This window comes from Novosphingobium sp. (assembly GCF_041915465.1).
Lineage (GTDB): Bacteria > Pseudomonadota > Alphaproteobacteria > Sphingomonadales > Sphingomonadaceae > Novosphingobium.
The window spans coordinates 1-54,023 of sequence record NZ_JAYSBK010000002.1 but is presented as its reverse complement, the minus strand read 5'-3'; the positions used below and the strand labels follow the sequence as shown (position 1 = coordinate 54,023).

59 protein-coding genes (1 of these 59 running past the window's edge) are annotated in these 54,023 nt (G+C 66.0%); 38 read left to right on the top strand and 21 right to left on the bottom strand.

Annotated elements, in window-relative coordinates:
* The 10 genes in view from flgK to flgB are tightly spaced (at most 33 nt apart) and all read right to left on the bottom strand, a layout consistent with a single transcriptional unit that may run on beyond the window.
* Positions 1-771, bottom strand: the 5' portion of a protein-coding gene (gene flgK, locus ACE3SN_RS00895) for a flagellar hook-associated protein FlgK (protein WP_374526851.1). Its footprint begins 567 nt before the window's first position; only the first 771 of its 1,338 coding nucleotides appear in the window; the start codon lies at positions 769-771; the stop codon falls past the left edge of the window.
* 3 nt (positions 772-774) lie between these two features.
* Positions 775-1,071, bottom strand: a complete 297-nt coding sequence (locus tag ACE3SN_RS00890) for a rod-binding protein (RefSeq protein ID WP_374526850.1) — start codon at positions 1,069-1,071, stop codon at positions 775-777.
* The gene (locus tag ACE3SN_RS00885; RefSeq protein ID WP_374526849.1) at positions 1,068-2,165 is read right to left on the bottom strand and encodes a flagellar basal body P-ring protein FlgI; all 1,098 of its coding nucleotides are present in this window, start codon (positions 2,163-2,165) and stop codon (positions 1,068-1,070) included. The genes ACE3SN_RS00890 and ACE3SN_RS00885 overlap by 4 nt, the downstream gene beginning before the upstream one ends.
* 10 nt (positions 2,166-2,175) lie before the next feature.
* Positions 2,176-2,844, bottom strand: coding sequence for a flagellar basal body L-ring protein FlgH (locus ACE3SN_RS00880; protein WP_374526848.1), 669 nt, complete (start codon positions 2,842-2,844; stop codon positions 2,176-2,178).
* A 3-nt stretch (positions 2,845-2,847) separates the two neighbouring features.
* The gene (flgG, locus tag ACE3SN_RS00875) at positions 2,848-3,636 is read right to left on the bottom strand and encodes a flagellar basal-body rod protein FlgG (protein ID WP_374526847.1); all 789 of its coding nucleotides are present in this window, start codon (positions 3,634-3,636) and stop codon (positions 2,848-2,850) included.
* 33 nt (positions 3,637-3,669) lie between these two features.
* The gene (locus ACE3SN_RS00870; protein WP_374526846.1) at positions 3,670-4,410 is read right to left on the bottom strand and encodes a flagellar basal body rod protein FlgF; all 741 of its coding nucleotides are present in this window, start codon (positions 4,408-4,410) and stop codon (positions 3,670-3,672) included.
* Positions 4,411-4,435: 25 nt separating this feature from the next.
* The gene (locus ACE3SN_RS00865; protein ID WP_374526845.1) at positions 4,436-5,248 is read right to left on the bottom strand and encodes a flagellar hook-basal body protein; all 813 of its coding nucleotides are present in this window, start codon (positions 5,246-5,248) and stop codon (positions 4,436-4,438) included.
* Positions 5,249-5,270: 22 nt separating this feature from the next.
* Positions 5,271-5,588, bottom strand: coding sequence for a flagellar hook assembly protein FlgD (locus tag ACE3SN_RS00860; protein WP_374526844.1), 318 nt, complete (start codon positions 5,586-5,588; stop codon positions 5,271-5,273).
* Positions 5,585-5,983: a flagellar basal body rod protein FlgC gene (flgC, locus tag ACE3SN_RS00855; RefSeq protein ID WP_374526843.1), complete on the bottom strand. Its 399-nt coding sequence runs from the start codon at positions 5,981-5,983 to the stop codon at positions 5,585-5,587. The genes ACE3SN_RS00860 and flgC overlap by 4 nt, the downstream gene beginning before the upstream one ends.
* 3 nt (positions 5,984-5,986) lie before the next feature.
* The gene (gene flgB, locus ACE3SN_RS00850) at positions 5,987-6,334 is read right to left on the bottom strand and encodes a flagellar basal body rod protein FlgB (protein WP_374526842.1); all 348 of its coding nucleotides are present in this window, start codon (positions 6,332-6,334) and stop codon (positions 5,987-5,989) included.
* A 198-nt stretch (positions 6,335-6,532) separates the two neighbouring features.
* Between flgB and ACE3SN_RS00845 the strand changes: the two genes are divergently transcribed.
* From ACE3SN_RS00845 to ACE3SN_RS00805, 9 genes are all read left to right on the top strand, one after another.
* A complete protein-coding gene (locus ACE3SN_RS00845; RefSeq protein ID WP_374526841.1) occupies positions 6,533-7,234 on the top strand; it encodes a MotA/TolQ/ExbB proton channel family protein in 702 nt (233 codons plus the stop codon).
* Positions 7,231-7,683 carry a hypothetical protein gene (locus tag ACE3SN_RS00840; RefSeq protein WP_374526840.1) on the top strand — a complete coding sequence of 151 codons (453 nt, stop codon included), beginning with the start codon at positions 7,231-7,233 and terminating at the stop codon, positions 7,681-7,683. The genes ACE3SN_RS00845 and ACE3SN_RS00840 overlap by 4 nt, the downstream gene beginning before the upstream one ends.
* Positions 7,680-8,222: a flagella basal body P-ring formation protein FlgA gene (locus ACE3SN_RS00835; protein ID WP_374526839.1), complete on the top strand. Its 543-nt coding sequence runs from the start codon at positions 7,680-7,682 to the stop codon at positions 8,220-8,222. Before ACE3SN_RS00840 ends, ACE3SN_RS00835 begins: the two co-directional genes overlap by 4 nt.
* A gap of 82 nt (positions 8,223-8,304) precedes the next feature.
* The gene (gene flgM, locus ACE3SN_RS00830; protein ID WP_374526838.1) at positions 8,305-8,607 is read left to right on the top strand and encodes a flagellar biosynthesis anti-sigma factor FlgM; all 303 of its coding nucleotides are present in this window, start codon (positions 8,305-8,307) and stop codon (positions 8,605-8,607) included.
* Positions 8,604-8,963: a flagellar protein FlgN gene (locus ACE3SN_RS00825; protein ID WP_374526837.1), complete on the top strand. Its 360-nt coding sequence runs from the start codon at positions 8,604-8,606 to the stop codon at positions 8,961-8,963. The genes flgM and ACE3SN_RS00825 overlap by 4 nt, the downstream gene beginning before the upstream one ends.
* 68 nt (positions 8,964-9,031) lie before the next feature.
* Positions 9,032-9,886, top strand: coding sequence for a lytic transglycosylase domain-containing protein (locus ACE3SN_RS00820; RefSeq protein WP_374526836.1), 855 nt, complete (start codon positions 9,032-9,034; stop codon positions 9,884-9,886).
* Positions 9,883-12,015 (top strand): flagellar biosynthesis protein FlhA, encoded by a 2,133-nt coding sequence (locus tag ACE3SN_RS00815; RefSeq protein WP_374526835.1) that lies wholly within the window; start codon positions 9,883-9,885, stop codon positions 12,013-12,015. The genes ACE3SN_RS00820 and ACE3SN_RS00815 overlap by 4 nt, the downstream gene beginning before the upstream one ends.
* Positions 12,012-12,767, top strand: coding sequence for a sigma-70 family RNA polymerase sigma factor (locus ACE3SN_RS00810; protein ID WP_374526834.1), 756 nt, complete (start codon positions 12,012-12,014; stop codon positions 12,765-12,767). Before ACE3SN_RS00815 ends, ACE3SN_RS00810 begins: the two co-directional genes overlap by 4 nt.
* A 39-nt stretch (positions 12,768-12,806) precedes the next feature.
* A complete protein-coding gene (locus ACE3SN_RS00805) occupies positions 12,807-13,505 on the top strand; it encodes a Crp/Fnr family transcriptional regulator (RefSeq protein ID WP_374526833.1) in 699 nt (232 codons plus the stop codon).
* 132 nt (positions 13,506-13,637) lie between these two features.
* Here the strand turns inward: ACE3SN_RS00805 and ACE3SN_RS00800 are convergent, their stop codons facing one another.
* Positions 13,638-14,309: an OmpW family protein gene (locus tag ACE3SN_RS00800; RefSeq protein WP_374526832.1), complete on the bottom strand. Its 672-nt coding sequence runs from the start codon at positions 14,307-14,309 to the stop codon at positions 13,638-13,640.
* Between the two features lie 255 nt (positions 14,310-14,564).
* On the opposite strand from ACE3SN_RS00800, the gene ccoN reads away from it, so the two are divergent.
* The 10 genes from ccoN to hemN are packed head-to-tail and all read left to right on the top strand — an operon-like array spanning position 14,565 to position 23,858.
* Positions 14,565-16,229, top strand: coding sequence for a cytochrome-c oxidase, cbb3-type subunit I (gene ccoN, locus ACE3SN_RS00795; protein WP_374526831.1), 1,665 nt, complete (start codon positions 14,565-14,567; stop codon positions 16,227-16,229).
* 13 nt (positions 16,230-16,242) lie between these two features.
* Positions 16,243-17,010, top strand: coding sequence for a cytochrome-c oxidase, cbb3-type subunit II (gene ccoO / locus ACE3SN_RS00790; protein WP_374526830.1), 768 nt, complete (start codon positions 16,243-16,245; stop codon positions 17,008-17,010).
* Entirely contained in the window at positions 17,007-17,180 is a 174-nt protein-coding gene (locus ACE3SN_RS00785; RefSeq protein WP_374526829.1) for a cbb3-type cytochrome c oxidase subunit 3, read from the top strand. Before ccoO ends, ACE3SN_RS00785 begins: the two co-directional genes overlap by 4 nt.
* Entirely contained in the window at positions 17,170-18,096 is a 927-nt protein-coding gene (gene ccoP / locus ACE3SN_RS00780) for a cytochrome-c oxidase, cbb3-type subunit III (RefSeq protein ID WP_374526828.1), read from the top strand. Before ACE3SN_RS00785 ends, ccoP begins: the two co-directional genes overlap by 11 nt.
* Entirely contained in the window at positions 18,083-19,534 is a 1,452-nt protein-coding gene (gene ccoG, locus ACE3SN_RS00775; RefSeq protein WP_374526827.1) for a cytochrome c oxidase accessory protein CcoG, read from the top strand. The genes ccoP and ccoG overlap by 14 nt, the downstream gene beginning before the upstream one ends.
* Entirely contained in the window at positions 19,531-19,995 is a 465-nt protein-coding gene (locus ACE3SN_RS00770) for a FixH family protein (RefSeq protein WP_374526826.1), read from the top strand. The genes ccoG and ACE3SN_RS00770 overlap by 4 nt, the downstream gene beginning before the upstream one ends.
* Positions 19,992-22,115, top strand: a complete 2,124-nt coding sequence (locus ACE3SN_RS00765) for a heavy metal translocating P-type ATPase (protein ID WP_374526825.1) — start codon at positions 19,992-19,994, stop codon at positions 22,113-22,115. Before ACE3SN_RS00770 ends, ACE3SN_RS00765 begins: the two co-directional genes overlap by 4 nt.
* Positions 22,112-22,267: a cbb3-type cytochrome oxidase assembly protein CcoS gene (ccoS, locus tag ACE3SN_RS00760; protein ID WP_374526824.1), complete on the top strand. Its 156-nt coding sequence runs from the start codon at positions 22,112-22,114 to the stop codon at positions 22,265-22,267. Before ACE3SN_RS00765 ends, ccoS begins: the two co-directional genes overlap by 4 nt.
* The gene (locus tag ACE3SN_RS00755) at positions 22,264-22,512 is read left to right on the top strand and encodes a hypothetical protein (protein ID WP_374526823.1); all 249 of its coding nucleotides are present in this window, start codon (positions 22,264-22,266) and stop codon (positions 22,510-22,512) included. The genes ccoS and ACE3SN_RS00755 overlap by 4 nt, the downstream gene beginning before the upstream one ends.
* 32 nt (positions 22,513-22,544) lie before the next feature.
* Positions 22,545-23,858 carry an oxygen-independent coproporphyrinogen III oxidase gene (gene hemN, locus ACE3SN_RS00750; RefSeq protein ID WP_374526822.1) on the top strand — a complete coding sequence of 438 codons (1,314 nt, stop codon included), beginning with the start codon at positions 22,545-22,547 and terminating at the stop codon, positions 23,856-23,858.
* A 163-nt stretch (positions 23,859-24,021) separates the two neighbouring features.
* Here hemN and ACE3SN_RS00745 read toward each other — a convergent pair whose 3' ends face one another.
* Both ACE3SN_RS00745 and ACE3SN_RS00740 read right to left on the bottom strand, forming a co-directional pair.
* Positions 24,022-24,909, bottom strand: coding sequence for a class III extradiol dioxygenase family protein (locus tag ACE3SN_RS00745; RefSeq protein WP_374526821.1), 888 nt, complete (start codon positions 24,907-24,909; stop codon positions 24,022-24,024).
* On the bottom strand, positions 24,902-25,300 hold the full coding sequence (locus ACE3SN_RS00740; protein WP_374526820.1) for a protocatechuate 4,5-dioxygenase subunit alpha: 399 nt from the start codon (positions 25,298-25,300) through the stop codon (positions 24,902-24,904). Before ACE3SN_RS00740 ends, ACE3SN_RS00745 begins: the two co-directional genes overlap by 8 nt.
* Positions 25,301-25,481: 181 nt before the next feature.
* Between ACE3SN_RS00740 and ACE3SN_RS00735 the strand changes: the two genes are divergently transcribed.
* A complete protein-coding gene (locus ACE3SN_RS00735; protein WP_374526819.1) occupies positions 25,482-26,237 on the top strand; it encodes an SDR family NAD(P)-dependent oxidoreductase in 756 nt (251 codons plus the stop codon).
* A complete protein-coding gene (locus ACE3SN_RS00730) occupies positions 26,237-27,757 on the top strand; it encodes an acetyl-CoA acetyltransferase (protein WP_374526818.1) in 1,521 nt (506 codons plus the stop codon). The genes ACE3SN_RS00735 and ACE3SN_RS00730 overlap by 1 nt, the downstream gene beginning before the upstream one ends.
* Here the strand turns inward: ACE3SN_RS00730 and ACE3SN_RS00725 are convergent.
* Positions 27,750-29,783: a protein-disulfide reductase DsbD family protein gene (locus tag ACE3SN_RS00725; protein ID WP_374526817.1), complete on the bottom strand. Its 2,034-nt coding sequence runs from the start codon at positions 29,781-29,783 to the stop codon at positions 27,750-27,752. The genes ACE3SN_RS00730 and ACE3SN_RS00725 overlap by 8 nt on opposite strands.
* A gap of 103 nt (positions 29,784-29,886) precedes the next feature.
* Between ACE3SN_RS00725 and ACE3SN_RS00720 the strand changes: the two genes are divergently transcribed.
* The 3 genes from ACE3SN_RS00720 to ACE3SN_RS00710 are packed head-to-tail and all read left to right on the top strand — an operon-like array spanning position 29,887 to position 32,998.
* Positions 29,887-31,578 (top strand): alkaline phosphatase family protein, encoded by a 1,692-nt coding sequence (locus tag ACE3SN_RS00720; RefSeq protein ID WP_374526816.1) that lies wholly within the window; start codon positions 29,887-29,889, stop codon positions 31,576-31,578.
* Positions 31,575-32,801 (top strand): FAD-dependent monooxygenase, encoded by a 1,227-nt coding sequence (locus ACE3SN_RS00715; RefSeq protein WP_374526815.1) that lies wholly within the window; start codon positions 31,575-31,577, stop codon positions 32,799-32,801. Before ACE3SN_RS00720 ends, ACE3SN_RS00715 begins: the two co-directional genes overlap by 4 nt.
* Before the next feature lie 17 nt (positions 32,802-32,818).
* Positions 32,819-32,998, top strand: a complete 180-nt coding sequence (locus ACE3SN_RS00710) for a hypothetical protein (RefSeq protein ID WP_374526814.1) — start codon at positions 32,819-32,821, stop codon at positions 32,996-32,998.
* A 275-nt stretch (positions 32,999-33,273) separates the two neighbouring features.
* On the opposite strand, the gene ACE3SN_RS00705 is transcribed toward ACE3SN_RS00710, so the two are convergent.
* The 4 genes from ACE3SN_RS00705 to hemC all read right to left on the bottom strand — a co-directional run bounded on the left by ACE3SN_RS00705 (position 33,274) and on the right by hemC (position 36,792).
* Positions 33,274-34,149, bottom strand: a complete 876-nt coding sequence (locus ACE3SN_RS00705) for an OmpA family protein (protein WP_374526813.1) — start codon at positions 34,147-34,149, stop codon at positions 33,274-33,276.
* A 132-nt stretch (positions 34,150-34,281) separates the two neighbouring features.
* Complete coding sequence (locus ACE3SN_RS00700; RefSeq protein ID WP_374526812.1) at positions 34,282-35,136, bottom strand: hypothetical protein; 855 nt, start codon at positions 35,134-35,136, stop codon at positions 34,282-34,284.
* 19 nt (positions 35,137-35,155) lie between these two features.
* Entirely contained in the window at positions 35,156-35,860 is a 705-nt protein-coding gene (locus ACE3SN_RS00695) for a uroporphyrinogen-III synthase (protein ID WP_374526811.1), read from the bottom strand.
* A gap of 5 nt (positions 35,861-35,865) precedes the next feature.
* On the bottom strand, positions 35,866-36,792 hold the full coding sequence (gene hemC / locus ACE3SN_RS00690) for a hydroxymethylbilane synthase (RefSeq protein WP_374526810.1): 927 nt from the start codon (positions 36,790-36,792) through the stop codon (positions 35,866-35,868).
* A gap of 43 nt (positions 36,793-36,835) precedes the next feature.
* On the opposite strand from hemC, the gene tsaD reads away from it, so the two are divergent.
* The 5 genes from tsaD to ACE3SN_RS00665 all read left to right on the top strand — a co-directional run bounded on the left by tsaD (position 36,836) and on the right by ACE3SN_RS00665 (position 41,510).
* Complete coding sequence (gene tsaD, locus ACE3SN_RS00685) at positions 36,836-37,864, top strand: tRNA (adenosine(37)-N6)-threonylcarbamoyltransferase complex transferase subunit TsaD (RefSeq protein WP_374526809.1); 1,029 nt, start codon at positions 36,836-36,838, stop codon at positions 37,862-37,864.
* Positions 37,861-38,862 carry an NAD(P)H-dependent glycerol-3-phosphate dehydrogenase gene (locus tag ACE3SN_RS00680; RefSeq protein ID WP_374526808.1) on the top strand — a complete coding sequence of 334 codons (1,002 nt, stop codon included), beginning with the start codon at positions 37,861-37,863 and terminating at the stop codon, positions 38,860-38,862. The genes tsaD and ACE3SN_RS00680 overlap by 4 nt, the downstream gene beginning before the upstream one ends.
* Positions 38,859-40,343 carry a lipopolysaccharide biosynthesis protein gene (locus tag ACE3SN_RS00675; protein WP_374526807.1) on the top strand — a complete coding sequence of 495 codons (1,485 nt, stop codon included), beginning with the start codon at positions 38,859-38,861 and terminating at the stop codon, positions 40,341-40,343. The genes ACE3SN_RS00680 and ACE3SN_RS00675 overlap by 4 nt, the downstream gene beginning before the upstream one ends.
* Position 40,344: 1 nt before the next feature.
* On the top strand, positions 40,345-40,872 hold the full coding sequence (locus ACE3SN_RS00670; protein WP_374526806.1) for an OmpA family protein: 528 nt from the start codon (positions 40,345-40,347) through the stop codon (positions 40,870-40,872).
* Positions 40,873-40,949: 77 nt separating this feature from the next.
* Complete coding sequence (locus tag ACE3SN_RS00665) at positions 40,950-41,510, top strand: hypothetical protein (protein WP_374526805.1); 561 nt, start codon at positions 40,950-40,952, stop codon at positions 41,508-41,510.
* Positions 41,511-41,514: 4 nt separating this feature from the next.
* Here ACE3SN_RS00665 and uvrB read toward each other — a convergent pair whose 3' ends face one another.
* Positions 41,515-43,701 (bottom strand): excinuclease ABC subunit UvrB, encoded by a 2,187-nt coding sequence (gene uvrB, locus ACE3SN_RS00660; RefSeq protein ID WP_374526804.1) that lies wholly within the window; start codon positions 43,699-43,701, stop codon positions 41,515-41,517.
* Positions 43,702-43,855: 154 nt separating this feature from the next.
* Between uvrB and ACE3SN_RS00655 the strand changes: the two genes are divergently transcribed.
* Positions 43,856-44,644, top strand: a complete 789-nt coding sequence (locus ACE3SN_RS00655) for an esterase/lipase family protein (RefSeq protein ID WP_374526803.1) — start codon at positions 43,856-43,858, stop codon at positions 44,642-44,644.
* A 103-nt stretch (positions 44,645-44,747) separates the two neighbouring features.
* Positions 44,748-46,289: a CHAD domain-containing protein gene (locus ACE3SN_RS00650; RefSeq protein ID WP_374526802.1), complete on the top strand. Its 1,542-nt coding sequence runs from the start codon at positions 44,748-44,750 to the stop codon at positions 46,287-46,289.
* 11 nt (positions 46,290-46,300) lie between these two features.
* On the opposite strand, the gene ACE3SN_RS00645 is transcribed toward ACE3SN_RS00650, so the two are convergent.
* Both ACE3SN_RS00645 and ACE3SN_RS00640 read right to left on the bottom strand, forming a co-directional pair.
* Positions 46,301-47,431, bottom strand: a complete 1,131-nt coding sequence (locus tag ACE3SN_RS00645) for an acyl-CoA dehydrogenase family protein (RefSeq protein WP_374526801.1) — start codon at positions 47,429-47,431, stop codon at positions 46,301-46,303.
* Positions 47,432-47,468: 37 nt separating this feature from the next.
* Positions 47,469-48,662, bottom strand: a complete 1,194-nt coding sequence (locus ACE3SN_RS00640) for an acyl-CoA dehydrogenase family protein (RefSeq protein WP_374526800.1) — start codon at positions 48,660-48,662, stop codon at positions 47,469-47,471.
* Between the two features lie 216 nt (positions 48,663-48,878).
* Here ACE3SN_RS00640 and ACE3SN_RS00635 point away from each other — a divergent pair, with 216 nt between their 5' ends.
* The 7 genes from ACE3SN_RS00635 to ACE3SN_RS00605 all read left to right on the top strand — a co-directional run.
* Positions 48,879-49,241: a PilZ domain-containing protein gene (locus ACE3SN_RS00635; RefSeq protein WP_374526799.1), complete on the top strand. Its 363-nt coding sequence runs from the start codon at positions 48,879-48,881 to the stop codon at positions 49,239-49,241.
* An 84-nt stretch (positions 49,242-49,325) separates the two neighbouring features.
* Positions 49,326-49,874, top strand: coding sequence for a DUF3617 domain-containing protein (locus ACE3SN_RS00630; RefSeq protein ID WP_374526798.1), 549 nt, complete (start codon positions 49,326-49,328; stop codon positions 49,872-49,874).
* 20 nt (positions 49,875-49,894) lie between these two features.
* On the top strand, positions 49,895-50,680 hold the full coding sequence (locus ACE3SN_RS00625; protein ID WP_374526797.1) for a dimethylarginine dimethylaminohydrolase family protein: 786 nt from the start codon (positions 49,895-49,897) through the stop codon (positions 50,678-50,680).
* A gap of 60 nt (positions 50,681-50,740) precedes the next feature.
* Positions 50,741-51,016 carry a hypothetical protein gene (locus ACE3SN_RS00620; RefSeq protein ID WP_374526796.1) on the top strand — a complete coding sequence of 92 codons (276 nt, stop codon included), beginning with the start codon at positions 50,741-50,743 and terminating at the stop codon, positions 51,014-51,016.
* A gap of 69 nt (positions 51,017-51,085) precedes the next feature.
* Positions 51,086-51,661, top strand: coding sequence for a lysostaphin resistance A-like protein (locus tag ACE3SN_RS00615; protein ID WP_374526795.1), 576 nt, complete (start codon positions 51,086-51,088; stop codon positions 51,659-51,661).
* A 214-nt stretch (positions 51,662-51,875) separates the two neighbouring features.
* Entirely contained in the window at positions 51,876-53,303 is a 1,428-nt protein-coding gene (locus ACE3SN_RS00610; protein ID WP_374526794.1) for a circularly permuted type 2 ATP-grasp protein, read from the top strand.
* 5 nt (positions 53,304-53,308) lie between these two features.
* On the top strand, positions 53,309-54,023 hold a 715-nt coding region (locus tag ACE3SN_RS00605), incomplete at its 3' end, for an alpha-E domain-containing protein (RefSeq protein WP_374526892.1).

Below are 54,023 nucleotides of genomic sequence, written 5' to 3'. Positions count from 1 at the left end.
CGAGATGAGCCCGTCCGCGTCCGTCGCCATGGCCAGGGTGTTGGCATTGCCGCCGGCCACCAGCGCCGGAGTGGCCAGATCGCCGAGCCGGACCTCGACCGTCTGGTCGCTGGCGATCGTGGTCTTGATTTCGCCATATTGCGACAGCTGCTGGAGCATGTTGTCGCGCGAATCGAGCAGCTTGGCCTGGTCGCTGCTGCCCGGTGTGGCGCGCGTCAGCTGCAGGTTGACCCGCGCCAGTTCCCCGCTCAGCAGGTTGATCTGGTTGATCCCGTCGCTGGCTTCGAAGCGCAGGCCTTCGCCAACCGTATCAAGGCTTTGCGAGGCGATATTGAATGTCTTGGTGAGGGTGCGTGCGTCTTCCAGCGCGGCGGCGCGCAGCGACGTGTTGGTCGGATCGGCGGCAAGCTGACTGAGCGAGGTTTCGAAGGCGGTCATCGCCGGATAGACGCCCGCCTGCTCGACAGCGGCTTCGATGTTCTGAAGCCCGCCCAGTTCGGTGCTGGCGCGCTGGGCGTCGGCACCGGTGCGGCGTACTTCGGCCTGGCGGAACAGATCGGCGTTGCGGACGAGTGTATCGACCCGTACGCCTGACAGCGACAGGTCTCCGACCCGGCTATAGCTCAGCGACGAGGCCATCTCGGCCAGGTTCAGGCTGCGCCGGACATAGCCTTCGGTGCCGGCATTGGCGATGTTCTGCGCGGTGATGTCGAGCGCGGCGCGCGCCGCCTTGATGCCGCTCGAGCTGATCGTGAACAGGTTGCTCGCCATGGCCTAGCCCTCCGGCTCGATGAAGCGCGAAAGCTGCGCCTCGATCTGGGTGGCAAGGCCGAACGATCCGCTCTTGGCGGCGATGTCGGCGAAGTTCTCGTCCTGCATGGTGCGGAAGGTGTCCATCGCCTGCCCGCCGAACAGGCCATCGCCGAACGAGGTCTGCCGGGCCGAGGCGAGCATCTGGCGCACGAAGATCGCTTCGAATTGCTGCGCGGCGGCGGCCAGTTTCCGCCGGTCGTCTCCCTGGGCGGAGACGAGGCTGCCAGTGCTGAGCGAGGGTGACGATATTGCGGTCATATCACCACCATTTCCGCCTTCAGCGACCCGGCCTGCTTGAGCGCTTCGAGGATCGCGACCAGGTCCGACGGGCTGACACCGAGCAGGTTGAGCGCATCGACCAGCTTGGCAAGGCTCGCGCTGGGCTTGAATAGGACGACGTGATTGCCTTCCTCGGTGGCCGAGAGGTTGGAATTCTGCTGGGTTGCGGTCTGGCCCCGGCTGAACGGCGCGGGCTGGACCACGGTCGGGTCTTCCTCGATCCGTACGGTCAGCTTGCCGTGGCTGATCGCGGCTGGGTATAGCCGAACCGCGCTGTTGATGACGACGGTGCCGGTGCGGCTGTTGACGATCACGCGCGCGGGCGTTTCCGCCGGGGTCACATCGAGCATTTCGATCGAGGCGATCATGCTGGCGCGTGTATCGGCGCCGGGCGGCAGGCGCAGGGCGAGCGTCACCCCGTCCTCAACCGTCGCGGTTCCAGGCCATTCGGTGTTGATCGCGTCCTTGACCCTGGTTGCGGTCATGAAATCGGCCTGGAACAGGTTCCAGCGCAGCACGTCGCCGCTGGCAAAGCCGGTATCGACCGCACGTTCGACGCTGGCACCATCGGCGATGCGGCCAACGGTCGGGATATTGACCGTCAGTTTCGATCCGTCCGCGCCCGAAATGCCAAGGCCGCCCACGGCCAGGTTGCCCTGGGCCATGGCATAGATCTGCCCGTCCGCGCCGTAGAGCGGGGTGAGGATCAGCGTGCCCCCGCGCAGCGACTTGGCCTTGCCGATCGCCGAAACGGTAATGTCGATGTGCTGACCGGGCTTGGCAAAGGCGGGCAGGTCGGCGGTGATCATCACCGCTGCAGCGTTCTTGAGGCTGGGATTGATCCCCGGCGGAAGCTGCACGCCAACCCTGCCCGAAACCCCGCGCATGGCAAGCGTCAGGTATTCAAGACTATCGTCGCCCGTGCCGGGCAGGCCGACGACGATGCCGTAGCCGGTGAGCTGGTTCGAGCGCACGCCCTGGAACGCGCCAAGATCGCGCACGCGTTCGGCAAGCGCCGGGGCGGGCAGGATCGCGGCGGCGAGGAAAGCGATGAGGGTCATCAGGCGCAACATGATATTCTCCTCAGAATGGACTGATCATGTTGAAGAACTTGCTGAGCCAGCCTTCGCGGCTGGCGCGGCTGACGGCTCCGTTTCCGGCATATTCGATCCGCGCATCGGCGACGCGCGACGAGGCGACCGTGTTGTCCGCCGTGATGTCGGCGAGCCGCACGATCCCGGAAAACTGGATCCATTCCTGGCCCTGGCTCAGCAGCAAGCGCTTTTCTCCGCGAACCAGCGCGGTCCCGTTTGACCGCACTTCGACGATGGTGACCGATACCTCGCCGGCGAGCGTGCTCGTCTGCGTGGCATTACCCTGGCCATTGAACGACGATTGGCTTGAAGCGTTAAGGGCATCGGGTTTGAGAAAGCTGAGCGGACCGGAAGCCGGAGGCGTGATCGAGGCACTGCCTGCACGCTGGGTCTTCGACCCCGCGGACTTGGATGTGCTGGTCGTTTCGACCAGCACGATCGTCAGTGGATCGCCAACCGCATGGGCGCGGTAGCCATCGTAGAGCGGCGCGTAGCCGGCGGCGGCGTTGAAGATCGAACCATCGGCTGCGCGCGGCGCCGGGGCGGGGGCGGGCAGGGCCGGTTCGAACCCCGGCTTGGGCTTCGACTTGGCGAGGGCAGCCGGGGCGAAGGCCGGGCTGGCCAGCGCCAGCGCGATCATGAAGGTCAGCTTGCGCATGGCTTACAACGTCTGGTTCGCGTTCTTGAGCATCTCGTCTACGGCCGAGATCATCTTGGAATTGATCTCGTAGGCGCGCTGACACTCGATCATGTCGACGAGTTCCTCGACCACGTTGACGTTCGAGGCTTCGAGCATGCCCTGGCGGATCTGCCCGCGTCCGGCGTCTCCGGCGACCCCGATCTGGGCGGCGCCGCTCGCCGCCGTTTCGCCCAGGAAATTGTCGCCCAGTGCCTGCAGGCCGGCCGGGTTGGTGAAGGCGGCGATCGTGATCTGGCCGAGCTGAGTCGGTTCGGACTGGCCCGAAATCGTCACCGACACGGTGCCGTCATTGGCGATGGTGATCGCGCTTGCCCCTTCGGGAATGGTGATCGGCGGCTGCACGGCATAGCCCTGCGAGGTGACTAGCTGCCCTTCGGCCGAACGGGTAAAGTTCCCTGCGCGGGTATAACCGAGCTTGCCGCCCGGCAGCTGGATCTGGAAATAGCCCTCGCCATCGAGCGCGAGGTCGAGCGAGTTGCCCGTGGTCGACAGCGTCCCTTGCGTGGTGATCGACGTGGTCGACTGGATGCCCACCCCGGTGCCGAGGTTGAGCCCCGTGGCATAGGCCGTTTCGCTCGACGATTGCTGTCCGGCGACGCGCGCGTCCTGGTAGGTCAGGGTCGAGAAGTTCGCGCGGTCGCGCTTGAACCCGGTGGTACCGATATTGGCGAGGTTGTTCGAAATAACGCGCATCCGCGTATCCTGGGCCTCAAGGCCGGTGCGGGCGACGTGAAGGGCAGAAGAGGGCATCGGGAATTCCTTTGTTCGGGGTCGTCAGGCGCGTCAGCTCAGGCGCATCAGGCTCGCGCCGCCTTCGTCGAGTTCCTTGGCAGTCGCGATCAGCTTGGTGCGCATGTCGTAGAGCCGCTGGGCTTCGACCATTTCGATCAGGACCTGGCTCGGCTGGACGTTCGACTGTTCGAGCGTGCCGGTGAGCACGCGGGCCGAGGCATCGACCGGCAGCACCCCGCCGCCGACCACCCGGAACAGCCCGTCGAGGCCCTTTTCGATCCGGCTGCCGCGCCAGTTGGCAAGCTTGATGGTGTCAAGCTTGACCAGCGGGGCCTCGGGATCGGTCTTGCTGGCCATCAGCACTGCGCCGTCCGGTCCGATCGTGATGTCGCTGCCCGGCTCGACCGCAATCGGGCCGTTCTCGCCCAGCACGGCCGTGCCTTCGCCGTTGACCAGCAGGCCATTGGGCGAGATCGAGAGGTCGCCGCGCCGGGTATAGGCTTCGCCGCCATCGGGCGCCTGGACGCCGAGCAGGATGTCGCCCTGCAAGGCGATGTCGAGCGGCCGACCGGTCTCGATCGACGCGCCCGCGTCCATCTGCGCGCCATAGACGGCGGCGTCGGTCATCGCCCGCACCTCGAGGCTGGGGCCCTGCAGCGTCATCGGCGTGAACTGCATGACCTCGCTGCGAAAGCCGATGGTCTGCGCATTGGCCATGTTGCTGGCGATCATCCGCTGCCGCGCCATCGAGGCGGACATGCCGGTAACCGCGGTCCAGATCAGCCGGTCCATTCGCTATCTCCTTGCCGGATCAGGCTCAGGTCCGCAGGTTGATGATCGTCTGCGACAGCTGGGTCGCGGTATCGATCGCCTTGGCATTGGCCTGGAAATAGCGCTGGGCCGTGATCAGCCCGACCATTTCCTCGGCGATGTCGACGTTCGACTGTTCCAGGCTGCCCGACAGGATCGTGCCGAAGCGGGCCGAACCGGGCTGGCCATAGGTCGGCGCGCCCGAAATGCCGGTGGAAAGCCAGTCCTGGCTGCCGACCTGCAGCAGGCCGCCGGGCGAGACGAAGTTCGCGAGGGCGACCTTGCCGACCTCGCTCACCGAACCGTCGGCGTAAGAGGCGACGACCGAACCGTCCTGCTTGATCGTGACGGCGACGAAGTCCGACCCGGCGGCATTGGTCAGCGGGGCCTGGCCATCCTGCGGAGTGGTCGAGGTAACGGTGCCGCTGGCATCGACCGGCAGGATCTGCACGCGGTTGCCCGAGGTATCCACGACATAGCCCGAGCCATCGAGTGAGAAATTGCCGTTGCGGGTGAAGAAGGTCTTGCCCGAGATCGGGCTGACCTTGGCAAAAAAGCCTTCGCCGTTGATCGCCATGTCGAGCGCCGAGCCGGTCTGCTGGATCGGTCCCAGCGAAAAGTTCTGGTCGACCGACTGCACGGTCGAGCCGATGCCCTTGACCAGCTTGGGGTTGGTCGAGGCGCTGCCGGCGACGATGTCGGCAAAGTTGATGCGGCTCTTCTTGAAGCCGGTGGTTTCCGCGTTGGCGAGGTTGTTCGAGATGACCGAGAGTTCGGTCTGGGCGTTCTTGAGGCCGTTAAGCGAAGTGTAGAAGGACATGGCGGTTCTCCGGCGTGCGGGGTTAAGCGGTAGGTGAAGTGCTGGCCGCGGCGGCCTGGGCGGCTTCGGTGGCGGCGTTCTGGGCCGACACGACCTGGTCGAGCTGGGCCGAAATCGCCTTGAGGTTGCCGTTGATGTCGTTGATCCCCGAGAGCGAGGAGAACTGCGCCATCTGGGCGATCATTTCCTTGTTATCGACGGGTTCGAGCGGGTCCTGCATCTTGAGCTGGGTGGTCATCAGCTTGATGAATTCGCCCTGGCCGAGCGTCTTGCTGGCGGCAGAGCCGGCGGCGGCGGAGGTGTTGGCCGCATTGGCCGAGGTTATGGAGCTAACGGTCATTTCATCCTCAGGGTTTCGAGCATCAGCTGCTTGGCGGTGGACAGGGCTTCGACCAGGTTCTGGTACTGGCGCGAGGCATCGAGCATCTCGACCATCTCGGCATTTTCATCGACCGGGGCGGTCCAGATATCGCCGTTGGCGTCGGCCAGCGGGTGATCGGGGTTGTGTTCCTTGATCGGTGCTGCGCTGGAGCGCTCCACGCCCGCGACGCGCACGGTGGAAAGGCCGGTCGAGCGGTCGAGGTCTTCGGCAAATACCGCACGGATCGGGCGATAGGCTTCGCCCTCGCTGCTCGCGACGGAACCGGCGTTGGCGAGGTTCGACGAGGCGGCGTTCATCCGCACCAGCTGGGCCGACATGCCGCGCTGGGCGACATCGAACAGGGAATAGGGCATGGTCTATTCCCCCTTCAGCGCGCGGGTAACAGTTTCGACCCGCCCGCGGATGAAGCTGAGCGTGGCGGTATAGGCCACGACATTTTCGGAAAAAGCGGTCTGCTCCGTCGCCATTTCGACCGTGTTGCCGTCCATGCTGGGCATGACGGGCACGCGAAAGCGGGTGGCCTGACTGACGGCCTGATCGGTGCCCGCGCCTTGCGAGCTGGCCTTCAACGCGGCGGCGAAATCGAGATCGCGGGCCTTGTATCCAGGGGTCCCGGCATTGGCGATGTTCGAGGTGATCATGCCCATCCGCTGCGAGCGCAGCTCGAGGGCGACCCCATGAATTCCAAACAGGCTTTCGGCCATGGTCGTGGCTCCGGTTCAATTGCGTGCCCGTGTCCTCGCAAATGCCGTGCCAATTTTCGCAATGGCGCAAATCCGCGCGTTTCGAAGGAGGGGCTGGCACTTGACCGGCAAAGTGTTGCCGCCGACCGGCAAATGTCGTCCGCCCGCTGAAATCGCGCCGCCGCTGCCGTTCTTGGGTGTGGAAGGAAGCCAAGCCCCATGAACCTGATGAACCTGATCGACGGCCCATCCGCTGCCATTGTGCTGGGCGGAACGCTGGTCGCAACCTGGTTGCGGGCGGGCAATCGCGATTGCCGCACGACGCTGCGCCAGCTTTGCCAGCTGGGCCGTCGCCGCTTCGATGCCGCTGCGACCCGCGCCGAACTGGCATTGCAGGTGCAGGAAATCCGGCAAGACGGCCTGCTGCGCGCCCAGCCGCACCGGTTTGGTGACAGCGAGTTCGACGATGCGACCGATGCGCTGATCGGCCGCCGTTCGGTCGGCGCGCTGATCGAGGCGCACGAAGCGCACCGCGCGCGCCGCATCGCGCAGAGCGAGCGCGCGGTGCGCACGCTGGCGCAGGCGGCCGAGCTTGCGCCGGTCTTCGGTCTGGCGGGAACGCTGGTTTCGCTCAGCCAGCTTCCGTCCGAGGGGCTGGCGCGCGGGGCTTTTATGGGCACGATCTCGATGGCGGTGGTGACGACGCTTTACGGCCTGCTAGCCGCCAACCTGGTCTTCGCGCCGCTCGCCCGCATCCTTGAGCGCGCAGCCCAGGCGGAAGAGGCCGAGCGGCAGGAGGTGATCGACTGGCTCGCCGCGCAGGTCAGCGAGGCGCTGCCGGTTCAGCGCAGGCAGAGGCGCGAGTATCCAGGGTCGCTAAATGGCGACTTGCCGCCCTACGATATCGAGAGCGCGGCGTGATCGCGCGGATGGGCAGCGGCTGGCAAGTGGTGCTGGCCGACCTGTCGATGATCCTGTTCATGATTACCGCCGCCGCCGTGGCAGAGGCCCCGCCGGATTCGCCGGCTCCAACCGCACTTGCCGCAAAGCCATCGCTGCCCGCGCTCGCCGCGCCGGTGGCGTTGTGGCAGGGCGGGGCAGGGGCGCCGCCGCTGGCCGACTGGCTCAAGACCCAGCCTGCCGATCCGCGCCTGCGACTGACGATCGTTGCCCCCTTGGACCGGGCTGAGGCAGCGCTGGCCCTGTCGCGCGCGGCGGGGCGATCCGCGCGCATCGTGCTGGAATCGGACCTCGCCGGGCCGCCGGTTGCCGCGCTCACCTATGACCAGGCAGAACCGGGTGCGCCCGGGCTGGCACAGCCCTTGCAGTCTCAGTCGGCAAACCTTCCCGCCAAGGAGCCGAACCGATGAACACCCGCTTTCCCCTAAGGCCGCTGATGGCCGGCCTTGCCGCCACTGTAATGGTGGCGGCAGTCCAGCCCGCCCGCGCGCAGGCGCTTGCCGATCTTGCCGCGATCGACCGCGCCGTGGCCGACTTCACCGGCGCGCCGCTGGGCACGGCTGGTGGCGCGGCCTATCCGGTCGACCGGCGGCTGCGGCTCAATCCCTGCACGGTTCCGCTGTCGCTCAATTGGTACGGCGCGCGGCAGGATAGCGTTGAAGTGACCTGTCCGATGACCGGCGGGTGGAAGCTTTACGTCCCGCTTGTCGCGGCTCCGCGCGCGGCCTCGGCTGCCGCCGAGCCGCCTGCGGTGACGCGCGGCGATGCGGTGACGATCACGGTGAACGGCGACGGCTTCGCCGTTTCGCAAAGCGGCGAGGCGCTTGAAAGCGGCCCTGTCGGCGCCTGGATCAAGGTGCGCGGGCTGTCCGACAAGGCCCCGGTAATCCGCGCGCGGGTGATCCGCCCGGGCCTCGTCGGGGTCGATCTCGGCAACGCTGTGCCGTGAAGCGGCATCTTTCTGCCGGGGGGGCTTAAACACTCAAGGCAGGTGCCGTCCTAGTTGCTGAGAAGCAATTAGGAGCATTGTCATGCCCCCCATCGAACTTGGACCGTCCGGTCCCCACGCGCCCCGCGCCGTTGGCGGTGTGGATGCACGGATCGTCAAGACTGCCGCCGACGCGCCCGAACGGCGCACCGGCGCTGCCCCATCGGCCGCGGGCTCGACCACGGTCGTGCGCAGCGATGCGCTCGATGCGGGCGCGCCGCCGATCAATGCCGAACGCGTGACCGAGATCCGCAAGGCGATCGAAAACGGCAGCTATCCGGTCATCCCGATGCGGGTGGCCGATGCCATGATTGCAGCGGGCCTGCTGCTGAGGAGCGAAAAATGAGTGCCAGCGGCAACCTTCGTGAAAACCTGCGGCAGATGATTGCCGTCCTGCAGGCCGAACGGCAGGCGTTTGCCGGGCTCGACCTTGACGCGATCATGGGCTGCACGCGCGACAAGATCGCGCTGTGCGGCACGATCGACGAATGTGGCCCTTTTGTCGATGGCAGCGAAATCGATGAGGAATGCCGTGGGCTGCTCGACGCCGCGCGCCGTTTGAACGAGGTAAACCGCCAGGTTCGCAACCTGATCGCCGCCAATGTCGCCTCGCGCCTTGATGCCCTGACCGGCGGCCCGGCGCTCTACAAGGCGGGCGCGGTGCAGCGTCCGGCCTATGGCTATGCGGGGCCGCGCAGCTGATCCACTGCGCAGTTTGGCACGACCCTTGCTGAAGTCCGGAGCGAAGACACTCGTTCCGGGAGCTGGGCGTGAGCCAGACCGTACCAAATGCCGTAAATGCCTATGCTGCCGCGCCCGCTCGTCCGGACGTACAGGGCGCGATTGCCAATGCGTCGGCGGCAACGGGCATCGATTTCAGCTATCTGCTGGGACAGGCCAGGATCGAATCCAGCCTTGACCCGGCTGCCCGCGCCTCGACCTCCAGCGCGGCCGGCCTGTTCCAGTTCACCTCCTCCACCTGGCTGCAGATGGTTGACCGGCACGGCGCCGAATACGGGCTTGGCTGGGCCGCGGGTGCGATCGACAATGGCAAGGTGGCGGATCCCGCCATGCGCGAGCAGATCCTCGCGCTGCGGTTCGACCCGCAGATTTCATCGCTGATGGCCGCCGAACTGGCGTCGGAAAACAAGGCTGCCCTGACCGGGGTGCTCGGTCGCGAACCCGATTCGAGCGAACTTTACATGGCGCATTTCCTGGGCGCGGAAGGTGCAGGCCGGTTCCTTACCGCGCTGGCCGCCGATCCCACCCAGAGCGCGGCGGCCATCCTGCCGCGCGCGGCCATGGCCAATCGTGCGATCTTCTATACCGATAGCGGGGCGCCGCGCAGCGTCGGTGAAGTCATGGACCTGATGCGCACCCGCATGGCCGGGGCGATGGGCGATGGCGCGATGCCGGCCGGGACCACCGGTTGGGCGGCCTATGACGGCCAGTTCTATGGCGGCCAGCAATACGGGTCGCAGTGGGCCGGCGCCCCCGCGGCTCAGGCTCCGGCGCGGCCGTCCATGGCCGAAACGCTGGCCGCAACCTTTGGTCCGGCCGACGGTGCCGGGATGCCAGGGCACGTCCGTTCGGCCTATGGCAAGCTGCAGGCGTTCGGGCTGTGAGCGCGCTGAACTTCAAGGCGCTCGGCCGCTTCAACCCCAGCGCATTCGCGCTTCCGGCGGGGATCCTGACGCTCATCTGCCTGATGATCGTGCCGACCCCGGCGGTGCTGCTCGATGTGTTCTTCGTGCTCAACATCGCGCTGTCGGTGGCGATCCTGATGGCTGCGATGAACGCGGAAAAGCCGCTCGATTTCTCGTCCTTCCCTTCGGTCCTGTTGTTCGCGACGTTGCTGCGTCTGGCGCTCAACGTCGCCTCGACCCGCGTCGTGCTGGTCAACGGGCACGAGGGCGGGGCGGCTGCGGGCCACGTGATCGAAGCCTTCGGCGCCTTCCTGATCGGCGGCAATTTCGCGGTCGGCCTGTTCGTGTTCATGATCCTGATGATCATCAACATGGTGGTCGTGACCAAGGGCGCGGGCCGCGTTTCGGAAGTTTCGGCACGTTTCACCCTCGATGCCTTGCCGGGCAAGCAGATGGCGATCGACGCCGACCTTGCCGCCGGGCTGATGGGCGCGGACGAGGCCAAGGCGCGCCGCCGTGAAGTGGCGACCGAGGCCGACTTCTATGGCTCGATGGACGGTGCCAGCAAGTTCGTGAAGGGCGATGCGATCGCCGCGCTACTGATCCTGGGGGTCAATATCATCGCGGGCTTCTGCCTTGGCATGATCAGCCACGGGCTGAGCGCCGGGGAAGCGGCGGAAAAGTATGTCACGCTGGCGGTTGGCGATGCGCTGGTGGCGCAGGTGCCGGCGCTGCTGCTGTCGATCGCGGCGGCGGTGATCGTCACCCGCGTGTCGGACAGCCGCGACCTTGCGGGCCAGATCGGCGGCCAGCTGGGCAGCCCGGGCACCTGGCTGCCGGTTGCGGTGATTCTGGGCGCCATCGGTGTGATCCCGGCAATGCCGCAGACGATCTTCCTGCCTGCTTCGGCCCTTGCCTTCTGGCTTTGGCACGCGCTGAGCAAGCGTGCGGCGCGGCCCGTGAAGGTGGAGGAGACCGCTCCGCCGCCCGATCCCGGCAGGATCACTCTCGACGACGTGTCGGACCAAACGCTGGTCACGGTCGAGTTGGGCTATGGCCTGGTCCACCTCGTCGATGACCGGCGCGGATCGCCGCTGGTCGCGCGGATCACAGGCGTGCGCAAGCAGATCAGCCAGGCCTTCGGCTTTGTCGTGCCGCAGTTCCGGGTGCGCGATTCGATCGACATGGCGCCCAACGACTATCGCATCATGCTGGGCGGGGTGCCGCTGGGCGGGGGGACGATCCGCACCGACAAGATCCTGGCGATCGATGCGGGCGAAGTGCGCGAAGGCCACCGCCTGACCGGCGATCCCACGCTCGATCCCAGTTTCGGCTGTCCGGCCCTGTGGATCGATCCGGCCCTGCGCGACCATGCGATTGCTGAAGGGTTCCTGACCGTCGATGCCAGCACGGTCATCGCGACCCATCTCAACCAGCTCTTGGGCGAACGTCCGCAGGCGCTGCTTGGCCCCGACGAGGTCCGCGCGATCATCGACCGCGTGAAGGAGCACTCGTCGGGCCTGATCGAGGCGATCCATCCCCAACCGCTTTCGCTGGCGGCGCTAACGCGCCTCTTCCGCGCGCTGCTGGAAGACGGGATCCCCATCGCCCATCCGGTGCCGATCCTGTCCAGCCTGTCGGTCGCGGTGCAGCAGACCACCGATCATGACCGGCTGGTCGAACTGTTGCGTGCGGACTTGGGCGGCCTGCTGGTCGGGCGGATTTGCCCGCCGGGCGAGCGGCTCCCGGTCATCACCCTCGATGCGCAGCTCGAAGCCGCGATTGTCCAGGGCCTGACCGATCCTTCTACTGGCCAGCCCGTCATCGAACCCGATCTCGCCCGCACCATCGGCGAGCACGTTTCCGGCCTCGTTGCGAGTCGCGGAGGCGGGGCATCGCCGCTGGCGCTGATCGTCCAGCCGCGAGCACGCCGCGCGCTTGCCGCCTTGCTGCGGATTCGCGCGCCATCGGTGCTGGTGCTGTCGATTTCCGAACTGCCCGTCTCGCAGCCGATCGAGGTCGTTGCCGTGATTGGCGGTCCGCAGCCGCCACAGGCCGCGCTTCCGCAACCCCATGCCATTCCCGAAACTGAAAGTGCTTACGCATGATCCAGGATCACAAGAGCTTCTCTCCGCGCGCCGGTGCCCGCGCCGCTGCGCAAGACGCCTATCGGGCCGATGCGGCCGACCGGATTCGCCGGTTTGTGCCGATGGTCCGGCGCCTCGCCTGGCACGTTCACGGCGGTGGGCGGCCCGGAATCGAGTTGGAAGACCTGATGCAGGCCGGCATGGTTGCGCTGACCGAAGCCGCGCAGCGCCACTCCGGGCCGGGTGAGGACGGCTTTGCCGCCTATGCCAAGCTGCGGGTGCGCGGCGCGATGGTCGATCTGATCCGCCGTCACGTGCCGTTGTCACGCGGCGGGACCGAACGGCGGCGGCAGTTGCGTGAAAAGGAGCGCGTGCTGAGCGCGGCGCTGGGGCGCGAACCCAGTGTTGCCGAACTGGCCGAAGCGATGGGGATGGGCGAGGCCGAGCTTGAGGCAATGCGCTCGTCAAGCGAGCCCCTGCGCTTCGAATCCATCGACGAGGTCTATTCCGACAGCGACATCGCCTTTGCCGACCAGCGGCCGGACAGTCTCGAATTGCTTGCCGGGGAAGAAATTCGAGAATCGGTCGCAAGTGCCATTTCCGCCCTTCCGGAGCGCCTGCAACTGGTTGTGCAGTTGTACTTTGTCGAAGAGCTAAACCTTTCGGAAATAGCCGAAACCTTGCAAGTTTCGGTCCCTCGGGTGCACCAGCTCAAGGCCCAGGCAATCGACAAGCTCAAGGCCTCGCTGACGGGGATTGCGGACATCATCTAGCTTGCGCGACGGCGGCGTTGACGGCATAGCCCTGCGATTATGTCCGCCTGCGATACCTGCGTCGTGCGCAACCGCGCCATTTGTTCCTCGCTTGATAACGAGGAAATCAAGATGCTGAACGCCATCGGCCGGCGTCGAAACCTCGAGCCGGGCGAATCGCTCATGTGGGAAGGCGAGGATTCCGTTCTGGTCGCTAACGTGATCGAAGGCGTGCTGAAGCTTTCGACCGGGACCGAAGATGGCCGCGAACAGATCGTCGGTGTCGTCTATCCTTCCGATTTCATCGGCCGCCCGTTCGGGGCAACCTCGGGCCATGGCGTCACCGCCTTGACCGATGCGCGCGTCTGCGTGTTCAGCCGCAAGGACTTCGACGCATTTGCGCGCGAACATCCCAGCCTTGAACACAAGTTGCTCCAGCGTACGCTCGCCGAACTGGACCGCACGCGTGCATGGATGCTGCTGCTGGGCCGCAAGTCAGCCAGTGAAAAGGTCGCCAGTTTCCTGCTCGAAATGTCGGAGCGGCTGGTGCAGCCGGGCTGCATCGATGCGCCCGACCTGCCGATGCGCCGGTTCGCGCTGCCATTTTCGCGCCAGCAGGTGGCCGATGTGCTGGGCCTGACGATCGAAACGGTCAGCCGCCAGTTCACCCGGCTCAAGGCCGACGGTCTGATTGACCTGCCCTCGCGCCGCGAAGTCGTGATCATCGACCGCGAAGGACTGGCCGCCGAAGCGGGATGAAAGCGGTTCGCCTGGCGAACCGTTTCGGGCATTTCTACATAACAAGGGCCCGTGTTCGCCATGCTGGCCGGACCGGGCCTGAACTGTGAAAGCGGGGCCGGACATGGCGTCCGGCCCCGGATCACGTTTGGCTCAGAAGTTGAAGTACACACCGCCCGAGAGGACCCACGGGTCCAGCTTGTGGGTGGTCGACAGGGCTTCCACGCCGCCAGCGGTGTAGAAGTGGGTCGTCGTCTTCATGAAGTACTTCTTGGCGTCGAGCGAGATGCCCATCTTTTCACCGACGGGCATGTCGAAGCCGGCCTGCAGGGCCACGCCGACCTTGTTGTCCATCTTCAGCGTGGCGGCGCCAAGGGCCTTGGCAGTCGCGCCCGGCTTTTCGTCGAAGTAGAAGAAAATGCTGGGGCCAACGCCGACGTACGGCTTGATCGGACCGGCGTCGAGGTGATACTTCAGCGTAAGTGTAGCGGGGAGAATGAGCACGTGCTGCGCAACGTCCGCGCCTGCGATCGCACCGGTGCCGGTCACGTGATGCTGGGTAAAGCAGCAGATCGTTTCGACCGAGACGGACGGCGTCACATAGTAGTCGATCGCCAAGGTCGGCACGACGTTGTCGTTCGCCTTGGTGTCGGTCCCGGCGGGCAGACCCACCGCGTTGATGTTGACCTTGTCGATCTTGCCGTCGGGCAGCACGCCCGTTGCCATCAGCTTTACCTGAATGGTGCCGGCTTCGGCAGCGTTGGCCGGGCTCGTGGCCAGCATGGTAGCGGCACCGAGGGCCGCAGCGATGGTCAGTTTCTTCATGATCCCTCATCCTGCGCCGCAGTGGTCGCCCGATGCGACCCTGGCTATTGCGGCGTCAGGGGGGCCTTTGCTCCCATGCTGCGGCTGCAAACATTGATCCTGCGCAATTTTGTGCGCTTTTTTGGGTATTTTGGGAATTCCACAAGCAATTTGATCCCCGTCAATGTCGCACTGCGGCGCGCGGTTGAAAGGGGTCTGTAACCGTTATATTAGCATCTTCTCAATTTACCCGAACATGAGGGGGGACAAGGTCTCATGGAATCCGTAGTCGCACGCGCTGGCCTTTGGCTTGTCGCGCTCTTCTTCGCCATATTCATGTTCGCAAACGCCGTTGATACCGGCTTTGCGATCCATATGGCGATCTTTGGCCTGGCGGCGCTTGCCGGCTTGGCCATTTCTCTCACCAAGACCAACTTCCTGGCGGTTGCGACCGGCACCAAGGTAGTGGTCGATCAAGGCAAGTATGACGACGACCTGATCAGGGCCGGGGCAATCCTGACCACGTTCTGGGGCGTGGTCGGCTTCCTCGTCGGCCTGGTCATCGCCTTGCAGTTGGCCTTCCCGCTGCTCAACTTCGAGCCCTTCCTCAACTTTGGCCGAATTCGCCCGCTGCATACCTCGGCGGTGATTTTTGCCTTCGGGGGGACGGCGCTGATTTCGACGTCGTTCTACGTCGTCCAGCGCACCTGCCGCGCGCGGCTCGCCTTCCCGGGGCTCGCCCGGTTCGTGTTCTGGGGCTACCAGCTGTTCATCGTGCTGGCCGCCACCGGCTATGTCATGGGGATCACCCAGGCGAAGGAATATGCCGAGCCGGAATGGTACGTCGACCTGTGGCTGACGATCGTCTGGGTCGCCTATCTCGCGGTCTTCGTCGGCACCCTGATGAAGCGGACCGAGCCCCACATCTATGTGGCCAACTGGTTCTATCTGTCGTTCATCATCACTATCGCGATGCTGCACGTGGTCAACAACCTGGCCATTCCGGTCAGCTTCTTTGGCGCGCTCAGCTATCCGGTGTTCGGCGGGGTGCAGGGCGCACTGGTGCAGTGGTGGTATGGTCACAATGCGGTGGGCTTCTTCCTGACCGCCGGCTTCCTCGCCATGATGTACTACTTCGTGCCGAAGCAGGCCGGACGTCCGGTCTACAGCTACCGTCTGTCGATCGTGCACTTCTGGGCGCTGATCTTCCTCTACATCTGGGCGGGTCCGCACCACCTGCACTACACCGCGCTGCCTGACTGGGCGCAGACCCTGGGCATGGTCTTCTCGGTGATGCTGTGGATGCCCAGCTGGGGCGGCATGATCAACGGCCTGATGACGCTGAACGGCGCCTGGGACAAGGTCCGCACCGACCCGATCATCCGCATGATGGTCATGTCGGTCGCCTTCTACGGGATGTCGACCTTCGAAGGCCCGATGATGTCGATCAAGTCGGTCAACTCGCTCTCGCACTACACCGACTGGACGATCGGCCACGTGCACTCGGGCGCGCTGGGCTGGAACGGGATGATCACCTTCTCGGCGATCTACTACCTCGTTCCGCGCCTGTGGGGTCGTGAACGGATGTATTCGCTGCGCATGATCAACTGGCACTTCTGGCTCGCGACCCTGGGGATCGTGTTCTACGCGTCCTCAATGTGGGTTGCCGGGATCACCCAGGGCCTGATGTGGCGGGAATACGGTGCCGACGGTTACCTGGTGAACTCGTTCGCCGAAACCGTGGCAGCGCTCCACCCGATGTACATTCTGCGTGCCTTTGGCGGGCTGATGTACCTGACCGGCGCGCTGATCTGGGCCTTCAACGTGTGGCAGACGATTGCCGGCAACCTCCGTCAGGAGGAACCGATGCGCCAGGCTGCCTATGACCCCGCTGCCGATCGTCCGCTGGCCAAGCCGGCTGCCGTCGCCGCTGCCGAATAAGGGGGACCGAAAAATGACTGCTGATACTCCCAAGGAACCCTGGGCCCGGCACAAGAAGCTGGAAAAGAATGTGGCCCTGCTCGGTGTGCTCGCCTTCGCGGCGGTCACCGTGGGCGGGATCGTGGAAATCGCTCCGCTGTTCTGGATCGACAACACGATCGAAAAGGTGGACGGGGTTCGCCCCTACACCCCGCTCGAGCAGGCCGGCCGCAACATCTACGTCCGCGAAGGTTGCTACCTTTGCCACAGCCAGATGATCCGTCCGTTCCGTGACGAGACCGAACGCTATGGCCACTACAGCCTTGCCGCGGAATCGATGTACGACCATCCCTTCCAGTGGGGCTCGAAGCGTACCGGTCCGGACCTTGCCCGCGTCGGCAAGAAGTATTCCGACGAATGGCACGTCCAGCACCTGATCAATCCGCGCGCCGTGGTGCCCGAATCGGTCATGCCGACCTATGCCTTCCTCAAGGACCGCGATCTTGATGCGGGCGACATGTCGGCCAGCTTGTCCACCCTGGCGCTGGAAGGTGTGCCTTACACCAAGACCGACATCGCCAAGGCCAACGAGGACCTCAAGGCTCAGGCCGATCCGACCGCCGATACCACCGACCTCGTCAAACGGTATCCCAAGGCACAAGTGCGCGACTTTGACGGCAATCCGGCCCGCCTGACGGAAATGGATGCCCTGGTCGCCTACCTGCAGGTTCTGGGCACCATGGTCGATGTCGACAGTGCCGCGGCACAGGAAGAACTCGCCAAGCAGGAGAAGGGCCGGTGAGCCCGCACTCCACTTACGAAACGCTGCGGCAGCTTGCCGACAGCTGGGGGCTGGCCGCGACGTTCGTTCTCTTTCTGGGGCTGATTGCCTGGCCGTTCCGGCCCGGCGCCCGCAAGGAGAACGACGCGGCCGCGAACATGATCTTCAAGGATGAAGAAAATGGCGAATAAGCGCATCGACGAGCCGACCGGCGTCGAGACCATGGGTCACGAATGGGACGGTATCGAGGAACTCAACAATCCGCTGCCGCGGTGGTGGGTCATCACGACTTACCTGACGATCATCTTCGCGATCGGCTATATGATCGTCTATCCGGCGATCCCGCTGCTCCACTCGGGTACCGAGGGGCTGTGGGGCTGGTCCAGCCGCGGACAGCTCGACGCCGAGCTCAAGGCGGCCAAGGACGCCAAGGCCGAAACCCTGGCCGCGATCGCGGCAACCCCGATCGAGCAGATTTCCGGTAACAAGGACCTGCTCAACAAGGCGATCGCCGGCGGCAAGGCCGCGTTCCGCCAGAACTGCGTGCAGTGCCACGGTTCGGGTGCGAACGGGTCGATCGGCTATCCCAGCCTCAAGGACGATGACTGGCTGTGGGGCGGCAATATCAAGGAAATCGAGCAGACGCTCACCTATGGTATTCGCCAGCCTGGCGTTGCCGAGACCCGCATGAGCCAGATGCCTTCGTTCGGCAAGGACGGGATCCTTGCGCCGGCCGAAGTGAACAATGTTGCAAGCTACGTGCTCTCGCTCTCGGGCGCGGCACCGAACGACGCCTCGGCCCAGGCCGGCGCGGCGATCTTCGCGGCCAACTGCGTGGCCTGCCACGGCCCAGACGCCAAGGGTAACCGCCAGTTCGGCGCGCCGAACCTGACCGACAAGGTCTGGCTCTATGGCGGCAAGAAGGAACAGGTCGTCGGCAGCATCACCAATGCCCATGCGGGCGTCATGCCGGCCTGGGGGGGCAGGCTTGATCCGGTGACGATCAAGATGCTGGCACTTTATGTCCACTCGCTGGGGGGCGGTGAGGACTTCGTTGAAGCTCCGAACACTCCTGCAGCAGCGGACACTGGAAATGCTAAGCCCTGAACCTGCCAAGCAACCCGCCAGCCTTTACGAGAAGCGCAAGGCCGTCTTTCCCAAAGCGGTAGACGGCCGCTTCCGCCGCTTCAAATGGCTGGTCATGGCGCTGACCCTCGGCGTCTACTACATCACCCCGTGGCTGCGTTGGGACCGTGGTCCCTACGCTCCGAACCAGGCGGTGCTGGTGGATCTCGCCCACCGCCGGTTCTACATGTTCTCGATCGAAATCTGGCCGCAGGAGTTCTACTTCGTGGCCGGGCTGCTGATCATGGCCGGGATCGGGTTGTTCCTGATCACCAGCGCGGTCGGCCGGGCCTGGTGCGGCTATGCCTGTCCGCAGACCGTCTGGACCGACCTGTTCCAGCACGTCGATCGGCTGGTCGATGGCGACCGGAATGCCCAGATGCGGCTTGAAGCGGCGCCGTGGGGGCCGCACAAGATCTTCAAGCGCGCCTTGAAGTGGACGATCTACTTCGTCATCAGTTTCTGGACCGGCGGCGCTTGGATCATGTACTTCGCCGACGCGCCGACCCTGACGGTCGATTTCTGGACCGGCCATGCCGCCGGCGTCGCCTATGCGACCGTTGGCGTGCTGACCGCGACGACCTTCCTGCTTGGCGGGTTCATGCGCGAACAGGTCTGTGTCTACATGTGCCCGTGGCCGCGCATCCAGACCGCGATGCTCGACGAAAAGTCGCTGATCGTCACCTACAAGGACTGGCGCGGCGAACCGCGCGGCAGCGTCAAGAAGGCAGAGAAGAACCCGGGCGCGGTGGGCGACTGCGTTGACTGCAACCAGTGCGTCAACGTCTGCCCGACCGGGTATGACATCCGCAACGGGCCGGATATCCGCTGCATCACCTGCGCGCTGTGCATCGATGCCTGCGACAGCGTGATGGCGCAGATCGGCCGTCCGCGCGGACTGATCGACTATGCCACGCTCGAAGACTGCAAGCTCGAAGCCGAAGGTCAGCCGCCTCGGCCGATTACCAAGGCGCTGTTCCACACCCGCACCCTGATCTACACCGGGGTCTGGGCCGCGATCGGGTTCGCGCTGCTGTTCGCACTCAGTGCACGCACCCGCATCGACGTGGCCGTCCAGAAGGACCGCAATCCGCCCTACACGCTGCAGTCGAACGGCGAGGTCCGCAACGACTACACCGTCAAGCTGCGCAACATGGAAACGCGTCCGCGGCCGATGGAGCTCACGATCGAAGGGCTTCCCGGCGGTGTGATGTGGACGGACGATACCGCCCGCGACACGGCTTCGCGCAGCCTCAAGGTGATGGTTGCCGCAGACCGGGTCGAACCGCTGCGCGTCTATGTCGTGGCCCCGGACGGAACCGAGCCACAGCACTTCAAGTTCGTGCTCAAGGCCAAGGACGCCGAGGGCGGCGGGGATACCAGCGAGGTGCGCTTCGACGCACCGGGTGAGGAAGAATGATCAAGGCTTTCACAACCGGCCCCTTCACCGGGCGGCACATCACGGCAATCCTCGTCTCGTTCTTCGCGGTCGTCTTCGCCGTCAATTTCCTGATGGCGCGCGATGCGATTAGCACCTTTGGCGGCGTGGTTGTCGAAAATAGCTATGTCGCGAGCCAGGAGTACAACAAGTGGCTGGGCGAAGCGGCCAGGGAAAAAGCGCTTGGCTGGAAGGCCGAGGCCGGCCGTGACGCCGATGGGCGGGTGACGGTCAAGCTGACTGGCGCTCCGGCCAAGGGTGTCACCCTGACCGGGGATGCCTGGCACCCGCTGGGCCGCCTGCCCGATCAGCCGCTGCGCTTCACGCAGCAGGCCGATGGCAGCTACCTCTCGGATGCGACGCTTCCCGCCGGGCGCTGGAAGCTGCGGATTCAGGCCGTGGCCGGCAAGGACAAGTGGCGCGAGGAACAGGATCTGCTGTGACTGCGCTTGCCCGCCAGTCTGACGATCAAGGCCAGGTGTCGACCGTGCTGGTCGTGCCTGGCATGCACTGTGCGGGCTGCATGGCCAAGGTCGAACGGGCGCTTGGCGCGCTCGAAGGGGTCGCCTCGGCGCGGGTCAATCTGACCGCGCGGCAGGTGCGGGTCGAACATGATCCGGCAGTGACCATGCCCGAACTCGTCGATGCGCTCGGGAACGTGGGCTTTCCCGCGCAGCCGCGCAATGACAGCGCGGTGGAAGCGCCCTCAGCGGTCAAGCCGCTGCTGGCACCGCTGGCCGTGGCGGCCTTCGCCTGCATGAACGTGATGCTGCTCTCGGTCAGCATCTGGTCGGGGGCGGAGGGTTCGACTCGCGACCTGTTCCACTGGCTTTCCGCCGGGATTGGCGTTCCGGCGATCGTTTATTCGGGCCGGCCATTCTTCCTTTCGGCCTGGGGGGCGCTGAAGCACGGCACCACCAACATGGACGTGCCGATTTCGATCGGCGTTGTGCTGGCTACCGCGCTCAGCCTCTATGAAACCGTGAACCATGGCCACGAAGCCTGGTTTGACGGCACCTTGATGCTCTTGCTGTTTTTGCTCGTCGGGCGCGCGCTCGATGCTGGCATGCGCGATCGCGCGCGGGCCGGGGTCGATGCCCTGCTGCGCCAGGCGGCTCCGGGGGCGATGGTCCTTGCGCCGGGCGGGGGGCTCGATTGGCTCCCGGCGCAGGATATCGTCCCCGGCATGACCATGCGGGTTGCCGCCGGTGAGCGGCTTGCCGCCGATGGCGAGATCGTCTCGGGCACGAGCCGGTTCGACCAGTCGCTGCTGACCGGAGAATCGGCACCCGTTGCTGCCCACGAAGGTGACCGGGTGCTAGCCGGCACGCTCAATATCGAAAGCCCCGTCGACGTGCGCGTCAGCGCTGCCGGGCAGGGGACGACCTTGGCCGAAATCGCGCGCCTGATGGAAGCATCGGGGCAGGTCCGCTCGGCCTATGTGCGCATCGCCGACCGCGCCTCGCGGCTTTATGCTCCAGCCGTTCACACGCTGGCGGCGCTGACCTTTGCCGGCTGGATGATCGCCGGGGTCGGGATCTATCAGTCGCTGGTCTATGCGATTGCCGTGCTCATCATCACCTGCCCCTGCGCGCTCGGGCTGGCTGTGCCGGTTGCGCAGGTCGTGGCTTGCGGCGCATTGATGAAGCGCGGGATCATGGTCAAGGGCGGTTCCGCGCTGGAACGCATTGCGACAGTCGATCGGGTCCTGCTCGACAAGACCGGTACGCTCACCATGGGGCGCCCGCTACCCGATGCCGCGGTGATCGGGGCGCTGCCGGCTGATGCTGCGGCTGTGGCACTTGGCCTCGCCTCGCACAGCCGACACCCGCTTTCGCGCGCGCTGGCCGAAACGCTGGGCGGGCGCGGCGTGCGTCCCGCATTGCTGAGCCAGGTTCAGGAAGAAGCCGGGCAAGGCGTACGGGCCCTGTGGAACGGCCAGCCGGTGGCGCTGCGCCGTCCGGATAGCGCCAGCGGAATTGCCACCACGCTCGACATCGCCGGTCAGCCGACCTGGCTGATCCCGTTTGCGGATCGCCTGCGCCCCGGCTCTGCCGAAGCCTTGCAAAGGCTCAAGGCTCAAGGCGTCGAAGCCGAGATCCTTTCGGGCGACAATGTTGCCGCTGTAGCCGAAGTGGCGCGCGAAACCGGGCTGAGCGGACGCGGCTGTGCTTCGCCGCAGGCCAAGCAGGAAGCGATCGCCAGGCTCCAGGCGGAGGGGCACAAGGTGCTGATGGCAGGCGATGGGCTTAACGATGGCCCGGCGCTTGCGGCGGCCGACGCCTCGATTGCGCCAGGTACCGCCAGCGACGTCGGACGTCAGGCCGCCGACCTTGTATTTCTCGGCGACGGGCTCGATGCGATCCCGCGCGCAATCGCGGCCGGGCGGCGGACGATGCGCGTGGTGAAGCAGAATTTTGGTATGGCGGTTGGCTATAACCTGCTGGCCGTGCCGCTCGCCATGGCGGGTCATGTCACGCCGTTGATTGCGGCAGCGGCGATGTCGCTGAGTTCGTTGGTCGTGATCGGCAATTCGCTGCGCCTGGTTGGTGCGGCGCGGTGAACGGCCTGGCGCTTTTGATCCCGGTCGCACTGGGCATGGGCGGGCTGGGGCTTGCCGCGTTCTTCTGGGCGCTGAAGCGCGGCCAGTTCGACGATCTCGACGGTGCGGCGGCCCGGATCCTGATTGATGATGAAGAGGATGACGCGGCGTGAAGGGCCTGACCGAATTCTCGATGCTGTCATTGCTTCCCGCCGCGCTGAACCTCGCGGTTCCGGCCTCGGGCGCGACCTTGGTCATGCCGTTCTGCACCGGCGATGGACTGGTGCGCTCGGTCGAGGTGCCGGTTGGTGGCCAGAAAGTGCCGGGCAACGACAGTTCGGGCACCTGCTGCGCCAAGGGCTGTCATTCAGGCTCGTCGCGCAAGCGGCATTTGAAGGAATTTGAGCCTTCGCAATGAATCGGCAGAGATAAGCGGCAATATCGCTGCCTATGTGGCCCTATTATCCCGAACTGCTCGAAACACCCGTTCCGCGGTACACGAGCTTCCCGACCGCTGCGGAGTTCACTTCCAAAGTGGGTGCGGCTGAGCTCGACACCGCGTTGCGCGGTGCCAAGGGCGACGTTTCGCTCTACGTCCATATCCCGTTCTGCGAGCAGATCTGCTGGTATTGCGGCTGCAATACCGGCCGCGCGAACAAGACCCAGCGGCTGCATAGCTATCTCGATGCGCTCCACCGCGAAATCGCGATTACCGGTGCGCGGCTGGAAGATCGCGTCGCGGTGCGCCGGGTTGCCTTTGGCGGCGGCAGCCCCAACGCCATTTCACCGACCGACTTCGTGCGCCTGGTCGATGCGTTGACCCTGCAGATGGCGCTTGCCGATCCGACCTGGTCGATCGAACTCGACCCACGCACCCTGACCCGTGAATGGGGACAGGTGCTGGGCTGGGTCGGCGTGACCCATGCCAGCATGGGGGTGCAAACCTTCGCTCCGGAATTGCAGGCGGCGATCGGCCGCGTCCAGCCCGACGCCGAAATCGTGCGCGCCACCGAAATGCTGCGCAAGGCCGGCATTTCGTCGCTCAACTACGACCTGATGTATGGCTTGCCTGGCCAGACGCTGGAGCAGCTTGAAGCGACCATCGCGCGGACCATCGAGCTGGGCGCGGACCGGATCGCGCTGTTCGGCTATGCCCATGTGCCGCACATGCTGCCGCGCCAGCGCCGGATCGACGCCACCGCGCTGCCTGGTCAGGCCGAGCGTTTCGCCATGGCCGACTATGGCTATCGCCGCCTGACCGAGGCAGGTTACGTGCCGATCGGCTTTGATCACTTCGCGCTGCCCGGCGACCCGATGGCGCGTGCCGCCGAAGCTGGCCGTCTGCGCCGCAATTTTCAGGGCTTCACCGACGATCAGGCCCAGACCCTGATCGGACTTGGCGCTTCGGCGATCAGCTGCTTCCCAGAAGTGCTGGTGCAGAACGAAAAGAATGCCGGTCGCTACCGGATGCTGCTGTCGCAAGACCTTCTCTCCGGCTCGCTGGGCGTGCAGCGCAGCGCGGACGACCGTCGCCGCGGCGCGGTGATCGAGGCGCTGCTGTGCAAGAGCGAAGCCGCGCTCGATCCAGACCTGGCGGCAGAGGCGGCGGCCCGGATCGCGCCTTTCGTGCAGCGGGGTCTGGCCTTGCTTGGGAACGGTAAGCTGGCGATTACGCCTGACGGGCGGCCCTATGCCCGCACGATCGCGGCCCTGTTCGATCCCTATCGCCAGGATTCGGTGCGACGGTTCAGCTCTGCTGTCTGAACGCATTCAATTTTCTGGACAAATTTTCCCGCTGAAGCTGCCGCTTTACAGGCCGCATTTTCGCGCTAGTTTCGCGCGAGTGACTCGCAATCTCGAAATTGCGGGCAAAAAGAGAGCGGCAGTTCGGTGAACCGCCGCTCCAGGTGGGGAGAACTGGTGCGTGTCAGGCGAAGGTGGGCGTATCCACCTTGGCAGCCGTGCCACTGGCCTTGGCGTCCTGGGTCTCAAGGACCATGACAGCCGCCGCCGTATTCGAAATCGGAATGTGATAGGACCGCGTGACTTCGCTCGCGCTGGCGCCCAGCGCGCCGCGTGCCGCAATCCAGTTGAGGATTTCGACGCCTTGCGTGCCCGACAGTTCGACGATCTCGTGGACCGAATGGCGGGTCAGTGCGTCGGGATCGGTGGACAGGTTGTCCATGCAGAACTTGTCGTATTCCGGGTTCATGAACCCGGCGCGTTCGCCGTCGAGCTGGTGCGACAGGCCTCCGGTGCCCATCACCATGATCTTTTCATCGCCTTGCCATTCGGTCAGCGCCTTGCCGACCGCGCGGCCCAGTGCCAGACAGCGCTTGGCCGAGGGCAGCGGGTGCTGCACGGTGTTGATCGTGATCGGCACGATCTTTACCGGCGCAGTCCGGCCCGGCCAGGCGAGCGCCAGCGGGATCGAGGCCGCATGATCGACCAGCATGTCCTGACAGGTCGTGATGTCGAATTCTTCCTCGACCAGCTTTTCGATGATCGCCCACGACAGGTCGGGATGACCATCGGGGATCGGGAAAGCGGGCAGGCCCCAGCCTTCGTCCTCGTTGCGATAGGTCGCCGCCGCGCCAACCGCGAAGGTCGGCATCTTGTCGAGGAAGAAGTTGAGGCCGTGGTCGTTGTAGAACATGATGACCACGTCGGGCTGCTGCTCGCCCAGCCATTCGCGCACCGGCGGCCAGGCATCGAAGAACGGCTTCCAATAGGGTTCGTTCTGCGCACCGCGGGCGATGGCCCCGCCAATTGCGGGAACGTGGCTGGTGAAGACCCCACCGATAACCTTAGCCATGGGCCGTCTCCACTTCCTTGAGTGCGCCAGTCTGGATCTTGTCGGCCTGATCGATCAGCATCTGCTTGAAGGCCTCGACGCTCATCCCGGTCTGCTGCGCGCCGACGTCCTGAACGTTGAGCCCGAAGATCCCGGCCAGCTTGGCGAGGTAATAGATGTTCCCGCCCGCCGCGATCATCTGCAACACGTTGCGTGCCGCAACGGCTGCGCGCTGCTCTTGCGTCAGATTGAAACGGTCAAGGTAGGCTTCTTCGTCGCGCAGGAACGCATCGCGGTTCTCGGCGTGGTTGAAGGAGAAGCACATGGCATTGAGGGCATAGCCCTTCTGTGCGGCCGCGCCGTCGAACAGGTGGGTGCCCGGAATGGGCCGGTTTGCCTGACTGGTCGTCATGAGCCTCTCCTTTCTTTCTCAGGCTTTCTCTCCCGGTTGCGGCATTCAAACCTTGACCGGGATCAAGAAACGCAAATTTTTGTAAGTTCTGCTTACGAAATTCGTGGAGCTTGGCCTCTTGACCCCATGCCAGCGGCAGGCTTTGGGAGAATTGAGGGATTTGAGAGAGGCATCAACACGCATGGAACTGGCATTGAACGGGCGCGTCGCGCTCATTACGGGGGCATCTTCGGGGTTTGGCGCGCATTTCGCCCGCCTGTTCGTGCGCGAAGGCGCGCGAGTCGTCATTGGCGCGCGCCGGACCGACCGAATCGCCGCCCTGGCCGAGGAACTGGGCGAGGCGGCGCTGCCGGTGGCGATGGACGTCAACGACGAAGCCTCGATCATCGCCGCCTATGATGCTGCCGAGGCAAGGTTCGGCACGGTCGACACCGTGATCGCCAATGCCGGGATCTCCGCCGATGGCCGCTCCACCGTGGTTCCTGCCGCCGACGTGGCGGGCCTCGTCGCCACCAACTTCACCGGGGTTTACCTGACCGCGCGCGAAGGTGCGAAGCGGATGATCGCTGCGGGCTTCAAGGACAGCGAGCGCGGCCGCATCGTGCTGATCGGCTCGATCACCGCCGAACTGACGGCGCAAGGCGATGCCGCCTATGCCGCCACCAAGGCTGCGGTCGCCCACCTCGGCCGCCAGTTCGCGCGCGAATGGGTGCGTCAGGGCATCAACGTCAACACGATCCAGCCGGGCTACATCCAGACCGAGATCGCGGGTGACTGGTTCCAGACCGAAGGCGGGGCCAAGCAGATCGCCAACTTCCACCGCCGCCGGCTGTGTCCGATCGAGGCGCTTGATGCGCCATTGGTGTTCCTGAGCAGCGACGCCTCGCGCCATGTCACCGGCGCGACGATCACGGTCGACGATGGGCAGGTGCTGTGATGAGCGCTATTCCCGACAACACCCCCGTCATCATCGGCGTCGGCCAGTTTTCCGAACGGGTGGGCGAACCCGGTTATGCCGAGCGTAGCCACATGGACCTTGGCGGCGCCGCGCTGGCCGCTGCGATTGCCGATGCCCAGGCAGCCTCGCCGCTGGCCGGCGCGATCGACGCGATCATCGCGATCCGCCAGTTCGAGATTTCGGCAACCCGCTTTCATGCGCCCTTCGGCCATGCCGACAACACCCCGCGCGCCTATGCCAAGCGCGTCGGTGCCAATCCCGAGCGCGCGATCCTGGAAGTGGTCGGCGGGCAGGGGCCGCAGCGGCTGGTGGGGGAATTCGCCGCCGAAATCGCGGCGGGCCGCTCGAAGATGGTGGCAATCGTCGGGTCAGAGGCGATTTCGACCGTGCGTTCGATCATGGGCCGGGGCGAAACCCGCGACTGGTCGGAAGAAGTGGGCGGCACGCTGGAAGATCGCGGACCGGGCTATGAAGGCGTGGTCGACATGACCGCGATCCGCCACGGCGTCGGCGCGCCGATCGGCGGCTATGCGCTGGCCGAAAACGTGCGGCGCGAATGCCTCGGCCTGTCGCTCGATGCCTATCGCCTTGAAATCGGCAAGCTCTTCGCGCCCTTTACCGAGGTGGCGGCAAAGAACCCGCATTCTGCCGCGCCGACTGCGCGTTCGGCTGAGGAACTGGCGACGTTGACCGAGCGCAATCGGCTGGTTGCAGAACCCTATGGCCGCCTGGTCGTGGCGCGCGATCAGGTCAATCAGGGCGGGGCGATCCTGCTCGCCAGCGCAGGCGAGGCCCGCCGCCTTGGTGTGCCGGAAAGCCGCTGGGTTCACATCCACGGCGTGGCCGACTGCGCCGAACCGGCGATGCTGACGCGCGAATCCATCGAAAAGAGCCCGGCTGCGGTTTCGGCGATTTCGACCGCGCTCGACATCGCGGGGACGGCCTGGGACAAGCTCGGCGCGATCGACCTCTATTCGTGCTTCGCGATCCCCGTTTTCAACCTGCTCGATGCTTTCGGGCTCGACCGCGACGACCCGCGCGGCTGGACGCTGACTGGCGGCTTGCCGTTCTTCGGCGGGGCCGGGAACAACTATTCCGCCCACGGCATTGCCGAGGCGGTGGCGCGCTGCCGCGCCGCGCCGGGCAGCCTGACGCTGGTCGGGGCCAATGGCGGGATCATGAGCAAGTATGCCGCCGGGGTTTACTCGACAAATGCGGCCGACTGGAGCCAGAGCCGCTGGCAGAGCCTGCCCAAGGTCAAGCCCGCGTGGAACGTGATCGACGGCTACACCGGCGATGCGGTGGCCGAAACTTTCACCATCCAGCCGGGCAAGGCGGGCGAAACCGCCACGATCATCGCCCGCGTGGGCGATGCGCGCGTGGCTGCGATTTCGACCGACCCCGCAACCTGCGCTGCGCTGCGCTCGGACAAGGTGTTCGGTCGCCCGATCCGGGTCGAAGCGGGTGAGAAGGACGTGAACTCGTTCTGGTTCACTTGACCAGATCGGCCAGCGTGGCGGGCGTCAGCACCTGCGGCAATTGCTGCGGCGCGCCCCCGCCGGCGGGATACCAGAGGTAAAGTGGCACGCCTGCCGCGCCCTGCGCGGTGAGGAACCGGGTGATCGCCGGATCGCGCCGGGTCCAGTCGCCGCGCAGCACCACCACGCCGGCCTTTTCGAAGGCGGCGCGGGTATCTTCGCGCTCGATCGCGGCGGCTTCGTTGACCTTGCAGGTCAGGCACCAATCGGCGGTGAAATAGGCGAAGACCGGCTTGCCCTCGGCCCGCGCCTTGGCCAGCGCGGCCTCGCTGAACGGCGCTGATGGCAGTACGCCCGCCGCTTCGGCCTGCGGCTCGCGCACCATGCCGGGCAGGCCCAGCGCGGCGATCACGACCAGACCGGCCAGCGCCGCCCATACCGGCCTGCCGCCCGCGAGGCCATGGCGCTGTCGCCGCCCCAGCAAGACCAGCACCGAGACGAGGATCACCGCGAGCAGCGCCGCGGCAAAGGCAAAGCCCGATCCGGCGAGCCGACTGGACAACCAGATCAGCGCGGCGACGGTCAGTCCCATCAGCACGGCCATCGCTTGCCGGAACCGGTTCATCCACGCCCCCGGACGCGGAAGGCGGCTGCGCAGCGCGGGGACGTAGGCGATGGCGAGGAAGGGCAGGGCAAGGCCCAGTCCCAGCGCGGCGAACAGCGAGAGCGCCTGCGCGGTCGGCAGCAGCAGCGCCGCGCCCATGGCGGCGGCCATGAACGGCCCGGTGCAGGGCGTGGCGACGAACGCGGCGAGCAGGCCAGTGGCAAACGCGCCCTGCGGCGAGCCTTCGGCGGCGAAGCCAGGCACGGAAAGTTCGTAAACGCCAAACAGGTTGGCCGTGATCGCTGCGGCCAGCAGCAGCAGGCCCGCCACGACCAGCGGCTCTTGCAGTTGGAACGCCCAGCCCACTTCCTGTCCGGCGGCCCGCAGTGTCAGCATCAGTACGCCGAGCGCGAGGCAGGCGAGCACCACGCCCGCGCTATAGGCCAGTCCTTCGGCGCGGGCCTGCGCCTCGCTCTCGCCCGCTCTGGCCAGGCTCAGCGCCTTGAGGCTGAGGATCGGGAAGACGCAGGGCATCACATTGAGCAAGAGTCCGCCGAGCAGCGCCGAGATCAGCAGCATGGGCAGGCTGACCGCAGGCCGGGCTGGCGCCTCGACCAGCGGTTCTCCAGCTGGCGGGACAACGCCCGGCGCAGCGTCGATCCATACCCCGTCGCCCGCCTTGCCCAGTCGCAAGACGGCGCTCAGCGCGGTGGGGCTGCCGGGCTCGAACTTGGCGCGGTCCAGCTCGACGATCAGCATATCGCCGCGGCGCGAGAAGGCTTGCGGGGCGGCATAATCAGCCGTGCGATCGGTGGCGATGAACAGGTGCGGGGCCTCCAGCTTGACCGAGGCCGGCAGCGGAATCGCAACGCGCAGACGCTTGCCGTCCAGCGCAAAGGTGGCCTTGCTGCCAAGCGGAGCGGGGAGCGCGGCGAGCCACTTGTCGAACCGCGCATCGCGAGCGGCGGGTGCACCAACCATGACGCTGCCCGTCAGCTGGGTGCTTTCGGGCACGCAGATCTGCTCGGTACAGGCCAGCCACTGGGCCTTGGCGCTGATCGGGAGGATCGCGCCGGGGCGGGCATCGGCGGGCAGGGTGAGAGGCACCAGCACGGCATATTCGTGCTCGTAAACGTGATTCATCAGCCCCGCGATCAGCAGGGTGTCGGGCACCGGATATTGCAGCGCCCCAGCCTTGGCGCCGGCGGGCAGGGTCCAGTCCAGCGTCATGCCAAGCCCGGCATCGCCCGGATTCTGCCAGTAACCGTGCCAGCCCGGTTCGGGCGTCATCCGCACGGCCAGCATCACCGTCTGGCCCGGCTGGGCGGCCGACTCGGCAATCAGTTCGGCGCTGATGTGATTGGGCGCGGCGAGTGCTGGACCCGCGAGCCACAACGCGCAAAGGTGCAACAAGACGGCAACAAGGCGCAGGTAGCGGGGCATTAACGGCATTCTCCGTTGGTCGGGCGCGGCGGGCCTTGCGCTTGGCCTGCGCTCCCGCCATCAGGGCTGTGCCGTCTTTGACGCGAATTTTCAAGGAACCCCGATGCGCCGTTTCGTTGCTCCGTTGGCTCTCACCCTTTCGATCGCCCTTTCCGCCTGCGCGCCCGGTGCCAGCCCGCCGCCGGTCAGCGCCACATCGACGCCCGTGGTGACGGCGACGCCGACGACCCCGCCAAAGCTGATCGTCGCCGTTTCGGTCGACCAGTTTTCGGCCGACCTCTTTGCCCAGTACCGCCAGCACTATACCGGCGGCTTTGCCCGGCTGATGACCGGCGCGGTGTTCCCCGCTGGTTTCCAGTCGCACGCCGCGACCGAAACCTGCCCCGGCCACTCCACGCTGATGACCGGCGCGCATCCTTCGCGCACTGGGATCATCGCCAACAACTGGTTCGATCCCGCCAGCCCGCGCGGCGACAAGCCGATCTACTGCGCCGAGGATGAAAGCGATCCCGCCTCCAGCGCGCGCAATCCGGTCGTCTCCGCCGTCCACCTCAAGGTGCCGACGCTGGGCGAGATGATGAAGAAGGCCAATCCCGCCACCCGCAACGTCGCCGTTTCGGCCAAGGACCGCGCGGTGATGATGATGGGCGGGCACGATATCGACGCCGCATACTGGTGGAAGGGCGCGGGCTTTGTCACGCTTGGCGGGCGCGAGCTGTCCCCGGCGGTCCAGGCGGAAAACGCCGCCGTCACCGCCGAGCTCAAGCGCGGGGCCCCTGCAATCGCCGCGCCCGCCTGGTGCGCGTCGAACGATCATGCCGTCAACGTTGGCAAGGCCGCGGTCGGCACCTACCGCTTCGATCTTGCGCCGGACAAGCCCGACCAGTTCCGGATTTCGCCGCGCATGGACGGGGCCACGGTAGACCTCGCCAACAGCCTGGTTGACGAAATGCAGCTCGGCAAGGGGCCGGCCACCGACGTGCTGTCGGTCAGCCTTTCGGCCACCGACTATATCGGCCACGCGACCGGCACCGAAGGCGTCGAGATGTGCATCCAGATGGCGCAGCTCGACCAGAACCTTGGCCGTCTGTTCGATCACCTCGATTCGCTGGGGATCGACTATGTCGTCGTGCTGAGCGCCGACCATGGCGGGCTCGACACGCCCGAGCGGGCCGACGAGCAGGCCTTCCCGCGCGCGATCCGGGCCGACAAGTCGCTGATGCCGGCGGAACTGTCCAAGGCCGTTGCGGCCAAGACCGGGATCGTTACCAAGGGACCACTGCTGATCGCCGATGGCCCGTTCGGTGACTTCTACGTCAGCCGCGAAATCGGACCCGACCAGCGCGCCGTGGTGGTCAAGGCGCTGGTTGCGACGCTCAAGACCAATCCCCAGGTCGCGGCGGCCTTCACCCATGACGAGCTTGCCGTTACGCCGATGCCCGCCGGCAATCCGCAGGACTGGACCCTGAAGGACCGCGCCCGCGCCTCGTTCGATCCCGCGCGTTCGGGTGACGTGGTGGTGCTGCTCGACCGCGCGGTGACCCCGATTCCCGAGGCGATGCCCGGCATGTACATCGCCACCCACGGCAGTGCCTTCGACTATGACCGGCGCGTGCCGATCCTGTTCTGGCGCAAGGGCATCCACGGTTTCGAACAGCCCCAGCCGGTCGAAACGGTCGATATTGCGCCGACTCTGGCACAAATCGTCGGCCTCAAGGTGCCCGATGGTACGTTTGACGGGCGCTGCCTCGATGTCGATGGTGGACCGGGCAATACCTGCGAGGCGAATAAATGAACGAACGACGGGACCTGGTAATACTCGGCGGCGGACTGGTCGGCATGACGCTGGCCCTGGCCGCCGCGAAGCAGGGCATTTCCAGCCACGTGGTCGACAAGGCCCGGCCCGAGGAACTGACCGCGGAAGGCGTCGATGGCCGCGCCTCGGCCATTTCGACCGCCAGCTGGAACCTGTTCTGCAACATCGGTCTTGAGGAACGCCTCGCCCCGCTCGGCTGCCCGATCGAGGCGATTGCCGTGACCGACGGGATGAAGCCCGGCCGGATCGACTTCAAGCCCGAACCGCACGAAGGCACGCTGGGGCGGATGTATGCCAACCGCGACATTCGTCTGGCCCTGTTCGAGGCGGCGCGCGACGAGCCGCTGATCAACTGGGCGAGCGGCGTCGAGCCGGTGGAACGCCAGCGCGGCGAACACGGCGTTGCGGTGACGCTTGACGATGGCCGGGTGCTGGAAGGCAGCCTGCTGGTCGCCGCCGAGGGCCGCCAATCGCCCACCCGCACCGAGGCGGGCCTTAATTCCGCGCGCTGGGACTATCGTCACCGTGCCTTCGTTACCGCGATCACCCATGAAAAGCCGCATGGCGGCGTAGCCTGGGAAATCTTCTTCCCGGCTGGGCCGCTGGCGCTGCTGCCGCTGCTTGACCTGCCTGATGGCCGCCACCGCAGCGCCGTGGTCTGGACCGTCGACGAACAGGACGCCAAGGGCGTGACCGCGATGAGCGACGCGGTGTTTACCGGCGAGATCGCGAGCCGCATGGCCGACATTTTCGGCAAGATCGAACTCTGCGCCCCACGCGCATCCTGGCCGCTGACCTTCCACCACGCGCCGCATATCGTCGAGCAGCGCCTCGCGCTGGTCGGCGACGCCGCGCACGGGATGCACCCGATCGCAGGGCAGGGCCTGAACCTAGGGCTGCGCGATGTCGGCACCCTGGTACAGGTCCTGGCCGACGGGATGCGCCTCGGCCTCGACCTTGGCGATGCGCAGGTGCTGGCGCGTTATGAGCGCTGGCGCAGTCTCGACAACATCTCGGTCATGGCCGCTACCGACGCGCTAGTGCGCCTGTTCGGCATTCCGGGGCGTTTGCCCTCGCTGGTGCGGCGCATGGGCATGGGCGTGGTCCAGCGTTCGGGCTGGCTCAAGAAGTTCTTCATGGACGAAGCGCGCGGCATGTCGGGCGAGATGCCGGACTTGCTGAAGTTTTCTTCGGCGGCTTGAGGGGGATTGGAGATCGAGTGAGCCGCAGCAAGCACCAGACCCTCAAGGGGATCATGGACGGGCAGTCCAAGCGCGAAATTGACTCGATGTTCCTGGAAAGGGACCACGATGCAATGGAGTGGGTCGCCAAACGGAACATCAAAAAAGAAGAACTCCGACAGCGTAAGGTGGCAAAGAAGACTGGCGAGCAGGGTTGAAAGCTAGCATCCGTTTCTCCGGCCATTCCTGCCATTTCGCACTATTCGCCACACATCGTCACCCCGGGCCTGACCCGGGGTCCCGCTTGCTCTGGCAGCGTATCGGATCCTGTCGATGACCGAACAAGGCAGCGGGACCCCGGATCAAGTCCGGGGTGACGGGAAAGAGGTGGCCTCCGCCGCCCACCCCCAACCCCTCCCGCAAGCGGGAGGGGAGCGAGACTAGCCGGGGCGCAGCCCCGGCTAGTCGCAGCGGGGTGGGCTGCCGCGCGCTCCTACATCCCGTCCAGACCCTTGCTGACGAGGATGTTCACCGAAACGCGGCGGTTCTGGGCGCGGCCTTCGGGGGTGTCGTTGCTGGCGGCGGGGTCGGCCTTGGCCATGCCGGTGGGGGTGAGCATCCGGTAGGGCTTCCAGTGGCAGACCTGCTGGAGATAGTTGATCACCTTGCCCGCGCGGCGTTCGCTGAGGTCCTGGTTGTAATCGTCGCTGCCGACCGAGTCGGTATAGCCAACCACGAGCAACAGCGCGTTGTCGGTTGCCTCGGCCTGGGCGGCGACGGCGCAAAGATCGTTCTTGGCGGTGTAGGACAGGTCGGTCTTGCCGGTGTCGAAATAGACGTTGGTCGTGGCCTTGACGTTGTACTTGTCGATATCGGCCATGCGCCCGCGCAGTGCCTCGGTCGCGGCGGTCTGCTCCTCGAAGCCCTGGGCGGTGCCATTGCGGATCATCGCGGCGGTCTTCATGTCGCCGCTCTTGAAGCTGATCTGGCTTGCGAGCAGGCCGCTGTCCGACTGCACGGTCTTCACCGTCACCGGCAGGCCGTTGAGCAGGGACTCGGTGGTGTATTTGTTGGCCTTGCCCCCACCGAACAGGCCGCCGCCTGACTTGAACTTCGTGGCATCGTTGACGAGGATCACCGTGCTGGTGCCATCGGCGGCGGTAACGCGGATCTTGTCGCCGCTGCGGGCCGAAATGATGCCCTTGATCTCCGGTCCCGCGACCATTTCGGGGGCGTTGACCACGATGTTGGGATTGGCGGCGGCAGGGTTGGCGGGTTCGGTCTGCTGGGCAGACAGGCTGGCCGGGGCGGAGACGGCAAGCATGGCCGCCAGAATGAGTGCTCCTGACCCGATGGAACCGTTGCGCATGTGGTTGCTCCTTATATCTGCACAGGTTTGCAACCCGCCTGTTCAGCCAAGTATTGCTCAAAAATGAACGTGCCAGCGCCAGCTCCCGCTTAAGCAGGCAGCTTGGGCGTCACTTGCGGTGAGCCGTTGCGGCTATTGCTGCCTTGGGGCGGCCGGGGATGCCGGGCCGGGCTGCGGGCTGGAGGGGGCCTGCTTCACGGGATCGGCCAGTGCCGCGCCCTCGATCTGGTCGAGCGCGCGGCTGGTCGTGGCATAGCGCCGGGCATTGGCGATCCACGCGGCCGCTTCCGGGCTGGCAGGCATGAGCGCCACTTCGTCGGCGGCGGCATCGACCTTGCCGGTGCGCAGCAGCATGCGGACGCGCTCGATCCGGTCGGCCGGACGCGGCGAGGCAACTTCGCCGTGGCGGATCACGAACAGCGAGCCCAGCTCGCGGGTGAAGCGGTCCCAGCCCGTTTCGTCTTGCGGCGTGCCGATCAGCGCGGGGGCAAGCGCATCGAGCTGCTGGAGCAGCTGGTCGAGCGTGAGCGGGTTCTTCGCCGCCTCGATCACGGTCTGCACCGCGCCGGGCTGACTATTGCCGAAGCGCGACTTGAGCTGCCCCTCCAGATTGCCAAGCGGTGTGCCGCGTTCGATCGCGCGGCGGGCGGCGAAGGCCACCAGCAGGGCTTCGGCGTGGACGGCATTGCCTTCGGCGGCATCGGCCTGGCCTTTGATCTGGATGAGCCGCGCCTCAAGCGCGGCAAGGCGCTGGTCGAGCACGCTGACGGCCGCGTTGCTGGCGGCTTGCGAGGGCAGTGCGGCCTGACTGGCCGCAGGGGCGGCGGGGGTGGCGCCGCCGATTTCGATCCGCCCGTTCCAGACCAGGTAACCGACCAGGAGTGCCCCGCCGACAAAGGCGAGCAGCGTCACCCCGATCAGCGCGCGCAGCGAAGTTCCGCCGCCGCGGGGAGTGGCCAGGGGCCGGGCAAACATTTCATCGGGCATCGGGCTGCCTCATATTTCTCTATTTTGGGCGACCGTTCGGCGCAGGGTCTTGGCACATCTGGCGGGCCAATGCCAGCAAAGCGTGATCGCTGGCCAACGCGGCGATCGCCACTTCGCCCCAGCCGGTGCCCGCCGCATTGGCGATGCGCGGGCCAAGTGCCGCGATCCTGATCGGCGCGCGGCGGATCCCGTGGGTGACGCATTGCGCGGCGAGATGGCGCGCGGCCTCGGCCGAATGGAGCGTGACGATCGCGTCCTGCCGCAGCATCGTCGCAAGTTCCTCGGGCAGGGGGCAGGCCTCGCTGGCATAGACCACGCGTTCTTCCAGCGCGACGCCGGGCGGCATGGCCAGGGCGATGCGTTCTTCCCCGGCCAGGCGCAGCAGCCGCTTGTGCGCCGGCGCCAGCTCGCCCAACACCGCCTGCAGCCCGCCGGTGCCCGAATAGGCGACCTTGAAGCCCGCCGCGCGGGCCGCCTCGGCCGTCGTGTCGCCAACCGCATAGACCGGCAGCCTGCGCAGCGCCGAGAGCCCCGCACCGGCGTGGCGGAACACATTGGCGCTGCCCGCCAGCATCGCGTCATAGCGGGCCGGATCGGGTACTTCCCACTTGCGCGGGCTGACCGAGAAGAGCGGAAAGCCATGGGCTTCCAGTCCCGCCGCCCGCGCTGCCGCCACCGTGGCGCTGTTGCCGGGTTCGGGACGAATGACGATCAGCGGCGACATCGGGGTCAGGCCTCCATCGGTCCGGAAAAGTGCACCCTGACCACTTCCGGCGCGGCCTCCAGCAGCCGCGCGGCAAGGCCGGCCGGGCCAGCGGGATCGCCAGCGGCAAAGCGCGCGGTCGCTTCCACCTTTTCCGCGCCGTCCGGGCTGTAGATCGCCGCGCGCAGGATCAGGTCCTCGCCTGCGTGGGTGGTGAGCACGGCGATCGGGCTGTGGCAGTTGCCGCCCAGCCCGGCCAGCAGCGCGCGCTCGGCCAGCACGGCATGGCGGCTGGGCGCATCGTCGATCGCGGATAGCACTTCGCGCACCTTTGCGGCATCGCGGCGGCACTCGATCGCGATTGCGCCCTGACCCGGCGCGGGGAGCCATTCCTCGGCATCGAGCGGGTGGCCGGTGCCGTGTTCGCCCAGCCGATTGAGCCCCGCGCGGGCGAGCAGGGTGGCATCGGCCTCGCCCGCCGCGAGCTTGGCAAGGCGCGTGGCGACATTGCCGCGAAATGAGACGACCTCGCAGTCGGGCCGGGCGTGGAGCAGCTGCGCGGCGCGGCGCGGGGCGCTGGTGCCCACCCGCGCGCCCTGCGGCAGCGAGCGGATCGAGGCCGCGCCGACCAGCACGTCGCGCACGTCTTCGCGCGGCAGGATCGCGGCGATGACCAGAAAATCGGGCCGGATCGTCTCGACGTCCTTCAGCGAATGGACCGCAAAGTCGATCTCGCCACTCTCGAGCCAGTGGTCGAGCTCCTTGGTCCACAGCGCCTTGCCGCCGATCTCGGCCAATGGGCGGTCCTGGATCTTGTCGCCGCTGGCGGTGACGGGAACGATCTCGATTGCAAGGCCGGGATGGGCGGCGATCAGGCGATCACGGGTCTCCTCGGCCTGCGCCATGGCAAGCGGGGAGCGGCGGGTGCCAAGCTTTAGTGGACGGTTGAGCATGGTCGCTTGTGCTAGTCTGCAATCTCGGTAAGGGGAAGTCGGGATGGGGATTGTCCTCGGAATTGAATCGTCTTGCGACGAAACAGCCGCCGCGCTGGTGGACAGCGAGCGGCGCATCCTTGCGCAGCGGATCGCTTCGCAGGACGAGGCGCATCGCCCCTATGGCGGCGTCGTTCCCGAAATCGCCGCGCGCGCCCATTCCGAACGGCTCGCTCCCTTGATCGAGGCAACGCTGGCCGATGCCGGGATGACCTTGGCCGATATCGATGCGATTGCCGCCACAGCCGGGCCGGGGCTGATCGGCGGGGTGATGGTCGGGCTGGTCACGGCCAAGGCGCTGGCGATGGCGTCGGACAAGCCGCTGATCGCGATCAACCACCTTGAAGGCCACGCGCTTTCGCCGCGCCTGGCCGACGCCAGCCTTGCCTATCCCTATCTGCTGCTGCTGGTTTCGGGCGGGCATTGCCAGGTGCTGCTGGTCGAAGGGGTGGGGCGCTATCGCCGCCTGGCCACCACGATCGACGATGCGCTGGGCGAAGCCTTTGACAAGACCGCCAAGATCCTGGGCCTCGGCTATCCCGGCGGCCCGGCGGTTGAGCGTTTGGCGCGCGAAGGCGATGCCCGCGCCGTGCCCCTGCCGCGCCCGCTGGTTGGCAGCGGCGAACCGCATTTCAGCTTCGCCGGCCTCAAGAGCGCGGTGCTGCGCGCACATCAGGCCGGAACGCACAGCGCGGCTGACCTTGCCGCCTCGTTCCAGCAGGCCGCGATCGACTGCGTGATCGACCGCACCCGGATTGCCCTGCGCGCCGTCGACGGTGTCAGCGCGCTGGTGGTGGCGGGCGGCGTGGCGGCCAATCAGGCAATGCGCGGCGCGCTGCAGGCGCTGGCGGGCGAATTTGGCCTGCCCTTTGTCGCTCCACCCTTGACCTTGTGCACCGACAACGCGGCGATGATCGCCTGGGCGGGGATCGAACGCCTTGGCCAGTCCGATCCGCTCGACACGGCGGCGCGTCCGCGCTGGCCGCTCGATCCGGATGCGCTGCCGGTGCGCGGAGCGGGGGTAAAGGCATGAGCGGCGCGCAGGTTGGCGTGATCGGCGGCGGGGCTTGGGGCACGGCCCTGGCGCAAAGTCTGGCGAGCGACGGCACGCCGGTCCTGCTCTGGGCGCGCGAGGCGGAACTGGTCGCGGAGATCAACACCCGCCATACCAACAGTCTGTTCCTGCCGAGTGCCGAATTGGCACCCAGTATCACAGCAACGAACCAAATTGGTGATTTGGCCGCCCTGCCGGTCTTGCTGGTGGTTTGCCCAGCACAGCATCTGGCGCGGGTCCTGTCCGGCCTGCCCGATGCGCCCCGCGATCTGGTGCTCTGCGCAAAGGGGATCGAAGCTGGCACCGGGCGGCTGATGGGCGATGTCGCGGCTGCCGCTGCGCCTGCCGCCACGCTTGCGGTCCTGTCGGGTCCGACTTTCGCGCACGAAGTCGCCGCCGGGCTGCCGACCGCCGTCACGCTGGCCTGTTCGGGCGGACAGGAACAGTGGGAGCGGCTCTCTCCCGTGATTTCGCGCCCGGCGCTGCGGCCATACTATTCTGACGACGTGATTGGCGCGGAAATCGGCGGCTCGGTCAAGAACGTGCTGGCGATCGCCTGCGGCGTGGTCGAGGGACTGAAGCTGGGCCAGAATGCCCGCGCCGCACTGATCGCGCGCGGCTATGCCGAAATGCTGCGCTTTGGCCTGGCACGTGGCGCGCGGGCCGAAACGCTGTCTGGCCTGTGCGGGATGGGCGATCTGGTGCTGACCTGTTCGTCCACCTCCAGCCGCAACTTCTCGCTCGGCAAGGCGCTGGGCGAAGGCTTGACCATGGCCGAGGCGCTGGCGGGCAAGAACAGCGTGGCCGAAGGCGCGCATACCGCGCCGGTGCTGGCGCAGCTGGCTGCCCGCGAAGGCGTGGACATGCCGATCGTCGATGCGGTCTGCCGGTTGCTCGCAGACGAGGCGTCGGCCTCCGCGGTGGTGGCGCAGTTGCTGGCCCGCCCGCTCAAGTCCGAGCTGGAAGGGCCGCAGTGAGCGAGGCTTCGCAGCAGGATATCCAGGCGCTTGCCAAGGGTGGGCGCACCAACTTCCTCGGGTTCGTGCTGCGACTGGGCGGCACGGCGCCGTTCCTGTTCATCGCGGGACGCTTTTATGGGGTGGAAGCGCTGGGGCGTTATGCCTCGGCGCTGGTGATCGTCGAACTGGTCGGCCAGATTTGCGCGCTCGGACAGCGGCGCGGGCTGGCCCAGCGGCTGTCGGAAGACGGGCGCGATGGCGCTCATGTCGTCGCCGATGGACTGACCCTGACCTTCCTGCTGTCGGTGTTTGCGGCCGGTCTGCTTTACCTCATCCCGGCGCCGATGTTCCCCAGCGGCGAATACAGCCAGTGGGACCGCTTGCTGCCACTGGCGATCATCGCCACTTCGCTTACGGACATCGCGCTTTCGGCCCTGGCCTATCGCTACAATGTCGGCGCAACGGTCCGCGCGCGGTCGCTGGTCGAGCCGTGGGTTCAAACGCTGGCGGCCGTCGCCTTCCTGTTCATCTACCAGGAAGCTGGGCTTGCGCTGTCATTCATCATGGCCAAGCTGGCGGCGCTTGCCGTCTCCCTCTGGCCCCTGGTGCGGGCCTATGGCTTGCCAAGTCAATGGCGGCCGCATCCGATGCGGATCATGCGTCTGGCCGTGCAGTCCATGCCGCTGGCCGGTGCCGACATGGTCGAATGGGGCACCCGCAAGCTCGACATCGCGCTGCTCAGCTATTTCAGTACGCCAGCGGCCGTTGGGGTCTATTACGCGGCGCAGCAGGTTGCTTCGCTGCCGCAAAAGCTCAAGACCAGTTTCGAGCCGATCCTTGGCCCGGTGATCACCCGTAACCTCAAGGAAGGCAACTACGCGGCGATCGCGCGGCAGGTGTCGCAAGTGGGCTTCTGGATCATCGCCGCCCAGGCGGGCATCGCGCTGGCGCTGGGCATTCCGGGCGAAGGCGTGATGGGCCTGGTCGGGCCGGCCTTCGTCGGGGGCACCGGGGCGCTGGCCTTCCTGCTCGCGGCCGAAGTTGCCGCGGCCACCGCCGTGGTGAGCGAGGCCGCGCTGGTCTATGTCGCGCGGCTCAAGAACCTGTGGGTTTCGCTGTTCACGATCGTGCTGCAGGGCGCGCTGACCATCGGCGGCATCGAACTGGTGATGCACCTGGGGCTGAACTACAATTTCCGTGCAGCCGCAGCTGCTGCGGCACTGATGCTGTCGCTTGCCACCGCTTCGCTGATCAAGGCCTGGATCCTCTCGCGCGTGCTGGATGAACCGATCCGATCGTGGCGCTGGCCGCTGGTTTGGGCTGCTGCACCGGCAACGCTGGTCGGCTGGCTGGCGACGAACTTTCTGCCGGAATGGGCAGAGCTGATCATCGGCATTCCCGCGATCCTGCTCGTCTATGGCTACATCATCTGGCACAAGGGTTTCGGCCCCGAAGACCGGGTGCTGTTCCGCCGCAATGTGGCGAAGACGGAAGGCTGAAATGGAGCGCACGACGATTGCGGTGGTGCTGGGCGGAGCCATGGCGGCGGGATTGCTTGCCGTTGCCGGGGTCCAGACCGTGCGCTCCGGCGGGCTCCACCGCGCTGCACCGGTGCAGGCCGGCGTTGCCCATTGCCAGAGCACGATCGACGGCATCCTCAAGACCCGCACGATCCGCTTTCAGGAAGCCAGCGCAGCACTCGATCCGGCAAGCGAGGTCTTGCTCGACGAGGTCGCTGCCGCGCTGCGCCCCTGCGCGGGCGGGCGCGTGGCGATCACCGGCCACACCGACGCCCGTGGCGATGAGGCCGCCAATATCGCGCTCAGCCTTGACCGTGCGCGCACCGTGCGCGAGGCGCTGGTGCAGCGCGGCATTGCGCGGACGGATCTTCGCGCGCGCGGAAAAGGCTCATCGCAGCCGGTCGACGGGCTTGATCCGACCGATCCGGCTAACCGCCGCATCGAATTCGCGGTGTTGACCCCGGCGCGGATCCATCCGACCCTGATCGATACGCCGTCGGTGCCCTGAGGTCGTCGATTGAGGCTTGAAATTGCCGCCGTCTTGGGGCTTGCCTTGGCCCGAACCTGCAACGGGAAACGAAATCGATGCTGGAGTTGATCGAAGCGAATTCGCTGGTGTTTGGTGCCGCGCTGATGCTGGTCCTGCTGGTCGGCTGGTGGCTGCTGCGGCGTGGCAGCAATGCCCCGCGACGCGAATACCGCCCCGACGTGCTCGATGAAGGCGCCGCGCCTGCCGCGCGCAACCAGGCACTGATCGACGCCGCCCCTGCCGCCGCGATCGTGCCGCCGCCGATGGCCGGCGGCATGGCCGGGATTGGCGAGATCATCGCCGTCGCCGCGCAGGACGAAGTAGAGGATCTGGCCGCCGCTGCGCCGCAAGCCGCACCCGAACCCCCCGCTCCAGCCGCCGGCGATGACCTGTCCAAGATCAAGGGCCTCGGCCCCAAGCTGCAGGCGCTGCTGCCAACCCTCGGCATCACCACCTATGCCCAGATTGCCGCGCTGGACGACGCCGCGCTCGATGCGCTCGACGCCAAGCTCGGCGCCTTCGCCGGTCGTCCGCGCCGGGATAGCTGGGTGGAACAGGCCAAGTTCCTGGCCGCCGGGGATACTACCGGGTTCGAAGGGCAGTTCGGTAAGCTCTAAGCGCTTACCGCCCCCACTTCTGCTGGCGTTTGCCGAACCGGGTCTTCCGCGTCCCCGGCTTGCCTTCGTTGCTGCGGCCCACCAGCGGCGCCTTGTGTTCGCCTTCCGGCAGGCCGAGTTCGGTTGCCTCGAGCCGCCTGATTTCGTCGCGCAGCCTTCCGGCTTCCTCGAATTCCAGGTCGGCGGCGGCGGCGCGCATGCGGCCTTCTAGTTCCTCGATATAGGCGCGCAGGTTGTGGCCGACGAGGTTGTTGCGCGCATCGTCCTCGATCTCGACCAGCACGCCATCGCGCGCCGCGGTGTCGGCGACGATGTCGTGGATGTTGCGGCGGATGCTTTCGGGCGTGATCCCGTGCGCCTCGTTATAGGCGCGCTGCTTTTCGCGGCGGCGGTCGGTCTCGGCGATGGCGCGTTCCATGCTGCCGGTCATCCGGTCGGCATAGAGGATCACTCGTCCATCCACATTGCGCGCGGCGCGGCCGATGGTCTGGATCAGCGAAGTTTCGCTGCGCAGGAAACCCTCCTTGTCGGCATCGAGAATGCAGACGAGGCCGCACTCGGGAATGTCGAGCCCTTCGCGCAGCAGATTGATCCCCACCAGCACGTCATAGACGCCAAGCCGGAGATCGCGGATCAGTTCGATGCGTTCCAGCGTTTCGACGTCGGAGTGCATGTAGCGTACGCGCAGGCCCGCCTCGTGCATGAATTCGGTGAGGTCCTCGGCCATCCGCTTGGTCAGGGTGGTGACGAGCGTGCGATAGCCCTTGGCCGCCGTTTCGCGGCATTCGTTGATGCAGTCCTGGACCTGGTCCTCGACCGGGCGGATCGTCACCGGCGGGTCGATCAGCCCGGTGGGGCGGATCACCTGTTCGGCAAAGACTCCGCCCGACTGCTCCATTTCCCATGAGCCCGGTGTGGCCGAAACCGCCACGGTCTGCGGGCGCATCGCGTCCCATTCGTTGAAGCGCAGCGGGCGGTTGTCGATGCAGCTTGGCAGGCGGAAGCCGTATTCGGCCAGCGTGATCTTGCGGCGATGGTCGCCCTTCGACATCGCGCCGATCTGCGGCACGGTCTGGTGGCTTTCATCGACGAACAGCAGGGCGTTGTCGGGCAGGTATTCGAACAGGGTTGGCGGGGGTTCGCCCGGCAGGCGGCCGGTCAGGAAGCGGCTGTAATTCTCGATCCCCGCGCAGGAGCCGGTGGCGGCGATCATTTCGAGGTCGAAATTGGTGCGCTGTTCCAGCCGCTGGGCCTCCAGCAGCTTGCCCTCGGCCTGCAGCTCCTTCAGCCGCTCGGCGAGTTCGAAGCGGATCGCCTCGGCCGCCTGCTTCATCGTGGGGCCGGGGGTGACGTAGTGCGAATTGGCATAGACCCGCACCGAACCCAGCTTGGCCCCGGCCTTGCCGGTCAGCGGATCGAATTCGGCGATTTCCTCGATCTCGTCGCCGAAGAAGCTGATCCGCCAGGCCATGTCCTCATAGTGGCTGGGGAAGATTTCGAGGTTGTCGCCGCGTACGCGAAACGTGCCGCGCGCGAAGGCGGCATCGTTGCGCTTGTATTGCAGCGCCACCAGCTTGCGGATCAGTTCGCGCTGATCGACGCTTTCGCCGCGCTTGATGTCGAAGATCATGGCCGAATAGGTTTCGACCGAGCCGATGCCGTAGAGGCACGAAACCGAGGCGACGATGATCACGTCGTCGCGTTCCAGCAGCGCGCGGGTGGCAGAATGGCGCATCCGGTCGATCGCCTCGTTCACCGAGCTTTCCTTCTCGATGTAGGTGTCGGACCGGGGAACATAGGCCTCGGGCTGGTAGTAATCGTAGTAGGAGACGAAATATTCCACCGCGTTGTCTGGGAAGAAGCTCTTCATCTCGCCATAGAGCTGCGCGGCAAGGATCTTGTTCGGCGCAAGGATCAGGGCAGGGCGCTGGGTCGCCTCGATCACCTGGGCCATGGTGAAGGTCTTGCCCGAGCCGGTGACGCCGAGCAGCACCTGCGTTGCTTCGCCATTGTTCACGCCTTCGACGAGATCGGCAATCGCGGTCGGCTGGTCGCCGGCGGGCTGGTATTCCGAAACGATCTTGAACGGCTTGCCCGCTTCGGTCTTTTCCGGTCGCGCGGGTTTATGCGGGACGAAGTTGCCCGAGGTATCGGGTTCTTCCAGTCCGCGGCGGATGACGAGTTCGGCCATGCGGGACATATGGCGAACATTGCTCCGCCTTGCAACGTGTCAGCCAAGGCGCGGCGAAACGGGGCGGTGGTGCGCCGGAACGAATCCGGCAAGGCTGCGTTCATGACATTTTTGTGAAATCCTGAACTTTATTCCGCTGAGGAGTCGCTGATTGATGATTGCAGTCGCCCAGAACCGCATTGCCCGCCCCGCTGCCGCCTTGCTCGGCCGTGCGGGGGAAATGCGCGGTGAGCTGGCGCGGCGCACTGCGCTGGCCCGTCAGGAGGCGCCTGAAGGCGTGCGTGGCCCGGCGTTGCCGCTGCTGATGGGCGAAGTGGCCGCCTTGTGGCCGGGCAACCGGCGCGAGCTCAAGGGATATGAGGCTCTCCGGTCGCGCCCCGTAATGGTACTGCCGGGCTTCGGCGCGCACCCGGTGCGGATGCGGCCGATGATCAATTCGCTGAGCCGGGCGGGTCACCGCGCGAAGGATTGGGGCGAGGGCCTGAACCTGGGCGTCAGCGAAGACTTGATGGAGCGCCTGCTTGACCGGCTTGAGCGCCGCCACGCGCGCGAGGGCGAGCCGCTTTCGCTGGTCGGGTGGAGCCTGGGCGGCCTGATCGCGCGCGAAATGGCCAAGCGCGCGCCCAATGCCGTGGCGCAGGTGATCACGATGGGTTCGCCGATTTCCGGCAACCCGCGCGCCAACAATGCCTGGCGGCTCTATCAGTTCGTCACCGGCCACACGGTCGACGCGCCGCCGGTAGAAACCGAGATCGCCGCCAAGCCCCCGGTGCCGACCTATGCCCTGTGGAGCCCGCGCGACGGGATCATCGCCCCGCGCGCGGCCAAGGGTCTGCCCGGCGAGCGCGACCAAGCGATTGCCCTGCGTTGCCGCCACCTTGGTTTTGCCAGCGATCCCGAAGCCGTGCTGGCCGTGCTCAAGGTGCTCGACGCGGACGACTGAACAGCGCGCGCGCCCAATGGCGGGATTACGCGACTAGGTTTGAGTCGATCGATGTGGCAGGGTTCGACGTGCGGCGTCCTGCGCGCTTGCGGGGGTTTGCGACATGGCGCAATCGATCGAAGCCGAAATCAAGCTTGTGGCAAGCACCCGGATGCTTGCGCAACTGCGCTCGGACCCATTTCTGGCCGCTACCGAAACCATCGCGTCTCAGGTCACGACCTACTTCGACACCCCCGATCAGCGGCTCTACCGCGCCGGAGCGAGCCTGCGTCTGCGCACGGGGGACGGTCCGCACCACCAGACGCTAAAGCTCGCGCGCGGCGGCGCTGCGGTTCGGCGCAGCGAGTGGAACCGGCCCGCGTCTGGCGATTTTCCCGATCCATCGGCGTTTCCCCTCAGACCGCAGGCCGCATTGCAGCGTCTGCTCGGGGATGCGCCGCTGGTGCCCAGCGCAATCACCCGGATCGAGCGGACCACGCGGCGGATGCACTTCGGCGGGTCGGAAATCACGGTCACTTTCGACCATGGCACCTTGGTTGCTGGCGGCCGCGAGCAGGCGATCGACGAGCTTGAGCTGGAACTGTCCAGCGGGCGGCTCGCCGACGTGCTGGCGTTGGCGCTCAAGCTTCCGCTGGGGCCGGAACTGGGCTGGTCGCTCGAAAGCAAGGCGGCACAGGGGCACAGGCTGGCCTTCGATCTGCCGCTGCAGCCTGCGCGCGCGAGGCTGGTCGGACTTACGCCGGACATGCGGATTGCGGCTGCGTTTCAGGCGATCGGCTGGAACTGCCTTGCGCAATTGCTGGCCAATTCGTGGACCATCCGGCGCGGTAAAGGCGTGGAGGGCGTGCATCAGGCGCGGGTCGCGATCCGCCGCCTGCGTGCGGCGCTCAGCCTGTTTGGCAAGCTCGTCGATGAAGCAGAGGCGGCCGCCTTGGAAGCCGAACTGAAGGCTGCGGCGCGCACCCTTGCGCCGGCGCGCGAGCTGGAAGTGCTGGCCGAGCTGGTTGGCCGGACCTTGCCGGCCGAGCCCGGCGAGCACGATCACCGTGAACTCTACGATGCGCTTTGCTCTGCTCGCGACAAGGCGGCGGGGGATGCGCGCGAGCTGTTGGCACAAGCGCCGTTCCAGCAACTGATGTTGCAGGTGGCGCAATGGCTAGAGGCGGGCGAATGGCTGACCCGCCTGCGCGGGGCCGGGCTCGACCAGCCGGTCGCACCTTTCGCCAAGCGAATCCTGAAGCGCCGCACGCGCAAGCTGAAGCGCGCAGGCCAGCACCTGCGGGGGATGTCGGCCAAGCAGCGGCACCGCTTGCGGATCGCGGTCAAGGAACTGCGTTATGCCAGCGAATTCTTTGCCGGCGTGTTCGGTGCGGCAAGCGAGCGCGGCCCGGCGCAGAAATTCCTCGTGGCGCTAGGGCTGGCGCAGGATAGGTTGGGCGAACTGAACGACCGCGCCGTTGCCGGGCGCGATCTGGAGGCGCACTTCGCCGGGCTCGATCCGATCATTGCCGCGCGGCTTGGCTCGCAACTGGCAGGCCTGCTCGCTGCGTCCGGAAAGTCGCACCGCCGGTTGCTGAACGCGGCGGCTAAGGCATTGGACCGCGCGCTTGACGCGCCACCGAGGTGGAGCGCCAAGCGGGCTTGAGACAGTCCGGCTCAGGCCGGCAGGGTCAGCGCTTCGTAGCGTTCGAGGTGATAGTCGGCGCTGCCGAACTGGCCCTCGATCATGGTCGAACGCTTGAAGTAGTGGCCGATGCCCAGTTCCATGGTGATACCGATGCCGCCATGGGTCTGGATCGCGCTCTGGCCGACGAACTTGATCGAGCGGGCGACCTTGGCCTTGGCCAGGCTGACCGCGGCCTTGCGGGCTTCGGCCGGGGCATCGAGCTTGAGCGTGCCCATCAGCGTCATCGAGGCAATCTGCTCGCCTTCGACCAGCATGTCGGCCATGCGGTGCTGGAGCGACTGGAACTTGCCGATCGGCTGGCCGAACTGCTTGCGCTGCTTGGTGTATTCAACCGTCTGGCTGAGCATCACGCGGGCAATGCCCGTGGCTTCGGCGCAGACCGCCATGCTGGCTTCGTCGACCACGCGCTCGACCAGGTCGATCCCACCGGTCAGCAGGGCCTCACCCGGAACGGCGACGTTTTCGAAGTAGACTTCGCTGGCCATGAAGCCGTCGACGGTCGGGTAATCGCGGCGCGAGATGCCGGGGCTGTTGGCTTCGATCAGGAACATTTCCACGCCGGCGCGTTCGCGGCGGCTGCCGCCGGTGCGCGCGGTGACCAGCAGGTGCGTGGCCCAGGGCGCGGCATAGACCACGGCCTTGTGACCGTTGAGCAGGTAACCGGCGCCATCCTGCTTGGCGGTGGTGCCGATGTCTGCCAGGTTGTAGCGGCCCTGCGGTTCGGCATAGGCAAAGGCGATGATCGCATCGCCCGCGATGATCGCGGGGATGGTCGCATCGGCCAGCGCGCCGCCGGCGGCCTTCAGCGCGCCGCCGCCGATGACCACGGTCTGCAGCCACGGTTCGACCGCGATGACCTTGCCGAATTCTTCCATCATGATCATGTTTTCGATGGCGCCGCCGCCCATGCCGCCGTGTTCTTCGGCAAAGGGCGCGCAAGTCAGGCCGAGTTCGCTCGACAGGGCCTTCCAGATGCCCGGATCGCGCCCTGCGGGGCTGCTGAGCATCTTCTTGCGGGCTTCGAAATCATAAGTGTCGGCCAGGAAGCGCGCGAGCGTGTCGCGCAGCATTTCCTGCGTTTCGGTATAGCTCAGATCCATTCTCAAATCCTCTCGTGGGGCTAGGCTGCGGTTCGGCTCAGAGCCCCAGAACCATCTTGGCGATCACGTTGCGCTGGATCTCGTTGGACCCGCCGTAAATCGTGGTCTTGCGCGTGTTGTAATAGGTCGGCGCGGCGCGGTTCGACCAGGCCGGGCCGATCGGATGCTCGTTGTCGCCTTCGCCAAAGCCGCGGAAATAGGGCGCGCCATAGTGGCCGGCCATTTCCAGCGTCAGCTCGGTCAGCCGCTGCTGGATTTCCGAGCCCTTGATCTTCAGCACCGAGCTTTCCGGCCCCGGACCCTTGCCCGCGGCTTCACCGGCCAGCGTGCGCAGTTCGGTATATTCGAGCGCGGTCAGGTCCATTTCCAGTTCGGCCACCTTGCGGCGGAAGAACGGGTTGGCGAGCAGCGACTTGTCGCCGTCCATTTCGGTCTGCGCGATCTGCTTGATGCGTTCGATCCCGCGCTTCGAGGCGGCAACGCCCGCGATGCCGACGCGTTCGTGAGCGAGCAGGAACTTGGCGCAGGTCCAGCCCTTGTTCTCTTCGTAAACGCGATTGGCCATCGGCACGCGCACGTTGTCGAGGAACACTTCGTTGACTTCGTGCTCACCGCCAAGCGTGATGATCGGGCGCACTTCGATGCCGGGCGACTTCATGTCGATCAGCAGGAACGAAATGCCTTCCTGGACCTTGGCATCGGGATCGGTGCGAACCAGGAAGAAGCCCATGTCGGCGTGCTGGGCCATGGTGGTCCAGGTCTTCTGCCCGTTGACGACGTAGTGATCGCCGTCGCGCTCGGCCTTGGTGCGCAGGTTCGCAAGGTCGGAGCCGGCGCCCGGTTCGGAATAACCCTGGCACCACCAATCCTCGCCCGACAGGATGCGGGGGAGGTAGTAGGCCTTCTGTTCGGGGGTGCCGAAGGTGTAGATCACCGGGCCGACCATGGTCAGGCCAAAGGGCATCAGGCGGATGCAGTCAGCCCGGGCGGTTTCTTCCGACCAGATATAACGCTGGGTCACGGTCCAGCCGGTGCCACCGTATTCCACGGGCCAGGCCGGGGCGACCCAGCCCTTCTTGTGCAGCACCTTGTGCCACGACAGGAAGTCTTCCTTGGAAAGCTCATCCCCTTCGTCCTGCTTCCCGCGCAGTTCCTGGGGGTAGTTTTCGGCGATGAAGGTGCGCACTTCCTGCTGGAAGGCGAGATCCTCCGGGCTGAATTCGATGTCCATTGCCTCTCTCCGGATGCGTTGCCAAATGCGTTGGTTGCAGCGTGTCTGGCCCGGTTTTGCGCCACTTTCAAGGGCCGGTTGCGAATTGCGACTCTTTGCGCCGCGCAATCGGCCGCGCATTTTTACCCTTAATGGGAAGGGTTGCCGTGCCGTTATCCATTTCACTTGCGAAGCTGCCGCTACGGCAAGCGGCTTCGGCATCAACTGGAGGATTGCATGGATTGCGACAACATTCGCGCGCTGCGGCGTTCGCCGCGCCTTGCTCTGGTGCTTCCCGCCAAGTGCCGATCGCGCTCGGGCTTTGTCGATCAGGTGATAATTTCGGACATTTCGGACGGCGGTTGCCGAATCGACAGCCTCGGAATCGTCTTTCACGTCGGCGACATGGTGGTGGTCCGTCCGCAGGCGCTCGAGGGGCTGTGCGGGGTGATCCGCTGGATCAAGGACCACTCGGCCGGGATCGAGTTCGATCGCCCGCTCTATGCCCCCGTGGTCGAGCACCTGCACCGCACTTACCTGCGCTTCGTCGATCATCCCGCACCGGGGGCGATCCGGCCTGCGCTTCGCGCCGCTGCCTGAGCGGCAAGCTTGCCGCGCGGAACAATTGGCAGCGCGGCTGCCTGATGCTAGCCTCCGGCGCATAAGAACATGCAGGAGGCGTTCATGCGCAAGACCTTGATTCTGACTGCGGCCGTTGCCGTCCTGGCACTCGGCGCGTGCGGCAAGCAGGGCGGCGATGAAGCCGCGGCAGCGGGTGGCAACGGCGGCGATGCCGCCAGCGCCGCAAACAAGGCGGCCGAAATGGCCTTCCGGTTTCAGCCGGGCCAGTATCGGACCACGATCGAAGTGCAGAAGATGACCATGCCGGGCCTACCCGCCGCGGCGCAGGAGCAGATGAAGGGGATGTTCGCCAAGGGCATGACCAGCGAATATTGCATCAAGCCCGAAGACGCAGCCAAAGGCGTCGAGGAAATGAAGAACCAGATGGCCAAGGGCGACTGCCAATTCGAAAAGTTCGAGGCATCGGGCGGCACGGTGAAATCCGTCTTCACCTGCAAGAACCAGGGCATGGAAATGCATTCGAGCTCGGAGGGAACCTATACCGACACCGGCTCACAGGTTGCGATCGTCGCCGACATGTCGATGCCGGGCGGTAAGGGCATGCACATCGAGCAGACCGTGAAGACCGAACGGATCGGCGAATGCAAGTAACCGGCCGGGCGGGCTAAGCCATGCCGCGCCTGTTCGACTTCACCGATGCGATCGTGCGCCGCCCGGGGGCGAGCGTGGTGCATGGCCTGCGTGCGTGCGGCGGTCCCGATCCGTCGCTGGTAGGCATTCTGGCTGAACACGCGGCCTATGTCGCTGCCCTGCGCGATGCCGGGCTGGCCGTGACCGTGCTCGATCCGCTGGAGGACTTTCCCGACGCGATCTTCGTTGAAGACCCGGCGCTGGTCTTTCCCGGAGCCGCGATCATGCTCAACCCCGGTGCGCCCAGCCGCGCGGGCGAAGCGGCCCTGTTGCGTCCGGTGCTGGCCGCGCGGTTCGAGCAGGTGCTGGGCCTGGACGAGGGTCACGCCGACGGGGGCGACGTGCTCGTCATGCCGGACAAGGTGTTCATCGGCCTGTCGGCACGGACCGATCGCACGGGCGCGGCGGCGCTGGCGCGGTTGCTGGAAGGGCTGGGCTACAACCCGGTCATCGCCGAAACCCCGCCCGACGTGCTGCACCTCAAGACTGCAAGCTCGCTCATCGACGAGGAGACCGTGCTGGCCACCCGCACCCTGGCAGAGAGCGGGATCTTTGCCGGTTACCGCGTCATCGCGGTTCCCGAAGACGAAGAGGCCGGAGCCAATGTGCTGCGGGTGGGCGACCACCTGATCCTTTCAAGCCGCTTTCCGCGCACTGCCGACCTGCTGGATCGTTGCGGCGCGCAGCTACTGCGGATTGCCAATGCCGAGATCGAGAAGATCGACGCGGGCTTTACCTGTATGTCGCTGCGCTGGCGCGCGGCTTGACCGCTTGCTCTTCGAGTTCTACTGTATTATCTTAGCAATACAGTAGGGCGAGGGGCATCGATGAACCTGAGCGATTTCAGAACCCCGGCGGGCAAGCGCGCCGTGGCCGGCTATCTGACCCTCTGGGGGCTTTCCACCGCCTACCTCGCGTTGCGCGGCGCGGATTGGGGCTTTCCGATCATCGCGCTGGTGTTGTTCGCGCTGGGGTTTGGCTCGCTCGGCTGGTTCCTGACGCGGCGGGCGGATGCTCCGGCTGTTGCAGTGGCCGCACCGCACAAGCAGGCGGCGCTGCTGCTCGGCTATCTGGTGCTCTATGCCTTCGTGCTGGTGGGCTAGGGTCTGGGGGCGGTCAAGACCGCGCTGCCGCCGGGGCCGCTGCACGAATGGGGCGTGTTGTGCTGCAAGTTGCTGATCCACATCGTGTTTCCCGCCGGCTTGATCGCCTGGGCCGGCGGCTCGCTGACCGACACCTTCGATGCGGGGCTGCGTCGGCGCGGCGTCGTTGCCGCACTGGTGGTGCTTTCGGCGCTGATGTTCGGCCTGGTCGCGCTGCTCTCGCCCGCGCTGCGCGAATTGGCGAAGCTTGGGATCACCGGCGGTGCCGTCGTGCCGTGGGTACTGGCTTCGTGGGCCTGGATGTCGGTCGAGGCGGGGCTCTGCGAGGAATACCTGTTCCGCGCCGGGCTGCAGTCGCGCCTCACGACATGGCTGCAATCGCCGATTGCCGCGATTCTGATCGCTAGCGTGATCTTTTCGCTGATGCACTGGCCGGGACTATACCTGCGCGGTGGCCCCGGCACCGATGGCTGGTCGACCGACCCGATCGAGGTTGCAGCATTCTGCATCGCCTCGCTCTCACCGATCGCCATTCTCTTCGGTGTGTTGTGGGCGCGCACGCGTAGCCTGGTCCTGGTTGTCCTGGTGCATGGCGCGGTCGATGCGCTGTCCAACGCCGCCGATCTGGTCAGCGCCTTTCGCTGATCGGTGACAGCGCTCGGCCGGCGCGAACATCCGCGCCGCCTGTTCGCGCGATGCCTGCCCGTAGTTCGCCTGATTCCTGCCTTGCGCTTGATCAAGGCAGCACAGATGCGCCGCCTTTACAGGCCTTGACGAGCTTTTTTTCGCAGGTGCAGCATAAGATGCTTGACTCTGTTACGTCACGCGTCAGTCATACAGTCCGGATGGGACGCAAGGCATGACTCAATCGCCCTCGTCGTTCGACGAGATGATCGCTCAAGACGGTTCGGTTCGCGCGGCTTATGCCGGCTATTGCGACTGGTACAATGCGCAAGACCCCTCGGCGCTGCGCCGCAAGGGCAACGAGGCGGAAAGCTTCTTCCGCAAGACCGGGATCACCTTCAACGTTTACGGCGACGATGCGGGCGAAGAGCGCCTGATTCCGTTTGACATGGTGCCGCGGATCATCACGGCATCGGAATGGCGCAAGCTGGCGCGCGGGATCGAGCAGCGGGTGCGCGCGCTCAATGCCTTCCTCCACGATATCTACCACCGCCAGGAAATCGTCCGCGCCGGGCGGGTGCCGCAGCGCCTGATTGCGGAAAACGCTGCCTTCCTGCCCGAAATGGTCGGCATGGTCCCGCCGGGCGGGGTCTATACCCACATCGTCGGGATCGATCTGGTCCGCACCGGCCCTGACGAGTTCATGGTGCTGGAAGACAACGCCCGCACGCCCTCCGGCGTCTCCTATATGCTGGAGAACCGCGAGACGATGATGGCGATGTTCCCGGAACTGTTCACCAAGGTGCCGGTTCGCCCGGTGCAGGACTATCCCCGCCGTCTCGCCAAGAGCCTTGCCGCTTGCGCGCCGTCATGTGCCGGAGAACGCCCGGTCGTCGCGGTGCTGACGCCGGGGATCTACAATTCGGCCTATTTCGAGCATTCGTTCCTGGCCGACCAGATGGGCGCCGAACTGGTCGAAGGCAGCGATCTGCGCGTGATCGACGGCCGCGTCGCGATGCGCACCACGCGCGGCTATACCCCGGTCGACGTGATCTATCGCCGGGTCGATGACGAATTCCTCGATCCCTTGAGCTTCAATCCCTCCAGCGTGCTGGGCGTGCCGGGGATCAAAGACATCTACCGCGCGGGGCGCATCACCATCGCCAATGCGCCGGGCACCGGGATTGCGGACGACAAGGCGATCTATTCCTTCATGCCCGAGATCGTGGAGTTCTATACCGGCGAGAAGCCGCTGCTGCAGAATGTGCCGACCTGGCGCTGCTCCGAGCCGGACAGCCTGGCCTATGTGCTCGACAATCTGGCCGAGCTGGTGGTCAAGGAAGTGCATGGTTCGGGCGGCTATGGGATGCTGATCGGGCCGACATCCTCGAAAAAGGAAATCGCCGCATTCGCGCAAAAGCTGCGCGCGCGGCCCGACAACTATATCGCCCAGCCGACGCTGGCGCTGTCGACCGTGCCGATCCTGACCAAGGCGGGCCTTGCGCCGCGTCATGTGGATCTTCGGCCTTTCGTGCTGGTTTCGCCCAAGGGGATCGACATCACGCCGGGCGGGCTGACCCGCGTCGCGCTCAAGAAGGGCTCGCTGGTGGTGAACTCGTCGCAAGGCGGGGGCACCAAGGACAGCTGGGTGCTGGAGGACTGATGGCGATGCTGGGACGCACTGCTGCCGGGGTCTTCTGGATGGCCCGCTATCTCGAACGCGCCGAAAATACCGCCCGTCTGCTCGACGCGGGCTTCCGCATCGCGCTGACCCGCGATGCCGCCGCCAGCCATGAAGAATGGCGCTCGGTGATCCTTACCGTCGGCCAGACTGCCGATTACGAAGCCGCCCACGGCAACGATTACGCCGGTGAAAAGGTCTGGAACTACTTGCTGCGCGACAAGGCCAACGCGGGCAACGTCCTGTCCATGATCGAGGCCGCGCGGACCAATGCCCGCGCGGTGCGCACCGCACTGACCCGTGAGGTCTGGGAGGCCGTCAACGAAAGCTGGATGCAGCTCAAGGATGCGCTTTCGCGTCCGGTGCGTGAAGCGATGCTGGGCGATGTGCTGGCGCTGATCCGGCGGCAGATGACCATGGTACGCGGTTCGATGGACGGCACCATGCTGCGCAACGAGATTCACAATTTCACCCGGATCGGCACGTTCATCGAACGCGGCGACAACACTGCCCGCATCCTCGACGTGAAATACTATGTGCTGCTGCCCTCGCTTGCCTGGGTCGGCTCCAGCCTTGACAACGTGCAGTGGGAAGGGGTGCTGCGCTCGGTTTCGGGTGAGCGCGCCTATCGCTGGCTCAATGCGGGTTCGGTCGATCCGCGCGGGATCGCCAGCTTCATGATCCTCGATCAGCGCTTTCCGC

Bases quoted from the DNA above. Each gene is read 5' to 3' on its own strand.
- ACE3SN_RS00610 (WP_374526794.1), top strand. From the start codon at position 51,876: ATGACTCAATCGCCCTCGTCGTTCGACGAGATGATCGCTCAAGACGGT.
- ACE3SN_RS00715 (WP_374526815.1), top strand. From the start codon at position 31,575: ATGAACGAACGACGGGACCTGGTAATACTCGGCGGCGGACTGGTCGGC.
- ACE3SN_RS00645 (WP_374526801.1), bottom strand. From the start codon at position 47,431: ATGGATCTGAGCTATACCGAAACGCAGGAAATGCTGCGCGACACGCTC.
- ccoP (WP_374526828.1), top strand. From the start codon at position 17,170: ATGGCGAATAAGCGCATCGACGAGCCGACCGGCGTCGAGACCATGGGT.
- ACE3SN_RS00705 (WP_374526813.1), bottom strand. From the start codon at position 34,149: ATGCGCAACGGTTCCATCGGGTCAGGAGCACTCATTCTGGCGGCCATG.
- ACE3SN_RS00625 (WP_374526797.1), top strand. From the start codon at position 49,895: ATGCCGCGCCTGTTCGACTTCACCGATGCGATCGTGCGCCGCCCGGGG.
- ACE3SN_RS00805 (WP_374526833.1), top strand. From the start codon at position 12,807: ATGTCCGCCTGCGATACCTGCGTCGTGCGCAACCGCGCCATTTGTTCC.
- ACE3SN_RS00860 (WP_374526844.1), bottom strand. From the start codon at position 5,588: ATGACCGTTAGCTCCATAACCTCGGCCAATGCGGCCAACACCTCCGCC.
- ACE3SN_RS00670 (WP_374526806.1), top strand. From the start codon at position 40,345: ATGGAGCGCACGACGATTGCGGTGGTGCTGGGCGGAGCCATGGCGGCG.
- ACE3SN_RS00635 (WP_374526799.1), top strand. From the start codon at position 48,879: ATGGATTGCGACAACATTCGCGCGCTGCGGCGTTCGCCGCGCCTTGCT.
- flgM (WP_374526838.1), top strand. From the start codon at position 8,305: ATGCCCCCCATCGAACTTGGACCGTCCGGTCCCCACGCGCCCCGCGCC.
- ACE3SN_RS00770 (WP_374526826.1), top strand. From the start codon at position 19,531: ATGATCAAGGCTTTCACAACCGGCCCCTTCACCGGGCGGCACATCACG.
- ACE3SN_RS00735 (WP_374526819.1), top strand. From the start codon at position 25,482: ATGGAACTGGCATTGAACGGGCGCGTCGCGCTCATTACGGGGGCATCT.
- uvrB (WP_374526804.1), bottom strand. From the start codon at position 43,701: ATGGCCGAACTCGTCATCCGCCGCGGACTGGAAGAACCCGATACCTCG.
- ACE3SN_RS00680 (WP_374526808.1), top strand. From the start codon at position 37,861: ATGAGCGGCGCGCAGGTTGGCGTGATCGGCGGCGGGGCTTGGGGCACG.
- ACE3SN_RS00870 (WP_374526846.1), bottom strand. From the start codon at position 4,410: ATGGACCGGCTGATCTGGACCGCGGTTACCGGCATGTCCGCCTCGATG.
- ACE3SN_RS00880 (WP_374526848.1), bottom strand. From the start codon at position 2,844: ATGCGCAAGCTGACCTTCATGATCGCGCTGGCGCTGGCCAGCCCGGCC.
- ACE3SN_RS00730 (WP_374526818.1), top strand. From the start codon at position 26,237: ATGAGCGCTATTCCCGACAACACCCCCGTCATCATCGGCGTCGGCCAG.
- flgB (WP_374526842.1), bottom strand. From the start codon at position 6,334: ATGGCCGAAAGCCTGTTTGGAATTCATGGGGTCGCCCTCGAGCTGCGC.
- ccoG (WP_374526827.1), top strand. From the start codon at position 18,083: ATGCTAAGCCCTGAACCTGCCAAGCAACCCGCCAGCCTTTACGAGAAG.
- hemC (WP_374526810.1), bottom strand. From the start codon at position 36,792: ATGCTCAACCGTCCACTAAAGCTTGGCACCCGCCGCTCCCCGCTTGCC.
- ACE3SN_RS00700 (WP_374526812.1), bottom strand. From the start codon at position 35,136: ATGCCCGATGAAATGTTTGCCCGGCCCCTGGCCACTCCCCGCGGCGGC.
- ACE3SN_RS00650 (WP_374526802.1), top strand. From the start codon at position 44,748: ATGGCGCAATCGATCGAAGCCGAAATCAAGCTTGTGGCAAGCACCCGG.
- ccoO (WP_374526830.1), top strand. From the start codon at position 16,243: ATGACTGCTGATACTCCCAAGGAACCCTGGGCCCGGCACAAGAAGCTG.
- ACE3SN_RS00885 (WP_374526849.1), bottom strand. From the start codon at position 2,165: ATGTTGCGCCTGATGACCCTCATCGCTTTCCTCGCCGCCGCGATCCTG.
- ACE3SN_RS00620 (WP_374526796.1), top strand. From the start codon at position 50,741: ATGAACCTGAGCGATTTCAGAACCCCGGCGGGCAAGCGCGCCGTGGCC.
- ACE3SN_RS00835 (WP_374526839.1), top strand. From the start codon at position 7,680: ATGAACACCCGCTTTCCCCTAAGGCCGCTGATGGCCGGCCTTGCCGCC.
- ACE3SN_RS00720 (WP_374526816.1), top strand. From the start codon at position 29,887: ATGCGCCGTTTCGTTGCTCCGTTGGCTCTCACCCTTTCGATCGCCCTT.
- ACE3SN_RS00695 (WP_374526811.1), bottom strand. From the start codon at position 35,860: ATGTCGCCGCTGATCGTCATTCGTCCCGAACCCGGCAACAGCGCCACG.
- ACE3SN_RS00725 (WP_374526817.1), bottom strand. From the start codon at position 29,783: ATGCCCCGCTACCTGCGCCTTGTTGCCGTCTTGTTGCACCTTTGCGCG.
- flgC (WP_374526843.1), bottom strand. From the start codon at position 5,983: ATGCCCTATTCCCTGTTCGATGTCGCCCAGCGCGGCATGTCGGCCCAG.
- ACE3SN_RS00845 (WP_374526841.1), top strand. From the start codon at position 6,533: ATGAACCTGATGAACCTGATCGACGGCCCATCCGCTGCCATTGTGCTG.
- ACE3SN_RS00630 (WP_374526798.1), top strand. From the start codon at position 49,326: ATGCGCAAGACCTTGATTCTGACTGCGGCCGTTGCCGTCCTGGCACTC.
- ACE3SN_RS00665 (WP_374526805.1), top strand. From the start codon at position 40,950: ATGCTGGAGTTGATCGAAGCGAATTCGCTGGTGTTTGGTGCCGCGCTG.
- hemN (WP_374526822.1), top strand. From the start codon at position 22,545: ATGTGGCCCTATTATCCCGAACTGCTCGAAACACCCGTTCCGCGGTAC.
- tsaD (WP_374526809.1), top strand. From the start codon at position 36,836: ATGGGGATTGTCCTCGGAATTGAATCGTCTTGCGACGAAACAGCCGCC.
- ACE3SN_RS00810 (WP_374526834.1), top strand. From the start codon at position 12,012: ATGATCCAGGATCACAAGAGCTTCTCTCCGCGCGCCGGTGCCCGCGCC.
- ccoN (WP_374526831.1), top strand. From the start codon at position 14,565: ATGGAATCCGTAGTCGCACGCGCTGGCCTTTGGCTTGTCGCGCTCTTC.
- ACE3SN_RS00800 (WP_374526832.1), bottom strand. From the start codon at position 14,309: ATGAAGAAACTGACCATCGCTGCGGCCCTCGGTGCCGCTACCATGCTG.
- ACE3SN_RS00825 (WP_374526837.1), top strand. From the start codon at position 8,604: ATGAGTGCCAGCGGCAACCTTCGTGAAAACCTGCGGCAGATGATTGCC.
- ACE3SN_RS00745 (WP_374526821.1), bottom strand. From the start codon at position 24,909: ATGGCTAAGGTTATCGGTGGGGTCTTCACCAGCCACGTTCCCGCAATT.
- ACE3SN_RS00740 (WP_374526820.1), bottom strand. From the start codon at position 25,300: ATGACGACCAGTCAGGCAAACCGGCCCATTCCGGGCACCCACCTGTTC.
- ACE3SN_RS00640 (WP_374526800.1), bottom strand. From the start codon at position 48,662: ATGGACATCGAATTCAGCCCGGAGGATCTCGCCTTCCAGCAGGAAGTG.
- flgG (WP_374526847.1), bottom strand. From the start codon at position 3,636: ATGCCCTCTTCTGCCCTTCACGTCGCCCGCACCGGCCTTGAGGCCCAG.
- ACE3SN_RS00865 (WP_374526845.1), bottom strand. From the start codon at position 5,248: ATGTCCTTCTACACTTCGCTTAACGGCCTCAAGAACGCCCAGACCGAA.
- ACE3SN_RS00890 (WP_374526850.1), bottom strand. From the start codon at position 1,071: ATGACCGCAATATCGTCACCCTCGCTCAGCACTGGCAGCCTCGTCTCC.
- ACE3SN_RS00655 (WP_374526803.1), top strand. From the start codon at position 43,856: ATGATTGCAGTCGCCCAGAACCGCATTGCCCGCCCCGCTGCCGCCTTG.